This window comes from Bacillus salipaludis, from assembly GCF_004358205.1.
In genome coordinates this window covers 1-45,611 of sequence record NZ_SMYO01000027.1, presented here as the reverse complement: position 1 = coordinate 45,611, position 45,611 = coordinate 1, and the positions used below count along the sequence as shown (strand labels likewise).

The following is a 45,611-nucleotide window of genomic DNA, read 5'->3' as shown; positions in this document are numbered from 1 at the left end:
AGCTGACTGATACTAATCGATCGAGGACTTAACCAAGTCATATGTATTATATGAAGGTGAACTCGTTTTTACTAAAAACTTCTTCTGTATTATCTAGTTTTGAGGGAATGATACCTCAAACTTAATAGTCTGGCAATAATGGCGAGAAGGTCACACCCGTTCCCATACCGAACACGGAAGTTAAGCTTCTCAGCGCCGATGGTAGTTGGGGGCTGTCCCCCTGTGAGAGTAGGACGTTGCCAGGCACCAAAAAAGACAACCTGATGAAGGTTGTCTTTTTTGGTGTTCGTGGATAAAGCAATGGCACATAAAAATAATAATGTGGAACATATAATTCTAAATTGAAACATAGAACAGATGAATTAGCTCATATATGGTTTAATATGGAACATAAAATTAAAAACCATTTAAAAGGTAACTTTATAAAAAAGCAATACACCTAATAATTCTCCTTTGGAAAAAAAGGGGATAATTGTTACTTAATCCAGAAATCTTCTAGGATTTTTTTTTCGCCAAAAGGGTATAGAAATATAAAATGGACTAATTTTGTTTTGTACATAAATTTTAAAATGGAAAATCAAACAGACAAAACGGAACATATTTGATGCAACATGGAACAAAAATTTTTAGTAAGAAAATTTTTCTCTTAATACACAATCTAGCTACTAGACCTTTGTAAAAATTGTGCTAAAGTGGGGGAAGGATATATAAAGGGGGTAATTATTTTGTTAGAGAATAGTTTTATGATGGTAGCCATAATCCTTGTTATCAATATTGTCTATGTCTCCTTTTTTACAATTAGAATGATCTTAACCTTAAAAGGACAACGGTATTTGGCTGCATTCCTCAGCATGATTGAAGTAGTTATCTATGTACTGGGCCTAGGCCTAGTGTTAAATAACTTAAATGAAATCCAGAACCTCATTGCGTATGCGGTGGGATATGGAATCGGTGTTGTAGTCGGAATGAAAATAGAGGAAAAGCTCGCACTTGGTTATATTACTGTCAATGTAATCACAACCGAGTATGATAAAAATTTACCTGGAATACTGCGGGAAAAGGGATATGGAGTGACAAACTGGGAAGCAAACGGGCTTGAAGGGGATCGGATGGCGATGCAAATCTTAACCCCGAGAAAATTTGAATTAAAGCTCTATGATACAATCAAGAATCTAGATCCAAAGGCATTTATTATTTCGTACGAACCCAAATCCATCCATGGGGGGTTCTGGGTCAAATCCGTGAAAAGAGGGAAATTATTTTCATGAGTCAAAAGAAGCAAAAAAAATTGCAATTTGAAGTTCAGGAAAATGAAACCATTGATGCATGCCTAGCACGAATGAAACAGCTGGGATATATCCCAATTAGAAGGCTTGAAAAGCCGATTTTTCAAGAAATCAAAAAGGGAAATGAAACCATTTTTGAGCCAATTGGCCGTCAAATTGTCTTTGAAGGGCAATTTAATGAGTAAAACACGAACAATATGGTGCTAACCAAATTTTATTGTTCGATATAATGGTTGACAGTTATTCGAATGGATTGTAAGATAAGTGAGTAGCAAATGACAAATAATCTTACCCTCGTATATCAATGGGAATAGGGCCCATAAGTTTCTACCCAATAACCGTAAATTATTGGACTATGAGGGAAAGTCAATATGTTCGGCAACAATACAGTTAGGGACAGCCCTTAACTTTGTTGACCTTTTCATCAAGATGCCCGGACAAATGGCTTTCTCTTTTAGAGGATGCTATTTGTCTGGGCTTTTTATTTGGCTAAAAGGGGGATGCGGCATGACGAATCTTGTTGGTGTCATCATGGGAAGCAAATCAGACTGGGAAACAATGAAACATGCCTGTGAAATATTAGAAGAACTTGAAATTGCATATGAAAAAAAGGTAGTTTCTGCGCATCGGACACCGGATTTAATGTTTACCTATGCGCAAGAAGCAAGAGATAGAGGTTTAAAGGTAATTATTGCAGGAGCAGGCGGTGCGGCACATCTCCCTGGAATGGTTGCAGCAAAAACAACGCTTCCTGTCATCGGGGTTCCGGTCCAATCAAAGGCCTTAAATGGTTTAGACTCCCTGCTTTCGATTGTGCAAATGCCGGGCGGAGTACCGGTGGCAACCGTTGCAATTGGTAAAGCAGGAGCAGTCAACGCAGGCCTTTTAGCTGCACAAATTTTAGCAACAGAAGATAGTGAACTAGCGAAAAAATTAGAAGCAAGACGCCATGCAATCAAGGAAGAAGTTCTAGAAAGCGGTGAGCAGCTTGTCTAACAAAATAATTTTACCGGGGTCGACAATTGGGATTATCGGCGGTGGTCAATTGGGAAGAATGATGGCCCTCTCGGCTAAGGCTCAAGGGTATCGAATCGCCGTCCTAGAGCCAACCTCAGACTCACCTTGTGGGCAAGTGGCAGATTTTGAAGTCATTGGAGCTTATGATGATCGTGAGGCTATTAGTAAATTAGCAGTAATCAGTGACGTTATAACTTATGAATTTGAAAACATTGATGCAGATACACTTGAATGGATTTGTGAACGTGCGTACGTTCCACAAGGACCGAAATTGCTGACAGTTACCCAGGATCGGATTAAGGAAAAGGCGGCAATCCAGCAGGCGGGTGTGGAAGTAGCACCGTATGAAATCATTAACAGTTTAGAGGATTTATTTTTAAAAATTCAAGCAATTGGCTATCCCGCTGTGTTGAAGACGGCAAGAGGCGGCTACGACGGAAAGGGACAGCTGGTCATAAAAGTTCAGCAGGACTTGCAAAAAGCGGAGGAACTCATCAAACAGGGTGCATGTGTGCTCGAAAAATGGATTCCCTTTGAAAAGGAAATATCGGTTATCGTCACACGCAAGCTTGATGGAGAAACAGCGATATTCCCTGTGGCAGAAAACATCCATCAGGACAATATATTGCATCAAACGATTGTTCCCGCCCGCATTTCGGAAGGTATCCAAGAAAATGCAATTCAAAAGGCAAAACAAATTGCGGATTCATTAAATTTAGTCGGAACACTTGCGGTTGAAATGTTTTTAACTAGTGATGGGACAATATATATCAATGAACTGGCTCCACGGCCTCATAATTCAGGACATTATTCGATTGAAGCCTGCGAGACGTCACAGTTTGAACAGCATGTACGTGCAATCTGCAATCTGCCTTTAGGAAGCACAAAGCTATTAAAATCAGTAGTTATGGTCAACCTATTAGGGGAGCATCTTGAAAGTATGTATGAGGAAATTCCGGGTATGAAAGACTGGAAGGTTCATCTTTACGGAAAAAAAGAACCAAAAATAAAACGTAAAATGGGACACGTAACAATTTTACGTGATAATGTAACAGAGGCCCTTACAGAAATTGAACAAAGCGGCATTTGGAAAGTAACAGAAAAGATCGGAGGATAAAACATGATTGATCGTTATACAAGACCGGAAATGGGTGCTATTTGGACAGAAGAAAATCGCTTTAATGCATGGCTTGAAGTGGAAATCCTTGCTTGCGAAGCTTGGTCAGAGCTTGGTGAAATTCCGAAGGAGGATGTAAAAAAGCTTCGCGAAAATGCCTCCTTCAATATCGACCGAATTAAAGAAATTGAAGAAGAAACTAGACACGATGTTGTAGCCTTTACCCGTGCTGTATCGGAAACTTTAGGAGAAGAACGCAAATGGGTTCATTACGGCTTAACCTCGACAGATGTGGTCGACACTGCTTTATCATATGTTTTAAAACAGGCCAATGCGATTTTACTAAAAGATATCGAAAACTTTGTAGAAATTTTAAAGAATAAAGCAAAAGAACACAAAATGACCGTTATGATGGGGCGTACCCATGGAGTTCATGCAGAACCTACTACTTTTGGATTAAAGCTTGCCCTTTGGTATGAGGAAATGAAACGGAATCTTGATCGCTTCAAGCAAGCTGCAGCGGGTGTTGAATTTGGTAAAATTTCCGGTGCTGTAGGAACCTATGCCAATATCAACCCATTTGTTGAACAATATGTGTGTGAAAAGCTTGGCATACAAAGAGCGCCAATCTCAACACAAACCCTGCAGCGCGACCGTCATGCTCACTATATGTCAACGATTGCTTTAATCGCCACTTCGATTGAAAAGTTTGCGGTTGAAGTTCGCGGCCTGCAAAAGAGTGAAACGCGTGAAGTTGAAGAATTTTTTGCGAAAGGGCAAAAGGGGTCATCAGCGATGCCGCATAAGCGGAACCCAATTGGTTCTGAAAACATGACGGGAATGGCTCGCGTGATTCGCGGCTATATGTTAACAGCCTACGAAAATGTTCCATTATGGCATGAACGTGATATTTCTCATTCATCTGCTGAAAGAGTTATTTTACCGGATGCGACAATCGCATTAAATTACATGTTGAACCGTTTCGGTAATATTATTAAAAACCTTACAGTTTATCCAGAAAATATGAAGCGCAATATGGATCGTACACTTGGATTAATTTATTCACAGCGTGTATTGCTTGCATTAATTGATAAAGGATTATCACGTGAAGAGGCTTACGATACCGTTCAGCCAAAAGCAATGGAAGCATGGGAAAAACAAGTGCCATTCCGTCAGTTGATTGAGGCTGAAACAAAAATCACCAGCCTTCTTAATGCGGAAGAAATTGCAGACTGTTTTGATTACAGCTATCACCTGCAGCATGTGGATACAATTTTTGACCGTTTAGGTTTGAACTAAAAAAATAAGGGGCTGCAGTTGGGCCCCCCTTTTACTAATAAAATTCCCAATATTGCAAAATTTGGAGGCGTTCCTGATGAAAGAACTTCTATACGAAGGAAAAGCGAAAAGAATTTATAAAACGGAAAATGACCAGGTTGTTTTAGTGGAATATAAAGATTCTGCAACTGCCTTTAATGGGCAAAAGAAAGCAGACATTACCGGTAAAGGGCGTTTAAATAATGAGATTACTAGTTTGCTATTTTTAAAGTTAAAAGAAAAGGGCATTGACTCTCATTTTATCGAGCGCGTATCGGAATTAGAACAACTTGTGAAAAAGGTTACTATTATCCCACTTGAAACAGTTGTCCGTAATGTTGCAGCAGGAAGCTTTTCCAAAAGACTGGGTGTTGAAGAAGGAACGCCGTTGAAGGCTCCAATTGTTGAATTTTACTTAAAAGATGATGAACTTGGCGACCCGCTTGTTACCGTCGACCATATTCTTGAATTGAATTTAGCTACAGAAGAAGAAATCAAGGTATTAAGAGAGAAGGCCTTAGAAGTTGATGCAGTTTTATCGAGCTTTTTCGAAGAATTGGGTATTCGTCTGATTGACTTTAAATTAGAGTTTGGAAAAGACACGGATGGGCAAATCCTGCTTGCCGATGAAATATCACCTGATACCTGCAGATTGTGGGAGAAAGAAACAAATAAAAAGCTCGATAAAGATGTATTCCGTCGGGACCTTGGAAGTTTAACAGATGCATATGAAAATATTTTAGCGAGATTGGGAGGACATCAGCATGTATAAAGTAAAGGTATTTGTCACATTAAGAGAGAGCGTATTAGATCCGCAAGGGAAAGCAGTAACAAATTCCTTACACTCTTTAAATTACAAGGAAGTGGCCGATGTCCGAATCGGTAAATATATGGAGTTAACAATTGAAAAGTCTGACCGTGATATTCATGAAGTAGTCAATGAGATTTGCACAAACCTTTTAGCAAACCCGGTTATTGAAGATTACCGTTATGAAGTAGAGGAGTGTGTGGCCCAGTGAAATTCGCAGTAATCGTTTTTCCAGGATCAAACTGTGATATTGACATGTTTCATGCGATTAAAGATGAACTTGGGGAAGAAGTTGAATACGTTTGGCATGATACAGAAAGCCTAGATGAATTTGATGGAATTTTACTTCCAGGCGGCTTTTCATACGGAGATTATTTGCGCTCAGGAGCCATTGCTCGATTCAGTAATGTCATGAAAGAGGTTGTGAAGGCGGCAAGAGCTGGCAAGCCGGTTATGGGTGTTTGTAACGGATTTCAAATTCTTTTGGAAGCAGGCTTGCTTCCGGGAGCAATGAGACGAAACGCGAGTTTATCCTTTATTTGTAAGCAAGTTGAATTAAAGGTTGAAAACAATCAAACGATGTTTACTTCTGATTTAGCTGCAGGAGAAACCATCACGATTCCAGTTGCACATGGTGAAGGAAATTACTATTGCGACGAGGAAACGCTGGCAAAGCTAAAGGCCAATAACCAAATCGTTTTTACCTACCAGGAAAATCCGAACGGAAGCTTAGAAAATATCGCTGGTATAATGAACGATAAAGGCAACGTATTAGGTATGATGCCGCACCCGGAAAGAGCTGTAGATGCTCTTTTAGGCAGTGCCGACGGGCTTAAATTGTTTCAATCGATTGTAAAGACTTGGAGGGAAGCACATGTTGTTAACGCGTGAACCAAATCCGAATGAGATTAAAGCGGAAAAAGTATATCAGCAAATGGGTTTGTCCGATGAAGAGTTTGCGTTGGTTGAAAAAATCCTTGGACGTACGCCAAATTATACAGAAACAGGCTTATTTTCGGTTATGTGGTCTGAACACTGCAGCTACAAAAATTCCAAGCCAGTATTGAAAAAATTCCCGATTACAGGTGAGCGTGTACTTCAGGGCCCTGGGGAAGGGGCAGGTATCGTTGATATCGGTGATAATCAGGCGGTTGTGTTTAAAATTGAAAGTCATAACCATCCTTCAGCTATCGAGCCATACCAAGGTGCAGCAACAGGTGTCGGCGGGATTATCCGTGACGTATTTTCAATGGGAGCACGTCCGATTGCGATGCTAAATTCTCTTCGTTTTGGAGAGTTAGATTCTGCACGTGTCCGCTATTTATTTAAAGAAGTTGTCGCTGGGATTGCCGGATACGGCAACTGTATCGGAATTCCAACTGTAGGCGGCGAAATTCAATTTGATCCATGCTATGAAGGAAATCCATTAGTCAATGCAATGTGTGTTGGTCTAATTGACCATAAGGATATTAAAAAAGGTCAGGCGCATGGCGAAGGAAACACGGTTATGTATGTCGGTGCAAAAACAGGCCGTGATGGAATCCATGGAGCTACCTTTGCGTCGGAGGAATTAACAGAGCAATCCAGTGAAGACCGCCCAGCTGTTCAGGTTGGCGATCCGTTTATGGAAAAACTGTTATTAGAAGCGTGTTTAGAGCTTATCCAATCTGATGCCCTTGTTGGTATTCAAGATATGGGTGCAGCAGGCCTGGTCAGTTCTTCAGCGGAAATGGCAAGTAAAGCCGGAATGGGAATTGAAATGAACTTGGATCTTGTTCCACAGCGTGAAACAGGAATGACTCCATATGAAATGATGCTTTCTGAATCACAAGAACGAATGCTCATTGTTGTAAAAAAGGGAAGAGAGCAAGAAATCGTTGATCTATTTAAAAAGTATGATTTAGATGCTGTCTCCATCGGTAAGGTTACAAGTGATAAGCAGCTTCGCTTGCTTCATAATGGTGAAATTGTTGCAGATGTGCCCGCAGACGCCTTAGCGGAAGATGCACCAGTTTACCATAAGCCATCAAAAGAACCTGGTTATTTTGCAGAGTTCCAAGTAATGGAGAATGAAATTCCTCAAGTAGAGGATTTGAAAGAAACGCTATTAAACCTTTTAAGTCAGCCAACGATTGCCAGCAAGGAATGGGTTTATGAGCAGTATGACCACATGGTCCGGACAAATACGGTTGTATCACCAGGCTCGGACGCAGCGGTAGTCAGAATTCGCGGTACACGTAAAGCTTTGGCCATGACAACGGATTGTAATTCACGTTATGTATATTTAGATCCGGAAATGGGCGGAAAAATTGCTGTTGCTGAAGCAGCCCGCAATATTGTTTGCTCAGGTGCCGAACCATTAGCGATTACCGATAACTTAAATTTCGGTAATCCGGAAAAACCTGAAGTTTTCTGGCAGATTGAAAAAGCAGCAGACGGCATGAGTGAAGCTTGCCGTGTTCTTGAGACACCGGTCATTGGTGGAAACGTCTCTTTATATAACGAAACAAGCGGAACAGCCATCTATCCAACACCGGTTGTTGGAATGGTCGGTTTAGTAACGGATCTTGATCATATTACAACACAAAATTTTAAAAACAGCGGAGATTTAATTTATCTTGTTGGAGAAACAAAAGATGAGTTTGGCGGTAGTGAGCTGCAAAAACTATTGAACGGAAAAGTTTTTGGCCGTGCCCCTGAGTTGAACGTTAAGATTGAGAAAGAAAGACAAAATAAAGTGCTCGCGGCAATCCGTGCGGGAGTGGTTGAATCAGCTCATGACCTTTCTGAAGGCGGCCTAGGAGTAGCTTTAGCAGAATGCCTTTTTGCCGACAATCAGCTTGGAGCAGAAGTGAGTATCACAGGAAATGCTGTATCAGCTTTGTTTAGTGAAACACAATCTCGTTTTCTATTAACAGTGAAAAAAGAAAATCAAACAGAGTTAGAGCGTTTAGTAGATGCAAAATTGATCGGGGAAGTAACCGATACAGCAACATTACAGGTATCAGGTGATAACGGCTTTGTATTTGAAGCTTCGGTGAACGAATTAAAAGCTGCTTGGAAAGGAGCTATCCCATGCTTGCTGAAATCAAGGGATTAAATGAAGAGTGCGGAGTTTTTGGAGTTTGGGGACATCAAGACGCGGCTCAGCTTGCTTATTACGCACTTCACAGTCTGCAGCACCGCGGACAAGAAGGTACCGGCATTGTTGTAACCGATGGTAAAGCACTTAAAGGCGTAAAAGGTGAAGGACTGGTTACGGAAATTTTTACTGCCGATGCAATGAAAGAATTAACAGGGAACGGGGCAATTGGTCACGTGCGTTATGCAACTGCTGGGGGCGGAGGATATGAAAATGTCCAGCCCCTGCTGTTCCATTCCCAAGTTGGAAGTCTTGCCCTTGCACACAATGGAAATCTCGTTAATGTTAATTCGCTTAAACATCAGCTGGAATCACAGGGAAGTATTTTTCAAACAAGTTCAGATACAGAGGTCTTGGCTCACTTGATGAAAAGAAGCGGTTATTCTGAATTGAAAGATCAGGCGAAAAACGCACTTTCCATGCTAAAAGGGGCTTATGCCTACTTGATCATGACCGAAACAGAATTATTAGTTGCGCTTGATCCGCATGGATTACGGCCACTATCGCTTGGCTGCCTTGGCGATGCTTATGTAGTAGCATCGGAAACCTGTGCATTTGATGTCATTGGGGCGGAATATATCCGTGATATTATGCCGGGAGAACTGCTCATCATTAATGATAATGGTATTGTCTCAGAACAATTTGCGGTGAGTTCTACAAAAGCTATTTGTATGATGGAATATATTTATTTTTCAAGACCTGATAGTGATATTCAAGGAATAAATGTTCATACAGCTCGGAAAAATCTTGGTAAGCAATTATTTAAAGAGGCCCCTATTGAAGCCGATGTTGTAACTGGGGTACCCGATTCAAGCATCTCTGCTGCGATTGGTTATGCGGAAGCCTCCGGTATCCCATACGAAATGGGGTTAATTAAAAACCGTTATGTTGGCAGAACGTTTATTCAGCCTTCACAATCGTTACGTGAGCAAGGGGTTAAAATGAAACTTTCACCGGTTCGCGGAGTTGTGGAAGGAAAACGGGTCGTCATGGTTGATGATTCAATCGTCCGCGGGACGACTAGCAGACGCATTGTCACTATGCTAAAAGATGCTGGAGCGACAGAAGTCCATGTTGTGATCAGCTCTCCACCAATAAAAAATCCATGTTTCTATGGAATTGATACATCAACAAAGGAAGAATTGATTGCTTCCGATAAATCAGTTGAGGAAATCAGAGAACTTATAGGAGCCGATTCGCTTACCTTCTTAAGCGTCGAAGGGATGGTTGAAGCAATTGGTAAAAAAGATGCGAACGGAACAGGCGGGTATTGCCTAGGCTGCTTTACAGGAAATTACCCGACAGAAATTTATCCGGATACACTTCAATACTATTACCAAAAGTAGATAGGGGGAACTGTCGTGGCAAATGCATATAAAGAAGCAGGAGTAAACATCGAAGCAGGCTATGAGGCGGTTGAACGAATGAAAAAGCATGTTCAAAAAACAGCAAGGGCCGGAGTATTGGGCGGTTTAGGCGGTTTTGGGGGCATGTTTGACCTATCTGCGCTTCAATTAAAAGAGCCCGTCCTCGTGTCGGGAACGGACGGAGTCGGAACCAAGCTGATGCTTGCTTTTATGATGGATAAGCACGATACAATCGGCATTGATGCGGTAGCAATGTGTGTGAATGACATTGTTGTCCAAGGAGCAGAGCCTTTGTATTTTCTTGACTACATAGCCTGTGGAAAGGCTGTGCCTGAGAAGATTGAGGCAATTGTCAAAGGAATCGCGGATGGCTGTGAACAGGCAGGATGTGCCTTGATTGGCGGAGAAACGGCAGAGATGCCTGGTTTGTACAATGAATCGGAATATGATTTAGCAGGATTTTCAGTAGGGGCTTGTGAAAAAACACAATTGATTACAGGTGAAGCGATTAAGCCTGGGGATGTTCTTATCGGTTTGGCATCAAGTGGAATCCATAGCAATGGCTATTCCCTTGTACGCAAGGTTTTTGCTGATCGGTCTTTATCAGAGTATGTTGATGAACTTGGCTGTACGTTAGGGGAAGAACTGCTGAAGCCAACAAAAATCTATGTGAAATCAATTTTATCAGCTTTGAAAAAATTCACCTTAAAAGGAATGGCTCATATTACCGGCGGTGGTTTTATCGAGAATATCCCAAGAATGCTCCCAGAGGGACTTGGTGCAGAAATTCAGGAACAAAGCTTTAACATTCCACCTGTGTTCAATCTGATGGAATCTGTTGGACAAATTGACCGGCAGGAGATGTATAATATCTTTAATATGGGAATTGGTATGGTGATTGCAGTAGACCAGACAATTGCTTCTGATGTGCTTGAACATTTTGGGCAATGCGGTGAAACAGCTTATGAAATTGGGATTGTAACCGAAACGGATGGAATTAGCATCATCCCGGCTGGAGGAAAAAAATGAAAAAAATCGCTGTATTTGCATCAGGGAGCGGAAGTAACTTTCAAGCCATCATTGATGTCGTTCAATCTGGAGAACTAAAGGCCGATATTTCACTTCTTGTTTGTGACAAACCTGGTGCTTTTGCGGTTGATCGGGCAAATGCCGCCAGAATTCCAAGCTTTGCTTTTTCGGCTAAGGATTATCCATCAAAGGATGCCTATGAGGCGGAAATTCTTGCGGAGTTAAAAAAACGTGGCGTGGAATTCATTGTCCTCGCAGGCTATATGCGTTTAATAGGACCGACCTTACTGCGAGAGTTTCAAGGGAGAATCGTCAATATTCATCCTTCCTTACTTCCTGCTTTTCCCGGTAAAGATGCCATTGGTCAGGCGCTTGAAGCCAAAGCAACGTGGAGCGGTGTAACCATTCATTTTGTTGATGAGGGAATGGACACTGGGCCGATTATCGTTCAGGAACGCGTTCGTTTGGAAGAAGATGAAACACGTGAAAGCCTGCAGAACAAAATCCATGCAGTTGAACACAAGCTATATCCGGCAATTTTACAGGTGCTTTTAACACAAGGGGGTATTGTAAATGGCAAAAAAGCGAGCACTTATTAGTGTTTCAGATAAAACTGGAGTAATTGAGTTTGCAAAAGAACTCGTAAATCTTGGTTTTGAAATTATTTCTACGGGCGGAACAAAGAAAGCTATTCAAGAACAAGGAATTCCGGTTCTTAGTGTAAGTGATGTTACCGGGTTTCCTGAAATCTTAGAAGGCCGTGTTAAAACCTTGAATCCACTAATCCATGGTGGTTTATTGGCAAAACACGATGATCCAGCACATCAAGGTCAATTAGAAGAGCACGGAATTCAACCGATTCAACTAGTATGTGTAAACCTTTATCCATTCCAACAAACCATTGAGAAGCCGGATGTGAAGGTAGCAGATGCTATTGAAAATATTGATATTGGCGGGCCGACAATGCTCCGTGCTTCCGCAAAAAATCATCAATATATTACAGTCGTAGTTGACCCAGCGGATTATCAAACGGTTGCAGAGGAATTAAAAGCGGAAGGTCAAACGAAGCTTGAGACAAGAGTAAAGCTTGCCGCAAAGGTATTCCGTCACACTGCTGCATATGATGCGCTGATTGCTCAGTATATGACAGATTTGGCTCAAGAGGAAACACCGGAAAATTTAACGGTAACCTATGAATTGAAACAATCACTCCGTTACGGAGAAAATCCACACCAAAAAGCAGCTTTTTATAAAAAACCATTAGGTTCTGCTTTTTCAATCGCAAATTCGAAGCAGCTTCACGGGAAAGAGCTTTCCTATAATAATATTAATGATGCAGACGCTGCGCTTCAGATTGTGAAGGAATTCTCAGAGCCAGCTGCTGTAGCGGTTAAGCATATGAATCCATGCGGTGTTGGCACAGGAAAAACAGCGTATGAAGCTTTTGAAAAAGCATTTGCTGCGGACCCTGTTTCGATTTTTGGCGGAATTATCGCATTCAACCGGGAAGTGGATGCGGCGACTGCAGGGAAGCTTCGTGAAATTTTCTTAGAAATTATTATTGCTCCGGCATTTTCTGAAGAAGCTTTGTCCATTTTAACCGGGAAGAAGAATCTTCGCCTTTTAACTATTCCATTTGATCAAGCTAAAAAACCTGAATTCAAAATGACGACGATTGAAGGAGGACTGCTTGTTCAAGAACAAGATCGTTACACACTTGAAGATGCGACGATCACGATTCCAACAAAAAGACAACCAACGGAAGCTGAGTGGGAATCATTGAAGCTTGGCTGGCAGGTTGTGAAACATGTTAAATCAAATGCCATTGTTGTTGCAAGAAATGGGATGACCATTGGAATTGGCGCTGGTCAGATGAATCGCGTTGGAGCAGCTGAAATTGCCTTTAAACAAGCTGGAGAAAAAGCGGTAGGTGCAGGACTTGCCTCTGATGCCTTTTTCCCAATGGATGATACCGTTGAGGCAGCGGCAAATGCAGGAATCACTGCAATTATTCAACCGGGTGGATCGATTCGCGATGAAGATTCGATTAAAAAAGCGGATGAGTATGGAATTGCCATGGTCTTTACAGGAGTAAGACATTTCAAACACTAATGGGGGCGAGTTTGTGAAGGTTTTAATCATTGGCCGTGGTGGAAGAGAGCATGCGATTTGCCGAAAAGTGAGTGAAAGCAGCAAGGTGGAACGTGTTTTTGCCGCTCCTGGGAATCCAGGGATGGAGGACTTTGCTGAGCTGATTCCGCTGCAGGAGTCTGAATCAGAAAAATTGATTCAGTTTGCGAAAGAGGAAGGAATTGGATTAACGATTATTGGACCTGAGGTTCCGCTCCTTGAAGGACTGGCAGATCGATTCACGGAAGCGGGTCTTCCTGTGTTTGGTCCTAAAAAAGCAGCAGCCGAAATTGAAGGCAGTAAGTCGTTTGCGAAGGAATTAATGAAGAAATACCAAATTCCAACTGCAGATTATGCAGTTTTCACTTCCTTTGATGAGGCAAGTAATTATATAGAAGAAAAAGGTGCTCCGATTGTAATAAAAGCGGATGGACTTGCAGCAGGAAAAGGTGTTACCGTGGCGATGACCAAAGAGGAAGCCTTGGAAAGCCTTGAAGAAATGCTAGTTGGCGCTAAGTTCGGTGCAGCGTCTTCTCGTGTTGTGATTGAGGAGTTTTTGGCCGGTGAAGAGTTTTCCCTTATGGCCTTTGTAAATGGTCAGACGGTGGTCCCACTTGAAATCGCTCAGGACCATAAGCGAGCGTTTGATGGGGACCAAGGTCCGAATACGGGGGGAATGGGCGCGTATTCTCCTGTCCCACAAATTAGTGACGATATGATTCAAACAGCGGTGGAAACGATTCTTAAGCCTGCAGCAGAAGCCATGGTTACAGAAGGAAGAAGCTTTTGCGGAATTTTATACGCTGGACTGATTGCAACGGAAAAGGGTCCAAAGGTTATTGAATTTAACGCAAGATTTGGAGATCCGGAAACCCAAGTGATTTTACCAAGGTTAAAATCTGATTTGGTTGAAGTGATTCTTGAGCTTTTGGATGGCCAAGCACCAAGCCTTGTATGGGACGAGCAGACGATGATCGGGGTTGTTGTGGCAGCAAAGGGATATCCTGAAACCTATGAAAAGGGTGCCGTTCTTAATGGGTTAAATAAATTTAGTGAACAGGCTTATATTTTTCATGCAGGAACAGTGAAAAATGAGCAGGATGAATTCATTACGAATGGCGGCAGAGTCTTGCTTGTAGGTGGACTTGGGGAAACGATTGAGGATGCCCAGAAAAAGGTTTATGCGGAACTTGAAAATCTGCAATGTGATGGTGTTTTTTATCGAAAAGATATTGGTTATAAAGCAGCAAGGTTTGTAAATAGCTAAATGAAAGAGGACTGGCTACGCTGCCAGCCCTCTTCATTATTTTGAGAATTCGGTAACCGAGCGAGGCTATAGATGCCTGTAAAGAGGAAAAAAGGTGTTGGCGGTAACCGAGCGAGGCTGTAGATGCCCGAGAAGAGGAAAAAAAGGTGTTGGTGGTAACCGAGCGAGGCTATAGATGCCCGAGAAGAGGAAAAAAAGGTGTTGGCGGTAACCGAGCGAGGCTGTAGATGCCCGAGAAGATGAGAAAAGAGTGCACGCGGTAACCGAAAGAGGCTGTAGATGCCTGTAAAGAGGAAAAAAGGGTGTTGGCGGTAACCGAGCGAGGCTATAGATGCCCGAGAAGATGAAAAAAGAGTGCACGCGGTAATCGAAAGTGGGTATAGATACCCGTAAAGAGAAAAAAGAGTGTACGAGGTAACTAAACAAGCGTTTAAAAACAAAAAGGCCCTCCCTAGAGAAGGCTTTAGATCTTTAAGTCGGGTTATAAGGCAAAACCTCATCCCCATCCAGATTTGTTAATCCCTCCAACCCATCCATTGAATCATGATGAGCCTCAGACTGTTTAATTTCAGAATTCATTACAGGACATTTTTTATAAAAAGCCGTTACTGGACAGTAACGGACAATGCCTTCTCCCACCTTCATTGCACCACAAACAGCGGCCAATAAATAAGAGTCTCTCCAAGGTCTTTTAACAAGCTTGGCGGTTGCCCAAGCAAGAACAGTCAAGCCAAAGGTAATGCGAATCAACGCATTTAAAATCCCAATATTTGGTTTAATATTCATTTTGTTCACTCCTTCACAAAATTTTAACATTATTTATCAAGTCTTTACTGCTTTACATTGCGAAATATGATAGTATATTAACAAATGGATTTTGTAAGGGTTTTCTTTACGATTAAATCAATATTCTTATATAGATAAATAGACTTAAAGAGGGAGGGATATCATGTGCTGGAACAACGTTATCGATGGAAAAATAAACATTTACGGACGCATGTATCAGTATTAGAGGGGAGAACTTCTCCCACCATTTTATTAAAAAATGCTTTGTATTTAAATCAGGCTATTCGTCAATGGATGAGAGCCAATATTTGGATTTATGATGATCGGATTGTTTATGTCGGCGAAAACTTGCCGGCTACATTAAAGAACTGCGAAGTGATCGATTGTACAAATGAAATTCTTGTTCCTGGATACATTGAACCGCATGCCCATCCGTTTCAATTATATAATCCCCATACATTAGCGGAATATGCATCACAATTTGGAACGACAACCTTAATCAATGACAATATGGCGCTAATTTTAAACTTAAAAAAAAGGGAAGCGTTTTCATTATTGAGAGAGCTGCGGACCATTCCGACTACAATGTTTTGGTGGAGCCGTTTTGATTCTCAAACGGAAATATTAGGGGAAGAAGAAACATTTTCACACAGTAATGTAAAATTGTGGCTTGAGCATGATGCTGTCCTTCAGGGTGGGGAATTAACCGGTTGGCCGAAGCTTCTAGACGGGGACGATATGATGCTTCATTGGATTCAAGAAGCAAAGCGGATGCGGAAGAAAATTGAAGGTCATTTTCCGGGTGCGTCTGAAAAGACTTTAGCGAAGCTGATGCTGCTTGGGGCAGATTGTGACCATGAATCAATGACAGGTGAAGAAGTTTATAATCGACTAATGCAAGGTTATATGGTAACATTGCGCCATTCATCGATTCGGCCAGATTTACCAGTACTTCTTGACGATATAAAACGATTAGGGATTCAAACGTATGATCGGTTCATGTTTACGACAGATGGGTCAACATCAAACTTTTACGAGCAGGGGATTATTGATCAAATGATCCGGATTGCAATCGAAAAGGATGTTCCGAGCATCGATGCTTATAATATGGCAACGATTAACGTCGCAAGGTACTATAATATTGAGCATTTACACGGAAGTATTGCAACCGGACGGGTTGCCAATATTAACTTCTTATCGAGTATTGAAGACCCAACTCCTATTTCTGTTCTTGCGAAAGGTAAATGGGTTAAACGCGACGGGAAACAAACGGAAGTAAATGCTGAGATTAACTGGCCGGACTTCGGACTTAAGCCACTAGAACTCGATTGGAATTTGTCTATTGATGATTTGCAATTTTCAATGCCATTTGGGATTAAAATGGAGAATTCTGTTATCACGAAGCCCTATTCCATTGCCATTGATGTTTCAGGAGATGAACTGCCAACCAATCATGATGAAAGCTTCTTTACACTGATTGACCGTAAAGGTAAGTGGAGAATCAATACCATGCTAAAAGGATTTACTTCAAAGTTATCCGCGCTTGCAAGTTCATTTTCAGGCACTGGGGATATTATTTTAATTGGTAAAAATAAAAAAGATATGATCCATGCATTTGATCGAATGAAAGAACTTGGCGGAGGAATTGTGTTAGTTCAGGATGGTCAAGTGATTTGTGAGGTTCCTTTATCATTGGGAGGAATCATGTCGGAAAAGCCGATGGAACATTTAATGGAGGAAGAAAAAAGACTTCTTGAAGAATTGAGTGAACGAGGGTATTCATTTGGAGACCCCATTAGTAGTTTATTATTTTTCTCTTCAACCCATTTACCGTATATTCGAATCACACAGCAAGGAATGTACGATGTTATGAATAAAACAGTACTCTTTCCGTCTATAATGCGTTAAAATGTAAATAGGTTAATGCATTACAGTGTAAAAGTCTTTTAACCAAAAATAGGGGTGGCTATTAGATGAAGAAATGGGCGGTCATAGTGGCAGCTGTCTTCTTATTGGTGTCCGGATGCAGCAAAAAGGAAACTGTCAAAAAGCCTGATGAGAATGTGAAAAAAGATGTAGGAAAAGTTGAACAAAAAGCGGATGAAAAGAATGAATTCCCATATTATTTTCCTTTAACCGGAAAGGGTTCACAGACTGAAACAGACAGCAGAGCTGTTGCTGTAATGATTAATAACCATCCTGCAGCAAGACCGCAATCTGGTTTAAACAAGGCTGATATCGTTTATGAAATTTTGGCTGAAGGGAATATCACAAGATTTCTTGCCGTATTTCAAAGCGAAAGGCCAAAAAATATCGGGCCGGTACGGAGCGCCCGGGATTATTATATTGATTTAGCCAAAGGTTTAAATGCACTTTATATTGCTCACGGCTATAGTCCGGAAGCCAAAAAAATGCTTGAATCAGGCTATATTGACAACTTGAATGGCATGGTTTATGACGGAACACTTTTCCATCGGGCGAGTTTTAGAGTAGCACCGCACAATTCGTATATCACCTATGATAATATTTTAAAGGGTGCGAAAATGAACAAATATTCAATGGACAAAACACCACCTGCCTTTAAATTTCTTTCAGAAGAGGACGCTAAAAAGGTTACCGGCGCCGATGCTAAATCGGTAAAGATTTCTTATTATGCTAGCGGCGATTTTGATTGTGTGTATGAGTATGATTCCGCTACAGGGAAATATAAACGTTTCCAGGGCGGGGAACAAACTGTTGATTTAGAAACAAAAGACCCGATTCTTCTAGATAATATTTTCATTGTTGAGGCAAAGCATGAAGTAATCGACAAAAAAGGACGTCGTACGATTGATTTTCAATCCGGAGGAAAAGGTTATTTAGTGCAGATGGGGAAAGTAAACGAAGTGGAATGGAAAAATGAGAACGGTAGGATTGTCCCAATGAAGAATGGAGAAGAGGTTCCATTTGTCCAAGGTAAAACATGGGTAAATGTTGTTCCAACAGATCCGGGAATGCAAAAAAGTGTTTCGTTTAATGTGAAATAATTTTATTCAAACTAAAGGGGTATAAAATATGCAAATAAATAAGCTAAGAGGGAAAGAACTGGATCAACTTTTTCTAGGGATTCTTTCGTTAAAAGATCTTGAAGAGTGTTATCGTTTTTTTGATGACCTTTGCACGATTAATGAAATTCAGTCATTGGCCCAACGCTTAGAGGTAGCCAGAATGCTTCGTGAAGGAAATACCTATCACCGAATTGAAGCAGAAACCGGTGCGAGTACTGCAACTATCTCACGTGTAAAACGCTGCTTAAACTATGGCAATGACACCTATGAATTGGTGCTAGAACGAGTCAAAGAAGAAAAGTCGACTACAACTGAGGAATCATAAAGCCAAAAACCGGAGAGATATTCTTCGGTTTTTCTTTTGTCCGGCTCCAGCGCCTAGACCCTTTAGGTTGCTTCAGCACTTGCCTTAGGCTGAACAGGGTGCTTCCGCTTTTCTAGTTGGATTTTCTTTCTATTAGGTTTTCTTTTTTATTACGTTTCCTCTAATGCTATAATGGTGTAATGAAATGAATGTAGGAGGACCTTGGGATGTATGATTTTCGCGAGTGGCGCCATGTGTTTAAACTCGACCCTAATAAACAGATATCGGATGAACATTTAGAAGAAATTTGTGAATCAGGTACGGATGCAGTGATAGTGGGAGGTACAGATGGAGTTACACTCGAAAATGTCCTCGATTTAATGGCCAGAATACGCAAGTTTGCTGTACCATGTGTTCTGGAGGTATCAAGTGTTGAAACAGTTACCCCTGGATTTGATCTCTATTTTATTCCAACGATTCTAAATAGTAAGGATACAAAATGGATTACTGGGCTTCACCATCAAGCAGTGAAAGAATTTGGCGACCTTATGGATTGGGAAGAAATCGTTATGGAAGGCTATTGCATCATGAATAGTGAATGCAAAGCAGCCAAACTGACAAATGCTGTAACGGAGATTACGGCTGAAGATGTAAGGGCCTATGCGATGATGGCTGAAAAAATGTTTCAACTGCCTATTTTTTATCTCGAGTTTAGCGGGCAATATGGACAACCAGAAATGGTTTCAGAGGTGAAAAAAGTCCTTGAAAAAGCGACCTTTTTTTATGGCGGTGGTATATCCACATATGAACAGGCAGTGGAAATGGCAAAGTTTGCAGATGTAATTGTCGTAGGAAATGCGATTTATGAAGATTTTAAAAATGCCTTAAAAACAGTGCAGGCAGTTCGATAGAAATTTGCTGGAAGAGTAAAGATAATGATAAAATAAGAACAAATGTTTGATTTGGCGGTGATGAAAATGCAATACTTATCCGAAAAGCTATTAAATGGCTTAAATCCGGAACAGCAAAGCGCTGTGAAGTGTACGGACGGACCTTTATTACTAATGGCCGGTGCCGGGAGCGGTAAAACAAGAGTGTTAACACATCGGATTGCGTATTTAATTGTGGAAAAAAGGGTGAATCCATATAATATTTTGGCGATCACCTTTACAAATAAAGCGGCAAGAGAGATGAAAGAAAGAATCGGAAAAGTGATGGGCGGAGCTGCGGAAGAAATTTGGATTTCCACCTTTCACTCAATGTGCGTAAGAATTTTACGCCGAGATATTGACCGGATTGGCTTTAATCGAAATTTCACGATTCTTGACACAACGGATCAACAATCGGTTATTAAAGGAATTTTAAAAGATAAGAATATTGACCCGAAAAAGTTTGACCCGAGGGCGATGCTCGGGGCAATCAGTTCTGCCAAAAACGAATTAATTGACCCTGAGGAATATTCAAAAACAGCAGGCGGTTACTTTGATCAGGTCGTTAGTGATGTGTATGAAGAATATCAAAAACGTTTGCGAAAAAATCAGGCGCTTGATTTCGATGATTTAATCATGATGACCATTCAATTGTTCCGTCGTGTTCCGGATGTTTTAGAATATTATCAGCGGAAGTTCCAATATATTCATGTCGACGAGTATCAGGATACGAATAAAGCCCAGTATTTATTAGTAAAGCTGCTGGCAATGCGATTTAAAAATCTTTGCGTAGTCGGTGATTCTGATCAGTCGATTTATAGATGGCGTGGTGCGGATATTGCGAATATATTATCTTTTGAAAAAGATTATCCAAACGCCACCGTTATCCTTTTAGAACAAAACTATCGCTCGACGAAAAGAATCCTTCTTGCGGCGAACAAAGTGATTGAAAACAATTTGAATAGAAAAGCGAAAAACCTTTGGACAGAAAATCCAGAGGGAAATAAACTTATGTATTACCGTGCCGATAGCGAACAGAGTGAGGCACAGTTTGTTGCTGGCAAAATTAAAGAATTGACCCGTGATGGTAAGCACAAGCTTTCGGAAATTGCTATCCTCTATCGGACGAACGCACAGTCCCGTGTAATGGAGGAAGTTTTGCTGAAATCAAATATTGAGTACAGCATTGTCGGCGGTACCAAGTTCTATGACAGAAAAGAAATCAAGGACATGTTAGCCTATTTAAGATTGATTTCAAATCCAGACGATGATATCAGCCTGCGGAGAATCATAAATGTTCCGAAACGCGGTATCGGCTCAAGCTCAGTTGATAAAATTGCTGACTTTGCAGCAATGCATGGTCTTTCATTGTACCAAGCCTTAGATTCAATTGAATTAATTGGTTTAAGTCCTAAAATTACGAAGGCAGCCCGTGATTTCAGGGACTTCATTCGAAACTATACACAAATGCAGGAATTCCTATCCGTAACGGAATTGGTCGAGGAAATCCTAGAGAAATCCGGTTATCGTGAGATGCTAAAGGCAGAAAAATCACTTGAAGCACAAAGCCGTCTTGAAAACTTGGACGAATTATTATCTGTTACGAAAAACTTTGAGGACGTAAGCGAGGACAAAAGCCTTGTTGCCTTTTTAACGGATTTAGCCCTTGTTGCGGATATTGATTCAATGGATGAAGAAGTGGAAAAAGCGGATTCGATTGTGCTGATGACCTTGCACTCAGCAAAGGGGTTGGAATTTCCTGTTGTCTTCCTTATTGGCATGGAGGAGGGAGTATTCCCACACAGCCGTTCCCTTATGGAGGAAGCGGAAATGGAAGAGGAACGCCGCTTGGCCTATGTGGGAATTACCAGGGCGGAACAAAGCCTATTTCTGACTAATGCTCAAATGCGGACGCTTTTTGGCCGAACAAACATGAATCCGGCTTCCCGTTTTATTAAGGAAATCCCTGAAGATCTTTTGGAAGATGCGGTTCCAAAAGCTGGGAAGAGTTCTACATTTGGTTCAAGAGGAGGTTCGTTTGCCGGTTCCGGTACTGGATTTGGAGCCCCTGCTGCGAGAAAACCGGTGATGCGGCCAGTTGCAGCCACGACCGGCGGAGATCAAGTTGGCTGGAAAGTTGGCGATAAAGCCGAACACGGTAAGTGGGGAATAGGAACGGTTGTCAGCGTGAAGGGCGAAGGAGAAGGAACTGAACTCGATATTGCTTTTCCTAGTCCAACAGGAATCAAACGTTTGCTTGCCAAATTTGCGCCGATTAAAAAGGCATAAGAATCAATGAAGAAAGGGCTGGATTTATGGACCTTCAACTAACGGAACAAAGAATCAATGAACTAAAAAGCCTATTAAATCAATATGGCTATGAATATTATGTGCTGGACAAACCAACCGTTCCGGATTTGGAGTATGACCGTTTAATGCAGGAACTGTTAAAGCTAGAAGAAAAGTATCCTGAATTGAAAACATCTGATTCGCCTTCTGAACGTGTTGGCGGTCCTATATTAGATCTTTTTGAAAAGGTTGAGCACCGTACCCCGATGCTTAGCCTTGGTAATGCTTTTAATGACGGAGATTTAAGAGATTTTGACCGCCGGGTTCGTCAAGCGGTGGGTGATACCGTTTCCTATGTTTGCGAATTGAAAATTGATGGGCTGGCCGTTTCCTTACGCTATGAAAATGGATTGTTCCTTCAAGGGGCTACGCGTGGGGACGGTACGATTGGCGAAGATATTACGGCCAACTTAAAAACGATTAAATCAATTCCATTACGTTTACGTGAGAATGTTTCCATCGAGGTTCGTGGAGAGGCATTTATGCCGAAGCGTTCCTTTGAAGCATTAAACCGGGTGAAAGAGGAGAATGGTGAAGAACCTTTCGCAAACCCGAGAAATGCAGCTGCTGGTTCCCTTAGACAGCTTGACCCGAAAATGGCAGCGTCGCGAAATCTCGATGTTTTTTTATACGGTATTGGTGATATTGGAGGGTTAGGTGTAACCTCCCATGGTGAAGGACTTGATTACTTGGATGCTCTCGGGTTTAAAACCAATAAAGAGCGAAGAAAATGTTCAGGAATTGATGATGTGATTGAGTATGTCAACAGCTGGGTTGAAAAGCGCCCGCATCTTCCTTATGAGATTGATGGGATTGTTATTAAAGTAGATTCACTTGAGCAGCAGGAACAGCTTGGGACAACAGCTAAAAGCCCACGTTGGGCGATTGCGTATAAATTCCCAGCTGAAGAGGTAGTCACAACATTATTAGATATTGAACTGAGTGTTGGCCGTACAGGGGTGGTAACTCCAACCGCGATTCTTGTACCGGTTAAGGTAGCTGGGACAACTGTACAGCGTGCCTCTTTGCATAATGAAGATTTAATCCGTGAAAAGGATTTAAAAATTGGCGATAAAGTCGTGATTAAAAAGGCTGGCGATATTATTCCGGAGGTCGTAAATGTCCTTGCTGAAGAGCGGACAGGCACGGAAAGAGATTTTTACATGCCAACGCATTGTCCTGAATGTGAAAGTGAGCTTGTCCGTCTTGACGGGGAAGTTGCTTTACGGTGTATCAATCCAAAATGCCCGGCACAAATCCGCGAAGGTCTGATACACTTTGTCTCGCGAGATGCCATGAATATCGAGGGTCTAGGGGAAAGAGTCATCAGCCAGCTTTTTACTGAAAAATTAATTGCCGATGTCGCTGATCTTTATAAGCTTACAAGAGAGCAGCTTTTAGCCCTTGAACGAATGGGGGAAAAATCAGTTTCCAATCTGTTAAAGGCAATTGAGGCTTCAAAAAGCAATTCACTTGAGAAACTGCTTTTCGGTCTTGGAATTCGTCATGTAGGCGCAAAAGCGGCAAAAACATTAGCGCAGGAATTTGGTTCAATGGATCATCTTGCCGCCGCGACAAAGGAACAATTGATTTCTATTAACGAAATTGGGGAGAAAATGGCCGATTCTATTGTTACTTTTTTTGAACAAGAAGAAGTGTCCTCGTTGATTAAGGAACTATCCTCTTATGGAGTCAATATGGACTACAAAGGGGCCAAACCAGTTTTAGCAGCGGAGTCTGATTCCATTTTTGCCGGAAAAACAATTGTCCTTACAGGGAAACTAGAGAAACTATCGCGGAATGAAGCCAAGGAAAAAATTGAAGCACTAGGCGGCAATGTTGCTGGAAGTGTTAGTAAAAAAACGCATCTGGTTATTGCCGGAGAAGAAGCCGGTTCTAAGCTTTCCAAAGCGCAGGAACTAGGAATTGAAGTATGGGACGAAGAGAAGCTATTAGTTGAATTAAATAAATAAGAGGTGTTACCACCGTGAAAAAGCTTATACTGCTTGTCTTTTCGTTTGTCCTTCTGCTCAGCGGCTGTTCATTAAACTTTCAAAAGCAGGATGAGGTCGTGCAAACAAAAGAGAAAACGAAAGGAAAAGCAATTATTCCTAAATATAATATTTCCGACAAGTATTATCGGACGATTTTACCATTTGAACCTGGGGAAGCCCGCGGGATGATTGTCGGCAATCTTAACACGAGATACGATATTGATGAATTTGAAACAGGTTTAATGCGGATTGCCCAAAATACCTTTGATACAGATCAATATTACTTTCAAGAGGGACAGCAAATTAAACGGGATACGATTAAACTTTGGTTAAATCGAAAATTTACAAAGGCTCAGTTAAAGGAACAAGGATTAAAATCATCTGAAAATATCGGTTTAAATCCGCTCGATACCGGAAAAGGGGAAACGCCGATTTACCTTGCTCATATTTTGGAGCATGATTATTTGACAAAAACGGATAAAGGTACAGTTAAATTGGGCGGAATCACAATTGGACTTGCATTAAATTCGATTTATTATTATCAAACGGTTCAATACGGGCCGACCTATGAGAAGAAAATAGACTATTCTAAAATGAAAAGCGAAGGAGAACAAATTGCCGCGGAAGTATTAAAACGTATTCGCAGTATGAAAAAATTGGGGAATATACCAGTGACAATTGCCTTATTTGAAACACAGAGCAAATCATCGGTTGTTCCAGGTAATTTCTTTGCGTACACGAATGTAGATGCCGGCAGTTCAAGTATAGATGGCTGGGAAAAAGTAAACGAAAAATACTTCTTATTCCCGTCAACCGACGCACAAGATAAGCATAGGGATGACCTTACTGCATTTTTAAACTTTAAGCAGGATGTTGAAGAGTATTTTCCAAATTATAACGGCGTAATTGGCAGAGCCTTTTATGTTGGCGATCAACTCCAAGATCTTAAAATCTCAATTCCGATTCAATTCTATGGAAAAATGGAAGCTGTCGGCTTTACCCAATATGTAACAGGTCTGGTCATGGATCGTTTTCCGAAATATATTTCGGTTTCCGTCAGTGTAACATCCGTTGATGGTCCTGAGGCACTTATAGTCAAAAAGGCAAACGAAACAGAACCGTTTGTTCATATTTACTAAATATTATACTTTTTTAAAACCAGATCCGGGGCCGGCCCCGGATCTTTTTTTTCAGGTTATAACTATAGTTCAAATGATTGATACTATAAAGTGAATTGGATGTAAACGTTTTTAATACATAGGAGGGTTTCAAACATGGTACAACCTTACAAACATGAGCCACTCACAGATTTTACGGTTGATGAAAACCGCCAAGCTTATCTTCAGGCATTACAAACCGTTAAAGGTTATTTAGGCAAGGATTATGACCTTGTGATTGGCGGTGAAAAAATTGCGACTGAAGATAAAATTGTTTCCTATAACCCAGCGAATAAAGAAGAGGTAATTGGCCGCGTTTCGAAAGCAAACAAAGATCTTGCTGAAAAAGCGATGCAGGCAGCAGTAGAAGCATTCAAAACGTGGAAAAAAACGAAAGCTGAAGTTCGTGCTGATGTGCTTTTTAAAGCGGCTGCGATTATTCGCCGACGCAAGCATGAGTTTTCAGCTTTGATGACAAAAGAAGCAGGTAAGCCATGGAGAGAAGCAGATGCTGATACAGCAGAAGGTATTGACTTTCTGGAATACTATGGCCGTCAAATGCTGGCAATTAAAAATGGTGTACCCGTTCAAAGCCGTCCAAATGAATTCAACCGTTATGACTATATACCTCTTGGTGTAGGAATCATTATTTCACCTTGGAACTTCCCATTTGCAATCATGGCAGGTACAACGGTTGCTGCAATTGTATCTGGTAATACGGTCCTATTAAAACCAGCGTCTACTACGCCAATTATTGCTGCTAAATTTGTTGAAGTAATGGAAGAAGCAGGTCTTCCCAAGGGTGTCTTAAACTTTGTGCCAGGAAGCGGTGCAGAAGTGGGTGACTATTTAGTTGATCATAAAGATACTCGTTTCATCAGCTTCACAGGTTCCCGTGATGTTGGTCTCCGTATTTTTGAACGTTCTTCAAAAATAAATGAAGGTCAAATCTGGATGAAGCGCTTGATTGCAGAAATGGGAGGTAAAGATACCATTGTTGTTGACAGTGAAGCAGATCTTGAGCTTGCTGCACAATCCATTGTTGCTTCTGCCTTCGGTTTCTCCGGTCAAAAATGTTCTGCATGTTCTCGTGCAGTAATCGTTGAAGATGTATATGATACAGTCCTAAACCGTGTTATTGAGTTAACAAAACCATTAACAGTGGGGGAACCTACTGAACAGGGCACTTTCACTGGTCCAGTAATTGATAACAACGCGTTCAAAAAGATCATGGAATACATCGAAATTGGAAAACAAGAAGGTAAATTAATGGCCGGAGGTGAAGGGGACAATTCAAAGGGCTACTTCATTCAACCAACTGTTTTTGCTGACCTTGCTCCAAACGCCCGCATTATGAAGGAAGAAATCTTTGGACCAGTTGTCGGCATCACAAAGGCGAAAAACTTTGATGAAGCAATTGAAATTGCCAACAACACTGAATACGGCTTAACAGGTGCGGTCATCACTTCAAACCGTGCGCATATGGAACAAGCCCGAGAGGATTTCCATGTTGGTAATCTTTACTTCAACCGCGGCTGTACAGGTGCCATCGTTGGCTACCAGCCATTCGGCGGCTTCAACATGTCCGGAACTGACTCCAAAGCAGGCGGCCCAGATTATCTATTGCTACACATGCAAGCAAAAACAACCTCTGAATTATACTAATAGAATCGACAAAATTCGGGTGGTGCCTGTCACCACCCGAATTTTGTCGAATTACATATTCATTTTAGGTACGTCCACGATAAAGGGAGCAACGATGATGCGTCCTTGGTATTGAAATTGTCCCCAAATTTTATAGATACCTTTTTGGGGGAAGTAGGTCATGAATGTTACTTTTGGTCCGTTTCCTTTGGTTGTCATTGGGTGAATGTGAAGATATTCGTGCAGGTCATCTTTTATGGCAACGGCATGGCCCAGTGCACCTAAATAGGGCTGGAGGTTTTTGATTGGTTTATTCGTCTTCGCATCCCGAATCATAAAGGTCATGTTTGAGTTCATTTCTGCCATTAAATGGTCGAAGGATAAAGTTATTTTTAAGCCATCGACCATTGTCGTTAACTTTTGATCTGGAATGAGTGGTTTAGATTTAGGGATAGGCCCGTCGATATGAAGCCAATGCTTTTCCACACTATTATCCCCGCCGCCTTTTGGTGTAACTTCTGCAATTAGTTGGTAATCCCCGCCTGCTGGAAAGGCCGTCGAAATATCAAATTCCCCATTTCCTTTATAAATCGGATGGAGATGAGAAAAATAAGATAAATCTTTACTAACAATAATTAAATGCATTTTTTTGGTATGGACCGTTTCAAACGCTTGGATTGGTTTATTGGATTTATCTCTTATCAGAATTGAAATGGGAATTCTCTTATTCGGCTTTAGTGTCTCAGGTGTTTTCCATTCAGATTTTGTCGGGATTACATTCTGAGGCATTGAGCTCATTTGATGGTCCATTGTCGATTTCGGAACCCTAATGGGATTACAGGAGGTTAGTAGGGTGATAGCTAAAAGGATTGAAATCAATTTAACGCTTTTCAAAACGGACAGGCTCCTTTCCAACTTAATCAATTTTTACAAGAAGTTATTTTAGTTTGCTAATCGATTGCATATACTAATTAATACTAAGCAAGCATTCAAAAGAAGTAAAGGAATACAAATGATTGATAAAAATGGATCATACATCGAAGTCAAAAGAATTACGACAAATTTAATTATTCCTTAATAACTTTATATGCATTATTGATTATAATAAAAATTACGGAGATTACCTATCAATCCAATATGAGGTAATAATGTAAATAAATATCCAAATAACAAGCGGAGAATGCTATGATTAAGGAATAAATGATCTAGTTTTTTACTTTTACCAAAGGTGAGTGGATTGAAAAAGATGGAGATTTTTTCATTGTTGCCACAATATTTATTACATGTTACCGCTGTGCCCCACAGTGAGAGCCCCAGCTTGATTTGGTCCCTATTAGCCTGTAACATTTTCTTGGTCATTGCGGGGGTCTTCTTTATTGTTAAATTATTTAGACAAAAAAATGTCCTTAAATCGGGAATTACTTTCGGAATTGCACTGGCGATTAATTATATTTTAATTGCAGTGTACGGGGATATATTTGACCTGCTTGGATAGGGGATAAAGAGGAGGTTTAAATTTTTGAAATATTATCGAATTTGGGTCATTGCCTTCTTATTAAAGTTCATTGGATCTGCTTGGGATGCCTCTTACCATTTTAAGTATTTATTTGAGGAATATTCCATACCGCATATTGTTAATTTTACTGGCTTTGCGATTGGGGCATTTTTATTATTTAAAGAGTGGCGGAAGCTGCATTACATGGATCGGTTTTCGCGAAATCTTGTAACGATTGGATATGTTTTATTTTTAATTGGTATCCCCTTAGACTTTAGCTATCATATCGCTTACGGCATTGATTTAACCACCTGGAGTCCAACCCACTTTATTTATTATATTGCGACAGATATTATGATTATCGGTGTATGGCGGGCCTATTTTAAGTTTTCTCAGGATCAAATACCATCATGGAAATCACTGCATACTTGGTTTGCGATGTTTTTGCTGGAATGCTTAATGTTTCCAAATATGCAGCAGGAAAACGGAGCAATATCCTATGATCAATATATTCATGGACGTTCCATTGCCTCAAAAGAAATTCTACAGTTGATCTCAGACCCTGCGTCGCAAATCTTTGGGGGGATCCCCCAATGGGTGTATCCGCTTTATTCGGTATTATTTGTAGCCCTGTTTACAGTCATTGTTAATAAACTTTGCCGGGAATATACTATTCCAGTTATGGCAGCGGCACTTTATATCCTATTACGTTTTATCTTTAAATCGGCCTTTTATCTTGTTCATTATCCAACATCCTATGTCCCGGTGACACTTTTATTTATCCCGATTTTTTATTTAGTTTTCAGAAGGGATAGTTGGCTCGCCGGACTTGCCGGTAGTTTGTTCTATTTTCTAACTTTGTTTGCCATTAATCGCCTTGGCTTACTAATCACACCGCCATTAGTATGGTGGGAGGCTATACCGGTTGCGATAATCGGCTTGTTTGTTCCGGTGATTGCTTCCGAAGTAGTAAAACTGCCAATTCGGCCCAAAAGAAAGCAACCTGCATAAAAGATGAAAGGTGTTCCTCAAAGGGACACCTTTTTTATATGACAATATTGTGAAACAATTCGCTTATAGGGGTTAAAAGTGACAAATCCCACAATTTATTATGAGAACAATGATTACAATTTAGTTATAGAAAAAGCAAAAATGAGAGTTGAAATCCGTGTTAAAATATAAGAAAGATTAAAAAAATTCGGGAATATATAATATATTAAGGCTTTCAATCAAGGCAGGGAGTGGAGTAAAATGTTTAAAACAATCACACGAATTCCTGTAGCGCATTATTCGAATCTTAAAGAAAGAAAAGGATTTTCTATCAAAATTGATCAAATTGAAATAGCACTTTTTAAATTGTCAAACGGAAAGATTTTTGCAATTGAAAATCGCAGTCCGATTCCAAAAGGTGGAGTACTTTCTAAAGGAATTATCAACGGCGAATACTTATATTGTCCTGTCTATGATTTGAAGATTTCCTTAGCGGATGGTAAAGTTCAGGAGCCGGAAAGTGGTAAGGTACGTACATTTAAGGTAGAAATAAAAGAGAACATTGTATTTATTGTTTTATAGGACACCAAAGATGGGAAGGAGGCAGCATGATGAGAAAAGGCAAAGTATTTTTAGTTGGTGCAGGCCCAGGGGATATCGGGTTAATTACGGTAAAAGGCTTGGAGGCCATTAAGCAGGCTGAAGTTTTACTTTATGACCGGCTTGCCAATCCAAAGCTGCTAGAATATGCACCCTCAGAGTGTGAGTTTATATATTGTGGAAAATTACCTGACCGTCATATTTTGCGGCAAGAGAATATCAATGAACTTTTAGTCGCTAAAGCATTAGAAGGCAAGAAGGTTGTTCGTTTAAAAGGCGGAGACCCGGGTGTATTTGGCCGCGTTGGGGAAGAGGCGGAATCCCTAGCACAGTTTCAGATACCTTTTGAAATCGTTCCAGGAATCACATCGGGAATTGCGGCCCCCCTTTATGCAGGAATTCCTGTCACTCACCGGGAATATGGAGAATCGTTTGCAATCGTAACCGCTCATGCAAAGTCTAAAGATGGAGAGCCGTTGCTTGAGTGGGAAAGCCTTGCACGCGGAGTGGATACGATTGCTTTTTACATGGGAGTTGGAAATTTACCGCTCATTTGTGAAAACCTTATCGCACACGGCAAATCTTCTTCGACTCCTGCGATATTAATTCAATGGGGCACGTTTGGCCGTCAGAAGACATTGCAGGGGACATTAGCAGATATCTCAGAGAAGGCATTAGCTGCCAAGTTTAAGAATCCTTCCATTATCCTGGTGGGCGATGTAATTTCACTTCGGGAAAAAATCAACTGGTTTGAAAAAAAGCCGTTGTATGGCCGGCAAATATTATTAGCCCGGACAAGCAATGGTCTGAGCGAATTGGCAAAGGAATTAATGGATTATGGAGCGGATGTAATAGAATTTCCAAAATGGAAAAAGACATCGGTTCATATTGACTTAGAAAAAGTGACAGCCTATGATAAGATCCTGTTTGCCCAGCCCGAAAGCGTTGCTGAATTTTTCGAAGCGTTAATTGACAATCAAATCGATATTCGAAATATCAGGGCTAATTTTTACGGTCCTTCATTTAAGACGATAAAAGCCTTAAATGACCGGGGATTTACCGCCACGTTGGCGGAAGAAATGTATGGTTCAGGGAGTTTGCTCATTGTCGGTGACAACAGTGTTTTGAAAAATACAGAGAATTATGGAGTATTTGATGTAATCGTGACGAGTATAAAAGAAATTGATAGGCAATTCATGCCGATTTTTAAGCGAATGTTCGGGGAAGCTCAGGTCGATACAATCATTTTTCCATGCAGTGCATCCGTGGAACCCGTTCTTGAAGCATTAAGGGAATGCGGCATTGCTATAGAGGAGGATGTAAGAGATTCACATGTGGTTTGTATGGGAAAACAAACGATGGCTGCTGTTAGGGGAGCGGGGTTGATGAATCCCAATATGCCGGCAAAGGCAACAAAAGCCGCTTTGATAGAGTATTTAGCGGAGCAAAATGGTGTAGAGTTACAATAAAAAATGTTTCTGCTCATTTATAAGCGGGCATAACGAGGCGAGAACATGAAGGTAAGTTATCCAATTATGATGAATTTGGAAGGAAAGAAGGCAGTGATTGTTGGCGGCGGAAAGGTTGCGGAGCGCAAGATATTTGGTCTGCTTAATACTGGCGCGGAGATTTCTGTGATTAGCCCGGAAGTAACCGAAGAAATTCAAATACTGGTTACTGAGGGTAAGGTTTCATGGTATTGCCGGGCATTTTCTGAAGAGGACCTAGCCGAAACCCCTTTAGTGTTCGCCGCGACGAATGATAGGGAAATCAATCAGTTGGTCAAAGCTGCAGCAGGTCCCCATCAACTTATTACTATCGCGGATGATCCTGATGGCTCAGATTTTCATGTTCCGGCAGTGGTTCGACGGGGGCGTTTAAATATTGCGGTTTCGTCGGGCGGGGCAAGCCCGATTTTGGCAAGTCGAATCCGTTCAGGGCTGGAACAGCAGTTTGATGAATCCTATGAGAGCTATCTTGAGTTTCTTTTTACGGTACGGCAGCGGATTTTGGAAGAAGTGAAAGACCCTTCTGTAAAAAGAAAGCTATTAACGGCTATTGTCAGCCAGGAATTTTTAAAAAGCAACAATCGAGAAGAAGACTTTCAAAAATTATATAACGAGTTGGTTTAAGCGGGTACCGTTACAGGTGCCTGCTTTTTTCGTATAAATACATAAGAATTTGGAAAAAAAGGAGGTAAAACACAGAACAGAGGGTGTAGGATGTATAACAAAAAAATAAGCAACAGCTATCAAATTTTGGATCAGTTACGATTGCCGCATGGATTATACTTGGCCTCTTCATCAAATGATTATCACTACGTTTGGCTTCGAGATTCTTTTTACATGTCCTTACCTTATTTAGAACAGGACAATGGGATTTATGAAATGACCTATCACCGGATTTTAGATTTATTCCGAGAATATGAATGGAAACTGGATATCCATAATCTCCAAAGGCCAATTGAGCAATGGGAATATATACATTCCCGCTATTCAGCCCATGATGTAAGAGAAATCGATACACCATGGGGACATGCCCAGCATGATGCGATTGGGGCAATTCTTTGGGGAATCGGAATGGGGCAAAAACGAGGGAAGCAGATTATTCGAGATGGAAAAGATCATGAAATCGTTCAAAAGCTTGTCGGGTATTTAGGCTGCGTTCACTATTGGGAGGATGCGGATAATGGGATGTGGGAAGAATGGCGCGAAGTGCATACCAGTTCTGTTGGTGCCTGTGTGGCTGGACTTAAGGCTGTTCAAGATTTGGTCTTTGTTCCGGGAGAATGGATTGAAAAAGGGAAATGGACTTTATCTGCCTTATTTCCACGTGAAAGTATCGACCGTCCCTGTGACTTAGCGCAGATGAGCTTAATCTATCCTTACGGTGTTGTAGATGGGGAAGATGCAAAATTAATCCTCAAGCAGGTTGAAATAAATCTACTAAGGGACCGGGGCGTGATTCGCTATCAGGGTGACTCCTATTATTCACTTTTGGAGCATGAAGGACGGCATCATGAGTTATCTTTTTATTTTGGTTCGGAAGCAGAATGGACCTTTGGGCTTCCGTGGCTTGCCCTTTGTCATTTAGAATTAGGAAATATGGAAAAAGCCCATGCTTATATTCAGCAGACAGAAAAAGTCATGCTCAGTGATGGCAGTCTTCCGGAACTTTATTTTGCCCAATCTTCGGACTATAATTCCAACACGCCATTGGGGTGGGGAAGCGCCCTGTATATATTAGCGAAAGAGAAATATGAACGGATTATGTAAAAATTTCAGGCCGTTGGGATTGATCCAACGGCCTTTTTATTATCTCTGTCGCTGAAAAATACTACTTTAGGATTATTTTGACTATTTTTAAAAAATTTTCTGAAAAGTAGTTCCCTTTTTATTTTTAGTGTTATATAATACAAAACGAGGATAGATGCTGTATTATAACAAAGAGGTGATTAAGTTCATGTCGACGCAAACGACTGGTATTGAAGTGGTGGGTGCCATAAACGCCCAGTATGATGAGGTTTTGACATCCGATGCTTTAAATTTTATTGAAGAACTAGAGCGAAACTTTGGGGAAAGAAGAGTTGAACTGTTACAGTACAGAATGAAACGACAGGAGGAAATTCACAACGGAAAGCTTCCGGATTTCCTTCCTGAAACGAAACATATTCGTAATGGAGATTGGACAATTGCTCCCCTGCCACAGGATCTTCAGGACCGCCGGGTTGAAATTACCGGTCCGACTGACCGGAAAATGGTCATTAATGCTCTGAATTCTGATGCGAAAATCTTTATGGCCGACTTTGAAGACGCCACTTCACCGACATGGAAGAACATCGTCGAAGGACAAATCAACTTGAGGGATGCAGTAAATCGGACGATTTCTTTTGAAAATCAAAATGGTAAAAAATACACCCTGAATGAAAAAACAGCAGTACTGCTCGTTCGACCACGAGGATTACATTTAGAAGAAAAAAATGTACTACTAGACGGAAAGCCGATTTCCGGAAGCCTTTTCGATTTCGGATTGTACTTTTTCCATAACGTAAATAATTTGCTCGCAAGAGGGACGGGTCCATATTTTTACCTTCCAAAGCTTGAGAGTCATATAGAAGCCCGCCTTTGGAATGATGTCTTCGTCTTCGCACAAGATAAACTCGGTGTCCCGCAAGGAACGATTAAAGCAACTGTATTAATCGAAACCATTTTGGCAGCATTTGAAATGAACGAAATTTTATATGAATTAAAGGAACACTCTGCCGGCTTAAACTGTGGCAGATGGGATTATATTTTCAGTTACTTGAAAAAGCTCCGTAACCAGAAGGATGTAATTCTTCCGGATCGCTCGCAGGTTAACATGACGGTTCCCTTTATGAGGTCATACTCGTTATTGACCATCCAAACCTGTCATCGACGAAAGGCACCGGCAATGGGAGGGATGGCAGCACAAATTCCGATTCGCAATAACCCGCAGGCGAATGAAGGAGCCTTTGCGAAGGTTCGTGCCGATAAGGAACGAGAGGCTCGCGATGGTCATGATGGGACATGGGTTGCCCACCCTGGACTTGTCCCGGTTGCATTAGAGGTGTTTAACCGCGAAATGCCTGCATCTAACCAAATTAATACACAAAAACAGCAGCACATCACGGTTACGGCTCAAGATTTACTTGAGGTGCCGAATGGAACGATTACCGAAGAAGGAGTTCGCGTCAACATTAATGTTGGAATTCAATATGTTGCTTCTTGGTTAGATGGAAAAGGTGCAGCGCCAATTCACAACCTTATGGAAGATGCGGCAACGGCTGAAATTTCAAGAGCACAGCTTTGGCAGTGGATCCGCCATCCCAAAGGTGTGTTAACGGACGGCCGAAAGGTAACAGCAGAACTGTATCAGGCCTTCAAGGTGGAAGAACTAGAAAAAATCAAACAGGAAATAGGTGCTGAAGCTTATAAGAATGGGCGGTTTGCTGAAGCTTCAGAACTATTTGACCAAATGATTCAAAATGATGAGTTTGCTGAGTTTCTAACCTTACCGGGTTACGAGCTTTTATAGAAAGTTTGATAAATAATAGTTTACTAAATTAATAGGGAGGAATTTAAGATGACAAATGAAAGAGCTGCAAGATTACAAGAAAGCTGGGAAATGGATAGCCGTTGGAATGGAATTACAAGACCGTATACGGGAGAAGACGTTATTAAGCTTCGCGGTTCGATTGATATCGAACATACTTTAGCGAAAAAAGGTGCAGAAAAGCTTTGGAAGCTATTAAATGAAGAAGAGTACATCAATGCGCTTGGTGCGCTGACAGGAAATCAAGCGGTTCAACAGGTAAAAGCCGGACTGAAAGCGATCTACTTAAGCGGCTGGCAGGTAGCAGCTGACGCCAACCTTTCAGGACATATGTACCCTGACCAAAGCTTGTACCCTGCAAACAGTGTACCAAGCGTGGTAAAGCGAATTAACCAAGCGCTTCAACGTGCTGATCAAATTACCCATTCTGAAGGTGACGACTCTATCGATTGGTTTGCCCCAATTGTAGCCGATGCGGAAGCAGGCTTTGGCGGGCAGCTAAACTGCTTTGAATTGATGAAAGGCATGATTGAAGCAGGCGCAGCCGGTGTACACTTTGAAGACCAGCTTTCTTCTGAGAAAAAATGCGGTCACTTGGGCGGAAAAGTATTGCTGCCGACTCAAACTGCTGTTCGTAACCTGATTGCAGCTCGTTTGGCTGCTGATGTAATGGGTGTTCCAACTGTGCTTGTTGCCCGTACAGATGCTAATGCTGCCGATTTGATTACCAGTGATATCGATATGAACGATGCGGCATTCATTACCGGAGAACGGACTCCTGAAGGATTTTACCGGACAAAAGCCGGAATTGATCAAGCGATTGCCCGCGGCTTAGCCTATGCACCATATGCTGACCTAATTTGGTGTGAAACTTCTGAACCAAATGTAGAGGAAGCAAGAAAGTTTGCGGAAGCGATTCATGAACAGTTCCCTGGCAAACTACTGGCCTATAACTGTTCACCTTCCTTCAACTGGAAAAAGAAACTTGACCCAGAAACAATTGCGAAATTCCAACAAGAGCTCGGAAAAATGGGCTATAAGTTCCAATTCGTTACACTTGCAGGGTTCCATGCCTTGAACCACAGCATGTTCGAGCTTGCCCGCGGCTACAAAGAGCGCGGTATGGCGGCTTACTCCGAATTGCAGCAGGCTGAGTTTTCCAGTGAGCAATACGGCTACACGGCTACCCGCCACCAACGCGAGGTTGGTACTGGCTACTTTGACCAAGTATCCATGGTCATTACAGGAGGCACCTCTTCAACCACAGCGTTAAAAGGATCAACTGAAGAAGAGCAATTTAGTTCTTCGAAAAAATAAAGAGCGAATCCTTCTCCTTATGTGTGGGGGAGGGATTTTTTTGTCTCTACTAGAATTATTATCATGATTAAATGGTAGTGGAATGTATTTTGGTCATAGTGGAAAGTAAATGAGCAAAAGTGGAAGGTAAAGTGCAACAACTGGAAAGTAAACATATAATAAACTGATAGAAGGGATTAGTGGATGAATGTTTAGTAGGGAACCTTTTTCCTTGTCCTATCATAAAAATAAGTAGCCTTTATAATGGAGTTGATTTTTTGAGAAAGCCATCTGTTGATGAGGTGTTACAGCAGGGAATCTACGGCCCCCTAGAAACTAAGCCGGAGGAAAGGCGGAAATTTTTAGGGACATTACGTGAGCGGATTATCATTGCTCTTAAAAAAGGTCAGGTTGGCGAAGCTGAGATCTATCCTCAAGTGGAGCAGGAGATAAAGAAGAACCCGAAAGCTCATTTGTTTTTAAACGGAACAATGAACTACGGACAATTATCGAAGTATGTAAAACTGGCGGCCAAATATAAAATGGAGCATACGATTGTGACCAATAAGGACCACGATACAGAGATTGGGCTTGTCTTAGCGTTAGACCATGCGATAGACAAAGAAGAAATCTTTATTACTAAAAAGGCACCGATTCAATTTGACACGAAAAAGAAAAAGAGCCTTTTTGCAAAACTCTTTAATCGGAAATAGCGCTTGGATGGAACCAAGCGCTATTTACTATTTACAACAATTCTCGGGTACCTTCAACAAATTCCCTGTTTAACCAAACGTTTGATTAAAATGGTTAAAAAGGTTATTAGTAAAGGATTTTTCCATGCAATTGTATGAAAAAAATGACGAATGGTAGTAACTATAATTCACCAGATACTCGTTCTACCAAAGCCTGCAATTCCAACTCAACATTTCCCTGAATAGCCCGGCTGATCATGCAAGAGGTCTCAGCCTTTTTAGCAAGCTTTTGGGCCAGAGAATAATCCTTTTCAGAGGCTGCGGCTCTCAACACAATATGCGGCCGATGGATGATTTTTTTATACGTAAAAACCCCGTTTGTTACATCGACAATCGCTTCTGAATCCATGGTCAAACTCACCTTATCCAAATGGCTTCGCTCCATCATCGCTGCGAGAGTGATGATATAACAGGTTGCTGCTGCACCAAGCAGCATTTCATCAGGATTGGTGCCAACCCCGGGGCCATCCATTTCAGGTGGGATTGAGATTTTCGTTTTTAAGTTTCGTGCCTCAATTTCCCCCACATCATTTCGTAATCCCGGCCAGTTTGCTTTTAAAAGAAATCGATGTTCAGCCATGTTGAACCTCCTAGATTTTAAAAGTTGAACGATTTTTCGATCCCGGAAGCCGGAACGTTTTCTGCTAATGATTGAATGTTTTTGGCTACCTTCGTACTATACGTATAATCACCATAACAATAAGGATAACGGAAATTAAACTTGTTTCCGCCGCAATTATAAATGGTTGGATTTCTTTTAACTTGTTGTAAGGAGAATTTTTTCGCTAATTCCTCACTATGCTTACCGCCGTGCTCGGCGATATAATCGATATACCCTGTCCCCATGTTATATGCTTGGATGATGGTTGGAAAATCTACCTTTCTTTGTTTTCCATAAATGACTGCCCGTCGAAAATGTTTTACCCCGAGACGGATGCTTTCCTTCGGGTCTTGAATCGTATTTCGTGCGAGTCCGGCCGATTCAGAGGCTTGCATCGGATCCCCGCCCTTGCCGTGGCTTTCCTGCTGCATTAAAGCAACGAGGACCGGAGTGTATTTTTCCATATTGTATTGTTTCAATTCATTGTGAATTAAAGGTTCATATTTTTTAACATTTACGAAGGACTTGTTGAAAATATCAGGAGGATTGCCTTCAAGCAATTTGCTGATGAGAATAAAGGCAAAACAAAGCATAAACAGGAGCGTAATCAAACGGGATTTCTTTTTCCGTCTTCGTTTCATTCACTTACCTCTCCAATTTCTAATTCTACCTGATTATTATAACGTAATCTTAAATAGTAAGGAAATATGAGGGGTTGCATAAATAGAGGGATTTATTGGAATTATCGAGAATATAGTATAAGGATTGAAGTTAAAACAGCTAATAGACTTTTTTCGACTTGGTATGACGGATTTCTTCTTTAAACAAACGTTTATTTAAAAATCCCACTGTTGCCTATTTAAATGGTTATTTACATCAAACCAAGCAAAAAAATTGTCGGATTAGGATGTGACTCTAAGAATAAATCTTTTTTAGCAGCTTCCATCATTTTGTCCTTGGGAATTGTCCTTGGATGCTCAATTGTTACTTTCAAGCCTTTTCAGGAACAATCTGTTTCAAAAGTTGCAACAAATGCGGATCAAGTAGCCGTAATGATGAATATCAACGAAGCTTCCAAATTACTAGGATTAAAAACAGATGAGTTAAAAATGATTATTTCAGCTGAAAGCCAAAGCTTGACTGAATCCGGTGAATTTAGTGGCACAATGCTTCCTTATATCGTTGTGAACGGAAAACAATACTTCGAACGAACAAGTCTATTAAAATGGGCCGTTGAAAGTTCAGTTGAGCATCGGGGATATAATAATGGGAGCCGGTTTCAATAACACATTAAGCAGGTGTTGTGGTATGGGGATTAAAGGATTAAATCATTTACTTTTTTCAGTTTCCAATTTGGAGAAATCAATAGAATTTTACCAAAATGTATTTGGTGCCAAGCTATTAGTGAAAGGGAGAAGTACGGCTTATTTTGATTTAAATGGTATATGGCTGGCATTAAATGTTGAGGAGAATATCCCTCGTAATGAAATAAGCGAGTCCTATACTCATCTTGCTTTTTCAATCGATGAGGAAGATTATATTAAAATATATAATAAACTCGAAGATTTGCAGGTTACGATTCTTTCAGGCCGGTCAAGGGATGAAAAGGATAAAAAATCTATCTACTTCACCGATCCGGATGGTCATAAGTTTGAATTTCATACAGGGACATTACAGGACAGATTGGATTATTATAAGCAGGAGAAACAGCATATGAAATTTTATGACAAATAGAAATGAGAGTAATGGGGACCAAGGATAGTGCCCGAACCTGTGAAAATATCGGAATCACAGGAACAACGGAGCCCTGATAGTGCCCGCCTCGTGTTAATTTCAACGACATGGGAATTATGCCATTCGGTTAGTTCCCAAACATATTCTTTTTAATAATCCGGTTACTATAATCAACTGAGGTCACCTCCGACACCCAGCCACACGAACAAAATGTAAACTCCTTAAAAAATCTCCTAATTCCCAAGATTACCATTATAAGGTAAAATAATTTTATTTTTCAAAAAATATTAAATTAAAAGTAAAAACTCTTGCCAATACTGATGAGGAATCATTGCGGTAACGCAGAAAAGTTTGGTATCATCAATATTAAAATAACATTGTTAACTTTAGCAGGAGGTCCAAAGTATATGTCACGAATTTCAAGTGAACAGGTAAAGTATGTTGCGAATCTTGCACGGCTTGCCATCACGGAAGAAGAAGCAGAAAAGTTTACAAAACAGCTTGACGCAATTATTAGCTTTGCTGAACAGTTAAATGAGCTGGACACCGAAAATGTAAAACCAACTTATCATGTTTTGGATATGAAAAATGTGCTGCGCGAAGATATCCCACAAAAAGGGCTGCCGCGTGAAGAGGTACTCAAAAATGCGCCGGAGCATAAGAATGGCCAAATTAAAGTACCGTCAATTTTGGGAGAGTAAGGAGTGCAAGAATAGTGGGTTTATTTGATTATAAAGTTTCAGATCTTCATGAGCTTTTACATAAAAAAGAACTGAAAGTCTCTGACCTGGTAGATGAATCGTATAAACGTATCAGCGAGGTAGAGGACAAAGTACAAGCCTTCTTAACATTAAACGAAGAGCGTGCCCGTCAAACAGCGAAGGAGCTAGATGAAAAGTTTAACGCAGATTCTGCAGAGGGTCTGCTATTTGGAATGCCTATAGGTGTTAAGGACAATATTGTCACAAAGGGATTAAGGACGACTTGTGCAAGTAAAATTCTCGAAAACTTTGATCCTATTTACGATGCAACCGTTGTACAAAAGCTGCAAAAGGCTGAAACTGTGACAATCGGTAAATTAAATATGGACGAGTTTGCCATGGGGTCTTCAAATGAAAACTCTGCATACCAAAAAACACGCAATCCGTGGAACTTGGAAACTGTTCCAGGCGGTTCATCCGGCGGGTCTGCTGCTTCTGTTGCTGCAGGGGAAGTTTTGTTTTCACTTGGCTCTGACACCGGCGGATCCATTCGTCAACCGGCATCATTTTGCGGTGTTGTTGGTTTGAAGCCTACATATGGCCGGGTATCACGCTTTGGTTTAGTGGCATTCGCATCATCACTTGATCAAATTGGTCCGATTACTAGAACGGTTGAAGACAATGCCTATCTGTTGCAGGCGATTTCTGGTCTAGATCCAATGGACTCTACTTCTGCCAATGTGGATGTTCCTAATTTCACTCAAGCTTTAACAGGTGATATTAAAGGCTTACGGATTGCTGTTCCAAAGGAATACCTTGGGGAAGGTGTCAATGAAACGGTTCGTCAATCTGTTTTAGATGCCTTAAAGGTTCTTGAAGGATTAGGGGCCGTTTGGGAAGAGGTTTCTCTGCCGCATTCCAAATATGCGCTTGCAACCTATTATCTACTTTCTTCTTCAGAAGCATCTGCTAACCTGGCCCGCTTTGATGGGGTTCGTTATGGATACCGTACACCGGACGCTGAAAATTTAATCGATTTATATAAAAAGACAAGAGCAGAAGGCTTTGGTGATGAAGTAAAACGCCGGATTATGCTCGGTACCTTTGCTTTAAGCTCAGGTTATTATGATGCTTATTATAAAAAAGCACAGCAGGCTCGTACATTGATTAAGAAAGATTTTGAGGATGTTTTTGAAAAATATGATGTGATTGTCGGTCCAACAACACCAACTCCAGCTTTTAAAATTGGAGAAAAAATCGATGATCCGTTAACGATGTATGTAAATGATATTTTAACAATTCCTGTGAACTTGGCAGGAGTACCTGGTATTTCTGTACCGTGCGGCTTTGATGGTGGTCTGCCACTTGGTTTACAAATCATTGGTAAACACTTTGATGAAGCAACGGTTTATCGTGTAGCACATGCCTTTGAGCAGGCAACAGACTTTCATAAACAGAAGCCAGGACTGTAGGGGGTGAAGAGAATGGAATTTGAAACAGTAATTGGACTTGAGGTCCATGTCGAATTAAAAACGGAATCAAAAATCTTTTCGGCAAGTCCAAACCATTTTGGTGCTGAGCCGAATACAAATACTAGTGTAATTGACCTTGGTTATCCGGGGGTTCTTCCAGTTCTTAATAAAAAAGCAGTGGAGTTCGGAATGAAGGCGGCCATGGCCTTGAACTGCGAGGTTGCAACCCACACGAAATTTGACCGTAAAAACTATTTTTATCCGGATAATCCAAAGGCGTATCAAATTTCGCAATTTGACCAGCCGATTGGTGAGCATGGCTGGATTGAAATTGAAGTAAACGGATATACGAAAAAAATTGGAATTACCAGGATCCATCTGGAAGAGGATGCCGGAAAGTTAAACCATGAAAAAGGCTACTCATTATGTGATTACAACCGTCAAGGAACACCGCTTGTTGAAATCGTTTCTGAGCCGGATATCCGTACGCCTGATGAGGCCTATGCCTATCTTGAAAAATTGAAATCAATCATTCAATACACAGGTGTTTCTGATTGTAAGATGGAGGAAGGATCGCTTCGTTGTGATGCTAATATTTCGATTCGTCCGTTTGGACAAGAGGAATTTGGTACAAAAACGGAATTGAAAAACCTAAACTCTTTTAACTTTGTTCGTAAAGGTCTTGAATATGAAGAAAAGCGCCAAAGAGAAGTTGTTTCTGCAGGTGGAAAAATTGACCAAGAAACACGCCGCTTTGATGAGGCTTCTGGTGCAACACTCTTAATGCGGGTGAAGGAAGGTTCGGATGATTACCGTTACTTCCCTGAACCAGATTTGCTTGAGCTTTATATTGATGATGAGTGGAAAGCACGCATTCGTGCGGAAATCCCTGAGCTTCCGGACCAACGTCAAAAACGTTATGTAGAAGAACTTGGATTACCTGTCTACGATGCAAAGGTTCTTACGGTAATAAAAGAAACCGCTGATTTCTTTGAAGCTACCGTAAATGCCGGTGCTGATGCGAAGCTGGCTTCCAACTGGATTATGGGCGAGGTTTCAGGCTATTTGAATGCTGAAGGAAAAGAACTGCACGAGGTAGCCTTAACTTCAGAAGGTTTGGCAAGTATGATTAAACTAATCGAAAATGGCACCATTTCTTCTAAAATTGCTAAAACTGTTTTCAAGGAATTAATTGAAAATGGCGGTGATGCGGAGCAAATCGTGAAGGAAAAAGGGCTTGTGCAAATTTCTGATGAAGGAACATTGCTGAAAATTGTTGCCGAAGTTCTTGATGCAAATCCACAGTCAGTTGAAGACTTTAAGAATGGTAAACAGAAAGCAGTAGGGTTCCTGGTCGGTCAATTAATGAAAGCTACCAAAGGACAAGCGAATCCGCAGGTGGTTAATAAATTATTGCAACAGGAATTACAAAAAAGATAATGAATTTGGCTGGCAGCATTCCAACTGCCAGCTATTTTTATAGAAAATTGTCGATGCAATAATCGACATTCTTTTTATCATTTCCCAGGAAAAAAGCCAGTAGTGAAAAGGATTATTTTGGATTTACTCAAACGTTTGGTTAAAAGGGAAACGTAATGAATAGTGTCGACAGATGTAGAAATGGTGTTAGTATGACATTGTTTAGCAGCGTTTTACATAATACCCTAAGGTCAATTCTAAATATTGACATTCTTTTTAGTCGCATTTTATAAGAAACTCTTATTTTAAAGTGCTTATAGCATTTTTAATCAAACGATTGATTGGAAAGAATGTATGGAGAATTAGGTCGAAGTTTGATGAAAAGAGGGTTGCTATGAGGGAACAAATTCAAAAGGTTTTGATGACCTTGGAAATGGATAAAGATATGAAGGTCCTTTATGCTTGTGATTCAGGGAGCAGGGCATGGGGGCTTTCATCTGACGCTAGTGATTATGATGTAAGATTTATTTATGTTCATAAGAGGGAATGGTATTTATCCATTGACCAAGGAAAAGATGTCCTGGAGGTTCCAAGATCGGCATTTCCTTTTGGTGAATCAATTTTGGATATAAGTGGTTGGGAATTAACAAAGGCATTAAGGCTATTTCGGAAATCGAACCCTTCCCTTTTGGAATGGCTGCATTCTAGTATCGTTTATACAGAGCCATTTTCAACAATGGATCGGATGAGGGAGTTAGAACAGAAAACTTTTTCTCCGATTTCCTGCATATATCATTATCTTAAAATGGCGAAAGGGAATTTTTGGGACATCCGTCAGGGGAATGACATTAAAGTTAAAAAGTATTTGAATGTAATCCGCCCTCTTTTGATTATAAAGTGGATTGAAATAAATCATACTTTCCCTCCTATAGAACTTCGCTTCCTAGTTGAGAGGCTTCTCCCTTTCGGAAAGCTGAAAGAGGACATCGAAATGCTCTTAAATAGAAAAATAGCTGGGGAAGATTTAATAGTCGATTTAAAAATGGATCGAATTAAGGAATATGTGGAGAAAGAGTTTGAACATCTTGAAAATTATATAAAAGGTGTAAAGAATGAGATCTCAAATCCAACAGAATCTCTTAATCGGCTTTTTAGAGAAGCTTTGGATGAGGTTTGGGGGAAATAGGTTTAAACCTGTAAAGTGAGGTTTTGGAATGGTTTATATTGCCTTATTACGTGGAATTAATGTAGGCGGTCATAATAAGATTAAAATGGCGGATTTAAAAAAGCTGTTAGAATCGATGGGATTAAAAAAAGTAAAAACTTATATTCAAAGTGGAAATGTTGTCTTTGAATCGGAGGAGGTTGCCGCGGAACTGACTCAAAAAATAGAGGAGGCAATCCAGAAAGAGTTTGGTTTTTTTGTCACTGTTGTCATTAGGACTGCTTTGGAATTGAATCAGATTATCGAGAAATGCCCATATTCTCCTGACAATCTTTTAGAAGGCGAAAGTGTCCATGTGGCCTTTTTGGCAGGTATGCCTCCTGAGGAAGGGATTAGCCATCTTCAAAACTTTAATAAAGGTGATGACGAATATTTTATTGAAGGGCAGGATGTATACTTATTCTTCCGTCAAAGTATACGGAATTCAAAGCTGGCAGCCCAGCTTCCGAAGCTAGGGGTTCCTGCGACTGTCCGAAACTGGAAAACGGTAATGAAACTAGATTCAATGGTGAAAGAAATGGAAATATAAAAGTCTCAGGGGAGAATTGGTGCTGAATTTGTTCTTTAAAAAGGAGGATGAAGACCAAATCTTATGAGGGAAGCCGACGAAATGTTCTTCAAAAGGGGGATGAAGGCCAAAACTCTTGAGGGAAGTCGACGAAATGTTCTTCAAAAGGGAGATGAAGACCAAATCTCATGAGGGAAGCAGATGAATTGGTCCTCAAAAGGGGGACGAAGACCAAATCCCAGAAAGAGAGCCAACGAAATGTTCTTCAAAGGGTCAATGAAGGCAAAATCTTAGAAAGAGAGCCAACGAAACGGTCTTCAAAGGGTCAATGAAGGCAAAATCTTAGAAAGAGAGCCAACGAAACGGTCTTCATAGGGTCATGAAGACTAAATCTCAGAAAGAGCGCTGATGAAATGGCATTCAAAACAAAAAATAAAACCCGCCCGGATCAATTCCGAGCGGGTTGAACGATTATGCTCCAGTTTTTAACAAACGGACACTTTCATCAAATTCTTTTTCAATTTCATCGTTTTTCTTATGTGTAGCCAAGCTGACGATAACAGAAACGATAAAGTTGAGGACGAAGCCTGGAACGATTTCGTAAAGAGTATCACCTAAACCAACGTTCTTCCAAACGATAACTGTAACCGCACCCACAATCATTCCGAATAGGGCACCCCAGTTGTTCATTTTTTTCCAGAATAAACTTAAAAGAATGATTGGACCGAAAGAAGCTCCAAATCCTGCCCAGGCATAAGCAACAAGGCTTAAAATTGTGCTATTTTGCTTGAAGGCAAGAGCGGAAGCAACAACAGCGACAATTAGCACTGCCATTCTTCCTAAGAATACAAGTTCTTTATCCTTAGCGCCTTTACGGACAACAACCTTATATAAGTCCTCAATTAACGCACTAGAGGTAACGATTAATTGTGAAGAAATCGTACTCATAACAGCGGCAAGAATTGCGGCTAAAGCAAATCCTGCAAATAATGGATGGAAGAAGATCTGGCTCAATGAAATAAATACAGCTTCTGGATTATCCAGTTTATGTGCAG

43 protein-coding genes, 1 rRNA gene and 1 riboswitch are annotated in these 45,611 nt (G+C 40.8%); of the genes, 39 read left to right on the top strand and 5 right to left on the bottom strand.

Annotated features, from left to right (window positions below; genetic code table 11):
* Positions 1 to 128 precede the first annotated feature (128 nt).
* The 15 genes from rrf (at position 129) to purD (ending at position 14,480) form a co-directional block, all read left to right on the top strand.
* Positions 129 to 245, top strand: a 5S ribosomal RNA gene (gene rrf / locus E2K98_RS27695).
* 498 nt (positions 246 to 743) lie between these two features.
* Positions 744 to 1,268: a DUF2179 domain-containing protein gene (locus tag E2K98_RS27690; protein ID WP_372512742.1), complete on the top strand. Its 525-nt coding sequence runs from the start codon at positions 744 to 746 to the stop codon at positions 1,266 to 1,268.
* On the top strand, positions 1,265 to 1,471 hold the full coding sequence (locus E2K98_RS27685; RefSeq protein WP_133339899.1) for an NETI motif-containing protein: 207 nt from the start codon (positions 1,265 to 1,267) through the stop codon (positions 1,469 to 1,471). The genes E2K98_RS27690 and E2K98_RS27685 overlap by 4 nt, the downstream gene beginning before the upstream one ends.
* Positions 1,472 to 1,560: 89 nt before the next feature.
* Positions 1,561 to 1,662: riboswitch (purine riboswitch) on the top strand.
* Positions 1,663 to 1,793: 131 nt separating this feature from the next.
* The gene (gene purE, locus E2K98_RS27680) at positions 1,794 to 2,282 is read left to right on the top strand and encodes a 5-(carboxyamino)imidazole ribonucleotide mutase (RefSeq protein WP_133339897.1); all 489 of its coding nucleotides are present in this window, start codon (positions 1,794 to 1,796) and stop codon (positions 2,280 to 2,282) included.
* Complete coding sequence (gene purK, locus E2K98_RS27675; protein ID WP_133339895.1) at positions 2,275 to 3,420, top strand: 5-(carboxyamino)imidazole ribonucleotide synthase; 1,146 nt, start codon at positions 2,275 to 2,277, stop codon at positions 3,418 to 3,420. The genes purE and purK overlap by 8 nt, the downstream gene beginning before the upstream one ends.
* Before the next feature lie 3 nt (positions 3,421 to 3,423).
* On the top strand, positions 3,424 to 4,719 hold the full coding sequence (gene purB / locus E2K98_RS27670; protein WP_133339893.1) for an adenylosuccinate lyase: 1,296 nt from the start codon (positions 3,424 to 3,426) through the stop codon (positions 4,717 to 4,719).
* Positions 4,720 to 4,795: 76 nt separating this feature from the next.
* Positions 4,796 to 5,509, top strand: a complete 714-nt coding sequence (gene purC / locus E2K98_RS27665; protein ID WP_372512568.1) for a phosphoribosylaminoimidazolesuccinocarboxamide synthase — start codon at positions 4,796 to 4,798, stop codon at positions 5,507 to 5,509.
* The gene (purS, locus tag E2K98_RS27660; protein WP_133339891.1) at positions 5,502 to 5,756 is read left to right on the top strand and encodes a phosphoribosylformylglycinamidine synthase subunit PurS; all 255 of its coding nucleotides are present in this window, start codon (positions 5,502 to 5,504) and stop codon (positions 5,754 to 5,756) included. The genes purC and purS overlap by 8 nt, the downstream gene beginning before the upstream one ends.
* Positions 5,753 to 6,436 carry a phosphoribosylformylglycinamidine synthase subunit PurQ gene (gene purQ / locus E2K98_RS27655; RefSeq protein WP_133339889.1) on the top strand — a complete coding sequence of 228 codons (684 nt, stop codon included), beginning with the start codon at positions 5,753 to 5,755 and terminating at the stop codon, positions 6,434 to 6,436. Before purS ends, purQ begins: the two co-directional genes overlap by 4 nt.
* Entirely contained in the window at positions 6,420 to 8,645 is a 2,226-nt protein-coding gene (purL, locus tag E2K98_RS27650) for a phosphoribosylformylglycinamidine synthase subunit PurL (protein WP_133339887.1), read from the top strand. The genes purQ and purL overlap by 17 nt, the downstream gene beginning before the upstream one ends.
* On the top strand, positions 8,621 to 10,033 hold the full coding sequence (purF, locus tag E2K98_RS27645; protein WP_133339885.1) for an amidophosphoribosyltransferase: 1,413 nt from the start codon (positions 8,621 to 8,623) through the stop codon (positions 10,031 to 10,033). The genes purL and purF overlap by 25 nt, the downstream gene beginning before the upstream one ends.
* Before the next feature lie 15 nt (positions 10,034 to 10,048).
* The gene (purM, locus tag E2K98_RS27640) at positions 10,049 to 11,083 is read left to right on the top strand and encodes a phosphoribosylformylglycinamidine cyclo-ligase (protein ID WP_133339883.1); all 1,035 of its coding nucleotides are present in this window, start codon (positions 10,049 to 10,051) and stop codon (positions 11,081 to 11,083) included.
* Positions 11,080 to 11,682, top strand: coding sequence for a phosphoribosylglycinamide formyltransferase (gene purN, locus E2K98_RS27635; protein ID WP_133339881.1), 603 nt, complete (start codon positions 11,080 to 11,082; stop codon positions 11,680 to 11,682). Before purM ends, purN begins: the two co-directional genes overlap by 4 nt.
* Complete coding sequence (gene purH / locus E2K98_RS27630; RefSeq protein ID WP_133339879.1) at positions 11,657 to 13,195, top strand: bifunctional phosphoribosylaminoimidazolecarboxamide formyltransferase/IMP cyclohydrolase; 1,539 nt, start codon at positions 11,657 to 11,659, stop codon at positions 13,193 to 13,195. The genes purN and purH overlap by 26 nt, the downstream gene beginning before the upstream one ends.
* A gap of 13 nt (positions 13,196 to 13,208) precedes the next feature.
* Positions 13,209 to 14,480, top strand: coding sequence for a phosphoribosylamine--glycine ligase (gene purD / locus E2K98_RS27625; protein ID WP_133339877.1), 1,272 nt, complete (start codon positions 13,209 to 13,211; stop codon positions 14,478 to 14,480).
* A gap of 471 nt (positions 14,481 to 14,951) precedes the next feature.
* Here the strand turns inward: purD and E2K98_RS27620 are convergent, their stop codons facing one another.
* On the bottom strand, positions 14,952 to 15,266 hold the full coding sequence (locus E2K98_RS27620) for a YgaP family membrane protein (RefSeq protein ID WP_133339875.1): 315 nt from the start codon (positions 15,264 to 15,266) through the stop codon (positions 14,952 to 14,954).
* A gap of 165 nt (positions 15,267 to 15,431) precedes the next feature.
* Here E2K98_RS27620 and E2K98_RS27615 point away from each other — a divergent pair, with 165 nt between their 5' ends.
* The 8 genes from E2K98_RS27615 (at position 15,432) to pruA (ending at position 26,711) form a co-directional block, all read left to right on the top strand.
* Positions 15,432 to 17,174, top strand: coding sequence for an adenine deaminase C-terminal domain-containing protein (locus E2K98_RS27615; protein ID WP_133339873.1), 1,743 nt, complete (start codon positions 15,432 to 15,434; stop codon positions 17,172 to 17,174).
* Between the two features lie 65 nt (positions 17,175 to 17,239).
* On the top strand, positions 17,240 to 18,292 hold the full coding sequence (locus tag E2K98_RS27610) for a DUF3048 domain-containing protein (RefSeq protein WP_133339871.1): 1,053 nt from the start codon (positions 17,240 to 17,242) through the stop codon (positions 18,290 to 18,292).
* Between the two features lie 28 nt (positions 18,293 to 18,320).
* Positions 18,321 to 18,638: a YerC/YecD family TrpR-related protein gene (locus E2K98_RS27605; RefSeq protein ID WP_133339869.1), complete on the top strand. Its 318-nt coding sequence runs from the start codon at positions 18,321 to 18,323 to the stop codon at positions 18,636 to 18,638.
* 206 nt (positions 18,639 to 18,844) lie between these two features.
* Positions 18,845 to 19,528, top strand: coding sequence for a heptaprenylglyceryl phosphate synthase (gene pcrB / locus E2K98_RS27600; RefSeq protein WP_133339867.1), 684 nt, complete (start codon positions 18,845 to 18,847; stop codon positions 19,526 to 19,528).
* A gap of 66 nt (positions 19,529 to 19,594) precedes the next feature.
* Positions 19,595 to 21,835 (top strand): DNA helicase PcrA, encoded by a 2,241-nt coding sequence (gene pcrA / locus E2K98_RS27595; RefSeq protein ID WP_133339865.1) that lies wholly within the window; start codon positions 19,595 to 19,597, stop codon positions 21,833 to 21,835.
* A gap of 26 nt (positions 21,836 to 21,861) precedes the next feature.
* On the top strand, positions 21,862 to 23,868 hold the full coding sequence (gene ligA, locus E2K98_RS27590) for an NAD-dependent DNA ligase LigA (RefSeq protein ID WP_133339863.1): 2,007 nt from the start codon (positions 21,862 to 21,864) through the stop codon (positions 23,866 to 23,868).
* Between the two features lie 14 nt (positions 23,869 to 23,882).
* Positions 23,883 to 25,028 (top strand): CamS family sex pheromone protein, encoded by a 1,146-nt coding sequence (locus tag E2K98_RS27585; protein ID WP_133339861.1) that lies wholly within the window; start codon positions 23,883 to 23,885, stop codon positions 25,026 to 25,028.
* Between the two features lie 135 nt (positions 25,029 to 25,163).
* Positions 25,164 to 26,711: an L-glutamate gamma-semialdehyde dehydrogenase gene (gene pruA / locus E2K98_RS27580; RefSeq protein ID WP_133339859.1), complete on the top strand. Its 1,548-nt coding sequence runs from the start codon at positions 25,164 to 25,166 to the stop codon at positions 26,709 to 26,711.
* Between the two features lie 51 nt (positions 26,712 to 26,762).
* Here pruA and E2K98_RS27575 read toward each other — a convergent pair whose 3' ends face one another.
* Positions 26,763 to 27,584 (bottom strand): hypothetical protein, encoded by an 822-nt coding sequence (locus E2K98_RS27575; protein WP_133339857.1) that lies wholly within the window; start codon positions 27,582 to 27,584, stop codon positions 26,763 to 26,765.
* A 343-nt stretch (positions 27,585 to 27,927) separates the two neighbouring features.
* Between E2K98_RS27575 and E2K98_RS27570 the strand changes: the two genes are divergently transcribed.
* From E2K98_RS27570 to E2K98_RS27530, 9 genes are all read left to right on the top strand, one after another.
* Positions 27,928 to 28,185 carry a hypothetical protein gene (locus E2K98_RS27570; protein WP_165976407.1) on the top strand — a complete coding sequence of 86 codons (258 nt, stop codon included), beginning with the start codon at positions 27,928 to 27,930 and terminating at the stop codon, positions 28,183 to 28,185.
* A gap of 24 nt (positions 28,186 to 28,209) precedes the next feature.
* Positions 28,210 to 29,196, top strand: a complete 987-nt coding sequence (locus E2K98_RS27565) for a hypothetical protein (RefSeq protein ID WP_133339853.1) — start codon at positions 28,210 to 28,212, stop codon at positions 29,194 to 29,196.
* A 240-nt stretch (positions 29,197 to 29,436) separates the two neighbouring features.
* On the top strand, positions 29,437 to 29,757 hold the full coding sequence (gene nirD, locus E2K98_RS27560; protein ID WP_133339851.1) for a nitrite reductase small subunit NirD: 321 nt from the start codon (positions 29,437 to 29,439) through the stop codon (positions 29,755 to 29,757).
* A gap of 29 nt (positions 29,758 to 29,786) precedes the next feature.
* On the top strand, positions 29,787 to 31,244 hold the full coding sequence (gene cobA, locus E2K98_RS27555; RefSeq protein WP_133339849.1) for a uroporphyrinogen-III C-methyltransferase: 1,458 nt from the start codon (positions 29,787 to 29,789) through the stop codon (positions 31,242 to 31,244).
* A gap of 45 nt (positions 31,245 to 31,289) precedes the next feature.
* The gene (locus E2K98_RS27550) at positions 31,290 to 31,907 is read left to right on the top strand and encodes an NAD(P)-binding protein (RefSeq protein ID WP_133339847.1); all 618 of its coding nucleotides are present in this window, start codon (positions 31,290 to 31,292) and stop codon (positions 31,905 to 31,907) included.
* 90 nt (positions 31,908 to 31,997) lie between these two features.
* Complete coding sequence (locus tag E2K98_RS27545; RefSeq protein ID WP_133339845.1) at positions 31,998 to 33,050, top strand: glycoside hydrolase family 15 protein; 1,053 nt, start codon at positions 31,998 to 32,000, stop codon at positions 33,048 to 33,050.
* A gap of 187 nt (positions 33,051 to 33,237) precedes the next feature.
* Positions 33,238 to 34,830, top strand: coding sequence for a malate synthase A (aceB, locus tag E2K98_RS27540; RefSeq protein WP_133339843.1), 1,593 nt, complete (start codon positions 33,238 to 33,240; stop codon positions 34,828 to 34,830).
* Between the two features lie 48 nt (positions 34,831 to 34,878).
* Complete coding sequence (gene aceA / locus E2K98_RS27535; protein ID WP_133339841.1) at positions 34,879 to 36,165, top strand: isocitrate lyase; 1,287 nt, start codon at positions 34,879 to 34,881, stop codon at positions 36,163 to 36,165.
* Positions 36,166 to 36,422: 257 nt separating this feature from the next.
* Positions 36,423 to 36,857 (top strand): YueI family protein, encoded by a 435-nt coding sequence (locus E2K98_RS27530; protein ID WP_133339839.1) that lies wholly within the window; start codon positions 36,423 to 36,425, stop codon positions 36,855 to 36,857.
* 160 nt (positions 36,858 to 37,017) lie between these two features.
* Here the strand turns inward: E2K98_RS27530 and E2K98_RS27525 are convergent, their stop codons facing one another.
* Both E2K98_RS27525 and E2K98_RS27520 read right to left on the bottom strand, forming a co-directional pair.
* The gene (locus E2K98_RS27525) at positions 37,018 to 37,476 is read right to left on the bottom strand and encodes an OsmC family protein (RefSeq protein ID WP_133339837.1); all 459 of its coding nucleotides are present in this window, start codon (positions 37,474 to 37,476) and stop codon (positions 37,018 to 37,020) included.
* Between the two features lie 17 nt (positions 37,477 to 37,493).
* On the bottom strand, positions 37,494 to 38,138 hold the full coding sequence (locus tag E2K98_RS27520) for a lysozyme family protein (RefSeq protein WP_133339835.1): 645 nt from the start codon (positions 38,136 to 38,138) through the stop codon (positions 37,494 to 37,496).
* A 222-nt stretch (positions 38,139 to 38,360) separates the two neighbouring features.
* Between E2K98_RS27520 and E2K98_RS27515 the strand changes: the two genes are divergently transcribed.
* The 7 genes from E2K98_RS27515 to E2K98_RS27485 all read left to right on the top strand — a co-directional run bounded on the left by E2K98_RS27515 (position 38,361) and on the right by E2K98_RS27485 (position 44,577).
* On the top strand, positions 38,361 to 38,783 hold the full coding sequence (locus E2K98_RS27515; protein WP_133339833.1) for a hypothetical protein: 423 nt from the start codon (positions 38,361 to 38,363) through the stop codon (positions 38,781 to 38,783).
* Positions 38,784 to 38,805: 22 nt separating this feature from the next.
* On the top strand, positions 38,806 to 39,231 hold the full coding sequence (gene fosM, locus E2K98_RS27510) for a FosM family fosfomycin resistance protein (RefSeq protein WP_133339901.1): 426 nt from the start codon (positions 38,806 to 38,808) through the stop codon (positions 39,229 to 39,231).
* 407 nt (positions 39,232 to 39,638) lie between these two features.
* Complete coding sequence (gene gatC, locus E2K98_RS27505; protein WP_133339831.1) at positions 39,639 to 39,932, top strand: Asp-tRNA(Asn)/Glu-tRNA(Gln) amidotransferase subunit GatC; 294 nt, start codon at positions 39,639 to 39,641, stop codon at positions 39,930 to 39,932.
* Positions 39,933 to 39,946: 14 nt separating this feature from the next.
* A complete protein-coding gene (gene gatA, locus E2K98_RS27500) occupies positions 39,947 to 41,404 on the top strand; it encodes an Asp-tRNA(Asn)/Glu-tRNA(Gln) amidotransferase subunit GatA (RefSeq protein WP_133339829.1) in 1,458 nt (485 codons plus the stop codon).
* Positions 41,405 to 41,416: 12 nt separating this feature from the next.
* On the top strand, positions 41,417 to 42,844 hold the full coding sequence (gene gatB / locus E2K98_RS27495; RefSeq protein ID WP_133339827.1) for an Asp-tRNA(Asn)/Glu-tRNA(Gln) amidotransferase subunit GatB: 1,428 nt from the start codon (positions 41,417 to 41,419) through the stop codon (positions 42,842 to 42,844).
* 373 nt (positions 42,845 to 43,217) lie between these two features.
* A complete protein-coding gene (locus tag E2K98_RS27490) occupies positions 43,218 to 44,009 on the top strand; it encodes a nucleotidyltransferase domain-containing protein (protein ID WP_133339825.1) in 792 nt (263 codons plus the stop codon).
* Between the two features lie 28 nt (positions 44,010 to 44,037).
* Entirely contained in the window at positions 44,038 to 44,577 is a 540-nt protein-coding gene (locus E2K98_RS27485) for a DUF1697 domain-containing protein (protein ID WP_133339823.1), read from the top strand.
* 450 nt (positions 44,578 to 45,027) lie between these two features.
* Here the strand turns inward: E2K98_RS27485 and E2K98_RS27480 are convergent.
* A partial coding sequence (locus tag E2K98_RS27480; RefSeq protein ID WP_407921238.1) for a sodium:solute symporter family transporter occupies positions 45,028 to 45,611 on the bottom strand: 584 nt, incomplete at its 5' end.

What these genes read in the sequence shown, in the direction of transcription:
- purH (WP_133339879.1), top strand. Translation starts at nt 11,657, where the DNA reads ATGGCAAAAAAGCGAGCACTTATTAGTGTTTCAGATAAAACTGGAGTA.
- gatB (WP_133339827.1), top strand. Translation starts at nt 41,417, where the DNA reads ATGGAATTTGAAACAGTAATTGGACTTGAGGTCCATGTCGAATTAAAA.
- E2K98_RS27620 (WP_133339875.1), bottom strand. Translation starts at nt 15,266, where the DNA reads ATGAATATTAAACCAAATATTGGGATTTTAAATGCGTTGATTCGCATT.
- aceB (WP_133339843.1), top strand. Translation starts at nt 33,238, where the DNA reads ATGTCGACGCAAACGACTGGTATTGAAGTGGTGGGTGCCATAAACGCC.
- purS (WP_133339891.1), top strand. Translation starts at nt 5,502, where the DNA reads ATGTATAAAGTAAAGGTATTTGTCACATTAAGAGAGAGCGTATTAGAT.
- purN (WP_133339881.1), top strand. Translation starts at nt 11,080, where the DNA reads ATGAAAAAAATCGCTGTATTTGCATCAGGGAGCGGAAGTAACTTTCAA.
- purE (WP_133339897.1), top strand. Translation starts at nt 1,794, where the DNA reads ATGACGAATCTTGTTGGTGTCATCATGGGAAGCAAATCAGACTGGGAA.
- E2K98_RS27605 (WP_133339869.1), top strand. Translation starts at nt 18,321, where the DNA reads ATGCAAATAAATAAGCTAAGAGGGAAAGAACTGGATCAACTTTTTCTA.
- pruA (WP_133339859.1), top strand. Translation starts at nt 25,164, where the DNA reads ATGGTACAACCTTACAAACATGAGCCACTCACAGATTTTACGGTTGAT.
- E2K98_RS27490 (WP_133339825.1), top strand. Translation starts at nt 43,218, where the DNA reads ATGAGGGAACAAATTCAAAAGGTTTTGATGACCTTGGAAATGGATAAA.
- E2K98_RS27690 (WP_372512742.1), top strand. Translation starts at nt 744, where the DNA reads ATGATGGTAGCCATAATCCTTGTTATCAATATTGTCTATGTCTCCTTT.
- pcrA (WP_133339865.1), top strand. Translation starts at nt 19,595, where the DNA reads ATGCAATACTTATCCGAAAAGCTATTAAATGGCTTAAATCCGGAACAG.
- purL (WP_133339887.1), top strand. Translation starts at nt 6,420, where the DNA reads ATGTTGTTAACGCGTGAACCAAATCCGAATGAGATTAAAGCGGAAAAA.
- purB (WP_133339893.1), top strand. Translation starts at nt 3,424, where the DNA reads ATGATTGATCGTTATACAAGACCGGAAATGGGTGCTATTTGGACAGAA.
- ligA (WP_133339863.1), top strand. Translation starts at nt 21,862, where the DNA reads ATGGACCTTCAACTAACGGAACAAAGAATCAATGAACTAAAAAGCCTA.
- E2K98_RS27515 (WP_133339833.1), top strand. Translation starts at nt 38,361, where the DNA reads ATGGTTATTTACATCAAACCAAGCAAAAAAATTGTCGGATTAGGATGT.
- E2K98_RS27545 (WP_133339845.1), top strand. Translation starts at nt 31,998, where the DNA reads ATGTATAACAAAAAAATAAGCAACAGCTATCAAATTTTGGATCAGTTA.
- purC (WP_372512568.1), top strand. Translation starts at nt 4,796, where the DNA reads ATGAAAGAACTTCTATACGAAGGAAAAGCGAAAAGAATTTATAAAACG.
- E2K98_RS27685 (WP_133339899.1), top strand. Translation starts at nt 1,265, where the DNA reads ATGAGTCAAAAGAAGCAAAAAAAATTGCAATTTGAAGTTCAGGAAAAT.
- pcrB (WP_133339867.1), top strand. Translation starts at nt 18,845, where the DNA reads ATGTATGATTTTCGCGAGTGGCGCCATGTGTTTAAACTCGACCCTAAT.
- cobA (WP_133339849.1), top strand. Translation starts at nt 29,787, where the DNA reads ATGAGAAAAGGCAAAGTATTTTTAGTTGGTGCAGGCCCAGGGGATATC.
- E2K98_RS27610 (WP_133339871.1), top strand. Translation starts at nt 17,240, where the DNA reads ATGAAGAAATGGGCGGTCATAGTGGCAGCTGTCTTCTTATTGGTGTCC.
- E2K98_RS27485 (WP_133339823.1), top strand. Translation starts at nt 44,038, where the DNA reads ATGGTTTATATTGCCTTATTACGTGGAATTAATGTAGGCGGTCATAAT.
- nirD (WP_133339851.1), top strand. Translation starts at nt 29,437, where the DNA reads ATGTTTAAAACAATCACACGAATTCCTGTAGCGCATTATTCGAATCTT.
- gatC (WP_133339831.1), top strand. Translation starts at nt 39,639, where the DNA reads ATGTCACGAATTTCAAGTGAACAGGTAAAGTATGTTGCGAATCTTGCA.
- fosM (WP_133339901.1), top strand. Translation starts at nt 38,806, where the DNA reads ATGGGGATTAAAGGATTAAATCATTTACTTTTTTCAGTTTCCAATTTG.
- purF (WP_133339885.1), top strand. Translation starts at nt 8,621, where the DNA reads ATGCTTGCTGAAATCAAGGGATTAAATGAAGAGTGCGGAGTTTTTGGA.
- E2K98_RS27525 (WP_133339837.1), bottom strand. Translation starts at nt 37,476, where the DNA reads ATGGCTGAACATCGATTTCTTTTAAAAGCAAACTGGCCGGGATTACGA.
- aceA (WP_133339841.1), top strand. Translation starts at nt 34,879, where the DNA reads ATGACAAATGAAAGAGCTGCAAGATTACAAGAAAGCTGGGAAATGGAT.
- E2K98_RS27520 (WP_133339835.1), bottom strand. Translation starts at nt 38,138, where the DNA reads ATGAAACGAAGACGGAAAAAGAAATCCCGTTTGATTACGCTCCTGTTT.
- E2K98_RS27550 (WP_133339847.1), top strand. Translation starts at nt 31,290, where the DNA reads ATGAAGGTAAGTTATCCAATTATGATGAATTTGGAAGGAAAGAAGGCA.